51 protein-coding genes (1 of these 51 only partly in view) are annotated in these 57303 nt (G+C 71.9%); 26 read left to right on the top strand and 25 right to left on the bottom strand.

What is annotated here, in order from left to right:
* Positions 1–22: 22 nt before the first annotated feature.
* The 6 genes from Pka01_RS17795 (at position 23) to Pka01_RS17770 (ending at position 6357) form a co-directional block, all read left to right on the top strand.
* Positions 23–1618 carry an ABC transporter substrate-binding protein gene (locus Pka01_RS17795; RefSeq protein ID WP_203883891.1) on the top strand — a complete coding sequence of 532 codons (1596 nt, stop codon included), beginning with the start codon at positions 23–25 and terminating at the stop codon, positions 1616–1618.
* On the top strand, positions 1593–2726 hold the full coding sequence (locus Pka01_RS17790; RefSeq protein WP_203883890.1) for an ABC transporter permease: 1134 nt from the start codon (positions 1593–1595) through the stop codon (positions 2724–2726). Before Pka01_RS17795 ends, Pka01_RS17790 begins: the two co-directional genes overlap by 26 nt.
* A complete protein-coding gene (locus tag Pka01_RS17785) occupies positions 2723–3619 on the top strand; it encodes an ABC transporter permease (RefSeq protein ID WP_239115082.1) in 897 nt (298 codons plus the stop codon). The genes Pka01_RS17790 and Pka01_RS17785 overlap by 4 nt, the downstream gene beginning before the upstream one ends.
* On the top strand, positions 3616–4407 hold the full coding sequence (locus Pka01_RS17780) for an ABC transporter ATP-binding protein (protein WP_203883889.1): 792 nt from the start codon (positions 3616–3618) through the stop codon (positions 4405–4407). The genes Pka01_RS17785 and Pka01_RS17780 overlap by 4 nt, the downstream gene beginning before the upstream one ends.
* Complete coding sequence (locus tag Pka01_RS17775; RefSeq protein WP_203883888.1) at positions 4407–5321, top strand: ABC transporter ATP-binding protein; 915 nt, start codon at positions 4407–4409, stop codon at positions 5319–5321. The genes Pka01_RS17780 and Pka01_RS17775 overlap by 1 nt, the downstream gene beginning before the upstream one ends.
* 67 nt (positions 5322–5388) lie before the next feature.
* Complete coding sequence (locus Pka01_RS17770) at positions 5389–6357, top strand: M24 family metallopeptidase (protein WP_203883887.1); 969 nt, start codon at positions 5389–5391, stop codon at positions 6355–6357.
* A 13-nt stretch (positions 6358–6370) separates the two neighbouring features.
* Here the strand turns inward: Pka01_RS17770 and Pka01_RS17765 are convergent, their stop codons facing one another.
* A complete protein-coding gene (locus tag Pka01_RS17765) occupies positions 6371–6955 on the bottom strand; it encodes a DJ-1/PfpI family protein (RefSeq protein ID WP_239115081.1) in 585 nt (194 codons plus the stop codon).
* 340 nt (positions 6956–7295) lie between these two features.
* Here Pka01_RS17765 and Pka01_RS17760 point away from each other — a divergent pair, with 340 nt between their 5' ends.
* From Pka01_RS17760 to Pka01_RS41270, 3 genes are all read left to right on the top strand, one after another.
* Complete coding sequence (locus tag Pka01_RS17760; protein ID WP_203883885.1) at positions 7296–8708, top strand: hypothetical protein; 1413 nt, start codon at positions 7296–7298, stop codon at positions 8706–8708.
* A gap of 298 nt (positions 8709–9006) precedes the next feature.
* Positions 9007–13707: a cation-translocating P-type ATPase gene (locus Pka01_RS17755; protein ID WP_239115080.1), complete on the top strand. Its 4701-nt coding sequence runs from the start codon at positions 9007–9009 to the stop codon at positions 13705–13707.
* Between the two features lie 104 nt (positions 13708–13811).
* Positions 13812–13937, top strand: coding sequence for a hypothetical protein (locus tag Pka01_RS41270; protein ID WP_275414473.1), 126 nt, complete (start codon positions 13812–13814; stop codon positions 13935–13937).
* A 145-nt stretch (positions 13938–14082) separates the two neighbouring features.
* Here Pka01_RS41270 and Pka01_RS17750 read toward each other — a convergent pair whose 3' ends face one another.
* On the bottom strand, positions 14083–14277 hold the full coding sequence (locus Pka01_RS17750) for a CsbD family protein (RefSeq protein WP_203883884.1): 195 nt from the start codon (positions 14275–14277) through the stop codon (positions 14083–14085).
* A gap of 180 nt (positions 14278–14457) precedes the next feature.
* On the opposite strand from Pka01_RS17750, the gene Pka01_RS17745 reads away from it, so the two are divergent.
* Positions 14458–14985, top strand: coding sequence for an SPW repeat protein (locus tag Pka01_RS17745; RefSeq protein ID WP_203883883.1), 528 nt, complete (start codon positions 14458–14460; stop codon positions 14983–14985).
* Positions 14986–15131: 146 nt separating this feature from the next.
* Here Pka01_RS17745 and Pka01_RS17740 read toward each other — a convergent pair whose 3' ends face one another.
* Together Pka01_RS17740 and Pka01_RS17735 are read right to left on the bottom strand one after the other, a co-directional pair.
* A complete protein-coding gene (locus tag Pka01_RS17740; RefSeq protein ID WP_203883882.1) occupies positions 15132–16748 on the bottom strand; it encodes a thiamine pyrophosphate-binding protein in 1617 nt (538 codons plus the stop codon).
* 156 nt (positions 16749–16904) lie between these two features.
* The gene (locus tag Pka01_RS17735) at positions 16905–17363 is read right to left on the bottom strand and encodes a DoxX family protein (protein ID WP_203883881.1); all 459 of its coding nucleotides are present in this window, start codon (positions 17361–17363) and stop codon (positions 16905–16907) included.
* A 156-nt stretch (positions 17364–17519) separates the two neighbouring features.
* On the opposite strand from Pka01_RS17735, the gene Pka01_RS17730 reads away from it, so the two are divergent.
* The 5 genes from Pka01_RS17730 (at position 17520) to Pka01_RS17710 (ending at position 25129) form a co-directional block, all read left to right on the top strand.
* Positions 17520–18638, top strand: a complete 1119-nt coding sequence (locus Pka01_RS17730; RefSeq protein WP_203883880.1) for an NAD(P)/FAD-dependent oxidoreductase — start codon at positions 17520–17522, stop codon at positions 18636–18638.
* Between the two features lie 196 nt (positions 18639–18834).
* On the top strand, positions 18835–19809 hold the full coding sequence (locus tag Pka01_RS17725; RefSeq protein ID WP_203883879.1) for a glutathione S-transferase family protein: 975 nt from the start codon (positions 18835–18837) through the stop codon (positions 19807–19809).
* Between the two features lie 57 nt (positions 19810–19866).
* A complete protein-coding gene (locus Pka01_RS17720; protein ID WP_203883878.1) occupies positions 19867–21072 on the top strand; it encodes a sensor histidine kinase in 1206 nt (401 codons plus the stop codon).
* Positions 21069–21752, top strand: coding sequence for a response regulator transcription factor (locus tag Pka01_RS17715; protein ID WP_239115079.1), 684 nt, complete (start codon positions 21069–21071; stop codon positions 21750–21752). Before Pka01_RS17720 ends, Pka01_RS17715 begins: the two co-directional genes overlap by 4 nt.
* A gap of 185 nt (positions 21753–21937) precedes the next feature.
* Entirely contained in the window at positions 21938–25129 is a 3192-nt protein-coding gene (locus tag Pka01_RS17710; RefSeq protein WP_203883877.1) for an efflux RND transporter permease subunit, read from the top strand.
* A 7-nt stretch (positions 25130–25136) separates the two neighbouring features.
* On the opposite strand, the gene Pka01_RS17705 is transcribed toward Pka01_RS17710, so the two are convergent.
* Positions 25137–26042, bottom strand: a complete 906-nt coding sequence (locus Pka01_RS17705; RefSeq protein WP_203883876.1) for a LysR family transcriptional regulator — start codon at positions 26040–26042, stop codon at positions 25137–25139.
* A 115-nt stretch (positions 26043–26157) separates the two neighbouring features.
* On the opposite strand from Pka01_RS17705, the gene Pka01_RS17700 reads away from it, so the two are divergent.
* The 4 genes from Pka01_RS17700 to Pka01_RS17685 all read left to right on the top strand — a co-directional run bounded on the left by Pka01_RS17700 (position 26158) and on the right by Pka01_RS17685 (position 29443).
* On the top strand, positions 26158–27459 hold the full coding sequence (locus tag Pka01_RS17700) for an MFS transporter (protein WP_239115078.1): 1302 nt from the start codon (positions 26158–26160) through the stop codon (positions 27457–27459).
* Positions 27460–27614: 155 nt separating this feature from the next.
* Positions 27615–27908, top strand: a complete 294-nt coding sequence (locus tag Pka01_RS17695; RefSeq protein WP_203883875.1) for a DUF2218 domain-containing protein — start codon at positions 27615–27617, stop codon at positions 27906–27908.
* A gap of 36 nt (positions 27909–27944) precedes the next feature.
* Positions 27945–28775, top strand: a complete 831-nt coding sequence (locus Pka01_RS17690) for a metallophosphoesterase family protein (protein WP_203883874.1) — start codon at positions 27945–27947, stop codon at positions 28773–28775.
* Positions 28772–29443 (top strand): 4'-phosphopantetheinyl transferase family protein, encoded by a 672-nt coding sequence (locus Pka01_RS17685; protein WP_203883873.1) that lies wholly within the window; start codon positions 28772–28774, stop codon positions 29441–29443. Before Pka01_RS17690 ends, Pka01_RS17685 begins: the two co-directional genes overlap by 4 nt.
* A 92-nt stretch (positions 29444–29535) precedes the next feature.
* On the opposite strand, the gene Pka01_RS17680 is transcribed toward Pka01_RS17685, so the two are convergent.
* Positions 29536–31494 carry an HNH endonuclease signature motif containing protein gene (locus tag Pka01_RS17680; protein WP_203883872.1) on the bottom strand — a complete coding sequence of 653 codons (1959 nt, stop codon included), beginning with the start codon at positions 31492–31494 and terminating at the stop codon, positions 29536–29538.
* 195 nt (positions 31495–31689) lie between these two features.
* Between Pka01_RS17680 and Pka01_RS17675 the strand changes: the two genes are divergently transcribed.
* Complete coding sequence (locus Pka01_RS17675; RefSeq protein ID WP_203883966.1) at positions 31690–32364, top strand: endonuclease V; 675 nt, start codon at positions 31690–31692, stop codon at positions 32362–32364.
* A gap of 31 nt (positions 32365–32395) precedes the next feature.
* Here Pka01_RS17675 and Pka01_RS17670 read toward each other — a convergent pair whose 3' ends face one another.
* Together Pka01_RS17670 and Pka01_RS17665 are read right to left on the bottom strand one after the other, a co-directional pair.
* On the bottom strand, positions 32396–32746 hold the full coding sequence (locus tag Pka01_RS17670) for an MmcQ/YjbR family DNA-binding protein (RefSeq protein ID WP_203883871.1): 351 nt from the start codon (positions 32744–32746) through the stop codon (positions 32396–32398).
* Positions 32743–33045, bottom strand: a complete 303-nt coding sequence (locus tag Pka01_RS17665) for an MTH1187 family thiamine-binding protein (protein WP_275414476.1) — start codon at positions 33043–33045, stop codon at positions 32743–32745. The genes Pka01_RS17670 and Pka01_RS17665 overlap by 4 nt, the downstream gene beginning before the upstream one ends.
* 200 nt (positions 33046–33245) lie before the next feature.
* Here Pka01_RS17665 and Pka01_RS17660 point away from each other — a divergent pair, with 200 nt between their 5' ends.
* Positions 33246–34400: an NAD(P)-binding domain-containing protein gene (locus tag Pka01_RS17660; protein WP_239115077.1), complete on the top strand. Its 1155-nt coding sequence runs from the start codon at positions 33246–33248 to the stop codon at positions 34398–34400.
* Positions 34401–34544: 144 nt separating this feature from the next.
* On the opposite strand, the gene Pka01_RS17655 is transcribed toward Pka01_RS17660, so the two are convergent.
* Entirely contained in the window at positions 34545–35489 is a 945-nt protein-coding gene (locus Pka01_RS17655; protein ID WP_203883870.1) for an SDR family NAD(P)-dependent oxidoreductase, read from the bottom strand.
* A 176-nt stretch (positions 35490–35665) separates the two neighbouring features.
* Between Pka01_RS17655 and Pka01_RS17650 the strand changes: the two genes are divergently transcribed.
* On the top strand, positions 35666–36244 hold the full coding sequence (locus tag Pka01_RS17650; protein ID WP_203883869.1) for a TetR/AcrR family transcriptional regulator: 579 nt from the start codon (positions 35666–35668) through the stop codon (positions 36242–36244).
* Between the two features lie 23 nt (positions 36245–36267).
* On the opposite strand, the gene Pka01_RS17645 is transcribed toward Pka01_RS17650, so the two are convergent.
* Positions 36268–37332, bottom strand: coding sequence for a serine hydrolase domain-containing protein (locus Pka01_RS17645; protein ID WP_203883868.1), 1065 nt, complete (start codon positions 37330–37332; stop codon positions 36268–36270).
* Between the two features lie 6 nt (positions 37333–37338).
* A complete protein-coding gene (murQ, locus tag Pka01_RS17640) occupies positions 37339–38286 on the bottom strand; it encodes an N-acetylmuramic acid 6-phosphate etherase (protein ID WP_203883867.1) in 948 nt (315 codons plus the stop codon).
* A gap of 32 nt (positions 38287–38318) precedes the next feature.
* Here murQ and Pka01_RS17635 point away from each other — a divergent pair, with 32 nt between their 5' ends.
* A complete protein-coding gene (locus tag Pka01_RS17635; protein ID WP_203883866.1) occupies positions 38319–39431 on the top strand; it encodes an exo-beta-N-acetylmuramidase NamZ family protein in 1113 nt (370 codons plus the stop codon).
* A 2-nt stretch (positions 39432–39433) separates the two neighbouring features.
* Here the strand turns inward: Pka01_RS17635 and Pka01_RS17630 are convergent, their stop codons facing one another.
* The 13 genes from Pka01_RS17630 to Pka01_RS17570 all read right to left on the bottom strand — a co-directional run bounded on the left by Pka01_RS17630 (position 39434) and on the right by Pka01_RS17570 (position 53707).
* On the bottom strand, positions 39434–40300 hold the full coding sequence (locus tag Pka01_RS17630) for a GNAT family N-acetyltransferase (RefSeq protein WP_203883865.1): 867 nt from the start codon (positions 40298–40300) through the stop codon (positions 39434–39436).
* On the bottom strand, positions 40297–41319 hold the full coding sequence (locus Pka01_RS17625; protein ID WP_203883864.1) for an ABC transporter ATP-binding protein: 1023 nt from the start codon (positions 41317–41319) through the stop codon (positions 40297–40299). The genes Pka01_RS17630 and Pka01_RS17625 overlap by 4 nt, the downstream gene beginning before the upstream one ends.
* Complete coding sequence (locus Pka01_RS17620; protein WP_203883863.1) at positions 41316–42326, bottom strand: ABC transporter ATP-binding protein; 1011 nt, start codon at positions 42324–42326, stop codon at positions 41316–41318. The genes Pka01_RS17625 and Pka01_RS17620 overlap by 4 nt, the downstream gene beginning before the upstream one ends.
* Before the next feature lie 5 nt (positions 42327–42331).
* Positions 42332–43243 carry an ABC transporter permease gene (locus Pka01_RS17615; RefSeq protein WP_203883862.1) on the bottom strand — a complete coding sequence of 304 codons (912 nt, stop codon included), beginning with the start codon at positions 43241–43243 and terminating at the stop codon, positions 42332–42334.
* On the bottom strand, positions 43240–44274 hold the full coding sequence (locus Pka01_RS17610) for an ABC transporter permease (RefSeq protein ID WP_203883861.1): 1035 nt from the start codon (positions 44272–44274) through the stop codon (positions 43240–43242). Before Pka01_RS17610 ends, Pka01_RS17615 begins: the two co-directional genes overlap by 4 nt.
* Positions 44271–46073, bottom strand: coding sequence for an ABC transporter substrate-binding protein (locus Pka01_RS17605; RefSeq protein ID WP_203883860.1), 1803 nt, complete (start codon positions 46071–46073; stop codon positions 44271–44273). The genes Pka01_RS17610 and Pka01_RS17605 overlap by 4 nt, the downstream gene beginning before the upstream one ends.
* Before the next feature lie 87 nt (positions 46074–46160).
* Positions 46161–47096, bottom strand: a complete 936-nt coding sequence (locus Pka01_RS17600) for a MurR/RpiR family transcriptional regulator (RefSeq protein WP_203883859.1) — start codon at positions 47094–47096, stop codon at positions 46161–46163.
* 69 nt (positions 47097–47165) lie between these two features.
* Positions 47166–48656 (bottom strand): glycoside hydrolase family 3 protein, encoded by a 1491-nt coding sequence (locus Pka01_RS17595; RefSeq protein ID WP_203883858.1) that lies wholly within the window; start codon positions 48654–48656, stop codon positions 47166–47168.
* Positions 48653–49687, bottom strand: coding sequence for an N-acetylglucosamine kinase (locus Pka01_RS17590; protein WP_239115076.1), 1035 nt, complete (start codon positions 49685–49687; stop codon positions 48653–48655). Before Pka01_RS17590 ends, Pka01_RS17595 begins: the two co-directional genes overlap by 4 nt.
* A 123-nt stretch (positions 49688–49810) precedes the next feature.
* Positions 49811–50035: a hypothetical protein gene (locus Pka01_RS17585; protein WP_203883857.1), complete on the bottom strand. Its 225-nt coding sequence runs from the start codon at positions 50033–50035 to the stop codon at positions 49811–49813.
* A gap of 77 nt (positions 50036–50112) precedes the next feature.
* Positions 50113–52212 carry a xanthine dehydrogenase family protein molybdopterin-binding subunit gene (locus tag Pka01_RS17580; RefSeq protein WP_203883856.1) on the bottom strand — a complete coding sequence of 700 codons (2100 nt, stop codon included), beginning with the start codon at positions 52210–52212 and terminating at the stop codon, positions 50113–50115.
* Positions 52209–53207 (bottom strand): FAD binding domain-containing protein, encoded by a 999-nt coding sequence (locus Pka01_RS17575; protein WP_203883855.1) that lies wholly within the window; start codon positions 53205–53207, stop codon positions 52209–52211. The genes Pka01_RS17580 and Pka01_RS17575 overlap by 4 nt, the downstream gene beginning before the upstream one ends.
* Positions 53204–53707 (bottom strand): 2Fe-2S iron-sulfur cluster-binding protein, encoded by a 504-nt coding sequence (locus Pka01_RS17570; protein WP_239115088.1) that lies wholly within the window; start codon positions 53705–53707, stop codon positions 53204–53206. The genes Pka01_RS17575 and Pka01_RS17570 overlap by 4 nt, the downstream gene beginning before the upstream one ends.
* A 183-nt stretch (positions 53708–53890) precedes the next feature.
* Here Pka01_RS17570 and Pka01_RS17565 point away from each other — a divergent pair, with 183 nt between their 5' ends.
* The 3 genes from Pka01_RS17565 to Pka01_RS17555 all read left to right on the top strand — a co-directional run bounded on the left by Pka01_RS17565 (position 53891) and on the right by Pka01_RS17555 (position 57215).
* Complete coding sequence (locus Pka01_RS17565) at positions 53891–54139, top strand: DUF6400 family protein (protein WP_203883854.1); 249 nt, start codon at positions 53891–53893, stop codon at positions 54137–54139.
* Positions 54126–54353 (top strand): hypothetical protein, encoded by a 228-nt coding sequence (locus tag Pka01_RS17560; RefSeq protein WP_203883853.1) that lies wholly within the window; start codon positions 54126–54128, stop codon positions 54351–54353. The genes Pka01_RS17565 and Pka01_RS17560 overlap by 14 nt, the downstream gene beginning before the upstream one ends.
* A gap of 198 nt (positions 54354–54551) precedes the next feature.
* On the top strand, positions 54552–57215 hold the full coding sequence (locus tag Pka01_RS17555) for a YfhO family protein (protein ID WP_203883852.1): 2664 nt from the start codon (positions 54552–54554) through the stop codon (positions 57213–57215).
* Between the two features lie 34 nt (positions 57216–57249).
* On the opposite strand, the gene Pka01_RS17550 is transcribed toward Pka01_RS17555, so the two are convergent.
* A protein-coding gene (locus Pka01_RS17550; protein WP_203883961.1) for an LVIVD repeat-containing protein crosses the window boundary here: on the bottom strand, positions 57250–57303 show its 3' end. Its footprint extends 1269 nt past the window's final position; the window shows 54 of its 1323 coding nt (coding positions 1270–1323); its start codon lies off the right edge, out of view; its stop codon occupies positions 57250–57252.

The following is a 57303-nucleotide window of genomic DNA, read 5'->3' as shown; positions in this document are numbered from 1 at the left end:
CCGATTTTCGGAGGATACAGAAATGGCGACCCGTTCGCGGCAGGCGCAGGCAGCCCTGCTGCCGGTGCTGCTCACCGGCTTCCTCTCCCTCGCCGCCTGCTCCGGCGGCGGTTCGTCGACGACGTCCCCGGGCGGCACCGCGGCCAAGACGCTCGTGATCGACACCTCGTTCGACCTCAAGACGGCCGACCCCGGCCGCACGTACGAGCCCACCGGCCTGATCGTCGACAAGGCGATCTACGACACGCTGCTCACCTTTGACGGGTCCGACGTGACCAAGCCGGTCCCGGCCCTGGCCGAGTCGTACGAGCTGTCGCCCGACGGCACCACGCTCACGCTGAAGCTCCGCGCGGGGGCCACCTTCTCCGACGGCTCCCCCGTCACGGCCGACGACGTGGTGTTCTCGCTGACCCGGGTGCGCGACATGAAGGGCACCCCGTCCTTCCTCCTCGACGGGGTGGACGTCGCCAAGACCGACGAGTCCACGATCACCCTGACGTCCAAGACGCCCAACCCCGCCCTGCCGTTCCTGCTCCCCAACCCGGCTCTGGGCATCATCAACTCCAAGGTCGCCAAGGCCAACGGCGCGACCACGGACGCGAACGACAAGGCCGAGGCGTACCTGAACGCGAACTCCGCCGGCTCGGGGCCGTACACGATCGAGTCGTTCAACGTCAGCAACCAGGTCGTGCTCAAGGCGAACACCAGGTACTGGGGCGCGAGCAAGCCGGTCTACGACAAGGTGGTCATCCGCAACGTCGAGGCCGCGACGCAGAAGCTCAACGTGCAGCGCGGCGACAGCCAGGTGGCGCTGAACCTGTCGGGCGACCAGGTCTCCGGCATCTCCGGCGGCCTCCAGGTCGCCAAGACGCCGTCGGCCAACGTCATCTTCCTGCTGGCCAACCAGGACCCGTCGGTCAGCAAGGTGACCTCCAGCCCCGGGTTCGCCGAGGCGGTCCGCAAGGGCGTCGACTACGCGGGCCTGCTCGAGCTCGCGGGAGAGGGATCGGTGCAGGCCCCGGGCGTGATCCCGTCGATGCTGCTCGGCGCGCTGCCGGCCGACCAGGTCACCCAGCGTGACGTCGAGGGGGCCAAGGCCGCGCTCCAGTCGAGCGGGCAGAGCAACCCGACGGTCAAGCTCGAGTACCCGAGCGAGCTGACCGTCAACGGCCTGTCCTTCCAGCCGCTGGCAGAACGGATCCAGGCCAACCTCAAGGAGGTCGGCATCAACGTGGAGCTCGCTCCCGCGCCGGTCACCACCGCCCTGGACAACTACCGCAACGGCAAGGAGGAGCTCGGCCTCTGGTACTGGGGACCCGACTATCCGGACCCCAGCGACTACCTGGCCTTCCTCCCCGGCAAGCTCGTCGGCCTGCGGGCCGGCTGGAAGGCCGGGGCGGACAAGGACCTCGAGGCGGCGGGCGACAAGGCGGCGACCACCCTCGGCGACGACGCACGCAAGCAGGCGTACGCCGACATCCAGACGAAGCTCAACGCCTCCGGCCCCTTCGTCCCCCTCATCCAGCCCAGCCAGAACATCGTGACGGCCGCGACCGTCACCGGCATGGCCTACAACCCGGTGTGGACCGTCGATGTCGCCGACCTCGGCGCCAAGTAACGAACCAGGGCCCGGTACGGCGGCGCAGGGGGCCACCACGGCCCCCGCGCCGCCCGGCCGTACCGGGCGGGGGCCGCGCGGCTCCCGCAGGCCCCTGGCCCGCTTCCTGGCCCGCCGGGTGGCCGTCGCACTGCTTCTCGCGGTGGCCATCACACTGGTCACGTTCGTGCTGACCAACCTGGTCCCCGGCGACCCCGTCTCGGCCAACCTCGGTCAGCAGGCCCTCGGCGACCCCGCCATCGTGGCCCAGTGGCGGGCCGACCACGGGCTCGACCGCCCGCTGCCGGAGCAGTACCTGCTGCACCTTGAGGGCCTGCTGCACGGCGACCTCGGGATGAGCCAGCAGAGTCACCGGCCGGTCCGCGACGACCTCGCCGAGTTCGTCCCTGCGACCCTGGAACTGGCCGGGACCGCGATCCTCATCTCGCTGGTCCTGGGGGTGGCGTTCGGCGTGATCGCCGCCCTGCGCCGCGACCGGCTGTCCGACCACGTGCTCAGGATCGCCAGCCTCATCGGCATCTCCGTGCCGACGTTCTGGCTGGCCCTCGTGGCCTTCTACGTCTTCTTCTTCCGGCTGCAGATCACACCGGGCAGCGGCAGGATCGACCCCGGCATGAGCCCGCCGCCGCAGGTCACCGGGCTGTACACGGTCGACTCCGCGCTCTCCGGCCAATGGGACGTGTTCGCCTCGGCCGTCGGGCACCTGCTCGCCCCCGCGCTCGTGCTGGCGCTGTACACGATCGGCCTGCTCACCCGCTTCACCCGGTCCGCGGTGCTGGAGGTGCTCGGGCAGGACTACGTCCGCGCCGCCCGGGCGAAGGGGCTGCCTGGCCGGGTCGTCCTGTTCCGGTACGTCCTGCGGCCCGCCCTGGTGCCGATCATCACCGTGGCCGGCCTCGCGTTCGGCAGCCTGCTGTCCGGGACGGTGCTGGTCGAGGCGGTCTTCGCCTGGCCGGGCGTCGGCCAGTACGCCTACAAGAGCGCGACGACCCTCGACCTGCCGGCCGTCATGGGCGTCGGGCTCGTGGTCGGCCTGGTCTACCTCGTCATCAACCTCGTCGTCGACGTGCTCTACGGCGTCGTCGACCCGAGAGTGAGGGTCTCGTGAAACGACCCGGGGTCCTCGACCCGGAGCGGCGGGCGGAGATCCGGCCGCGCCGGGTCCGCCTGCCTGAGGCGTGGCGGCGGCCCCTGGCCGTGGCCGGCGGCGTCATCGCCCTCGTCTGGATCGTGATCGCCGTCGCCGCGCCGCTGCTGGCGCCGCACGACCCGCTGGCGCAGGACCTGCCGCGCCTGGCGCCGCCCGGCGCCGGGCACTGGTTCGGCACCGACCAGCTCGGCCGCGACATCCTCAGCCGGGTCATGTACGGCGCGCGGGTCTCGATCCCGCTCACCCTGCTGCTCGTGGCGCTGTCGGTGCTGATCGGCGGCCTGCTCGGCGCCGCCGCCGGATATTTCGGCCGATGGGTGGGCGAGACGATCATGCGGGTCGCCGACCTCGTGTTCGCCTTCCCCACGGTGATCCTCGCCATGGTCGTGGCGGCCGCGCTCGGGGCGAGCCTGGCCAACGCGGTCCTCGCCGTGCTCGTCGTCGCGTGGCCGTCCTACGCCAGGGTGACGCGCGGGCTGGTGCTCGGAGTGCGGGAGCGCGAGTTCGTCCTGAGCGGGCGCCTGCTCGGCTTCTCCGCCTGGCGCTCGCTCCGGGTGGACGTCCTGCCCAACGTGACAGGACCGATCATGGTCCTCGCCACCCTGGACATCGGGACGGCGCTCCTCCTGCTCTCCGGGCTGTCCTTCCTCGGCCTGGGCGCCAAGCCGCCGTCACCCGAATGGGGCGCGATGGTCGCCTCGGGGGTCGAGGTCTTCGACAGCTGGTGGGTCGCCACCTTCCCCGGGCTGGCCATCCTGACCGTGGTCCTCGCGTTCAACTTCCTCGGTGACTCGCTGCGAGACGCCCTCGACCCCCGCACCGCCAGGGCCATCAAGGAGCGTGCGCTGTGACGCTGACCATCTCGGGCCTGACGGTCTCCATCGGCGGCGCGGAGATCCTGCGCGGCGTCGACCTCGAGGTCGGAGCCGGCCGCGTGCACGGCCTGGCGGGCGAGAGCGGTTCGGGCAAGACCGTCACCGGGCTCGCCGTGCTCGGTCTGCTGCCCCACGGCTCCCGTACGGCCGGGCGGATCGAGCTGGAGGGCCGGGATCTGCTGGCCATGCCCGCCAAGCGGCTCAACGCGGTGCGGGGGGCCGAGATCGCGATGGTCTTCCAGGACCCCGCCACCAGCCTGCACCCCATGGTGACGGTGGGCGTCCAGCTGACCGAGCACATGCGGCACCACCTCGGCGTCGGCAGGAAGGAGGCCCGGGACAGGGCCGTCGGCCTGCTCGCCAAGGTGCGCATCCCGTCTCCGGGGACGGCCGTCGACCGCTATCCCCACCAGTTCTCCGGCGGCATGCGCCAGCGGATCGCCATCGCCGTCGCCCTGGCCTGCGAGCCCAAGGTGCTCATCGCGGACGAGCCGACCACGGCGCTCGACGTGACCGTCCAGGCGGGCATCCTGCGGCTGCTCCGCGGGCTCTGCGACGACCTCGGCCTGGCGGTGCTCCTGGTGACCCACGACCTCGGCGTGATGTCTGCCGTGGCCGACGAGGTGAGCGTGATGAAGGACGGGCTGGTCGTGGAGACCGGGCCGCGCGGGCAGGTCCTCACGGAGCCGCGCCACGCCTACACCCGCGTCCTGCTGGAGTCCCTGCCAGGGGACGGCCCCAAGCTTCCGCAAGAGGAGCGGTGATGACACTGCTGACGATCGACGACCTCGTCGTCGAGCACCGCACGCCCGGGCGCCCGCTCGTCCGGGCCGTGGCGGGGGCGAGCCTCACCGTGGCCGCCGGGGAGGTGGTCGGCCTCGTCGGAGAGTCGGGGTGCGGCAAGTCCACGCTGGCGCGCGCGGTCTGCGGCCTGCATCCGGCGGCCGCGGGCACGATCACGGTCGGCGGGCATCCGGTGAGCCCCCTCGGGCTGCGCAGCCGGAGCCGGGCTCTCACCGGCGCGCAGATGGTGTTCCAGGATCCCTACGCCTCGCTCAATCCGCGGCGGCGGGTGGGAGCCCAGATAGCCGACGGGCTCCGCACAGCCGGAGACCGCACCACCACCCCCGAGGACCTGCTCGAACGCGTCGGGCTGCCCCGCGACTTCGCCGGGCGCTTCCCGCACGAGTTCTCGGGCGGGCAGCGGCAGCGGATCGCGATCGCGCGGGCCCTTGCGGTCAGGCCGTCCCTGCTGATCGGCGACGAGCCGATCTCGGCGCTCGACGCCTCGGCCCAGTCGCACGTGGCACGGCTGATGCGCGACCTGGCCGTGGAGTCAGGGGCCGGGCTGCTGTTCATCAGCCACGACCTGTCGGTCGTCCGGCTGATCGCCGACCGGATCGCGGTGATGTATCTGGGGAGGATCGTCGAGACGGGACCCACCGCGGAGGTGTGGGCCGACCCGAGGCACCCCTACACCCGGGCCCTTCTCGGCGCGATTCCGCATCCCGACGGCCGCGGGGTGCTTCCCGCGGAGTTGCCCGGCGACGTTCCCGACCCGGCGGATCCGCCCTCCGGGTGCCGGTTCCACCCCCGCTGTCCGCTGGTGATGGACGTGTGCCGGGACCGGGAACCGGAGTTCGGCCCGGTCGCCTGCTGGCTGCACGAGCCGGCGTGACCGAGCGGCACGACGGGCCATGCCGGAGCGAGCCGCGCCCGACGGACCCCCGCTGATGGACCCACGCATGATCGACGACGTGCGGGCCGGTATGGCCGCCGCAGGCGTCGACGCGCTGGTGCTGCGCCCCTCCCCCGACTTCCGTTATCTCGGGGGGCGGGGCCCGGGTTACCTCGTCCTCACGCTCGAGGGCCCGCCCCGAAGCGCGCCGGGACCCGCCGAGGCCGCGTCCCTCGTGCCCGCCTCGGCGAGGCGCGTCGCCGTCGACCCGGAGACCCGGGCGCGTGAGTTGCTCATCATGGGGCTCGACGCCGAGCTCATGCTGGCCTCGGTCGTGCTGGGGCCGCTCCGGCTGACGAAGCGGCCGGCCGAGGTCGGCGCCCTGCGGCGGGCGGCCTCGGCCGCAGACTCGGTGCTGCTCGCCGCGCGGGACCTGGGCTGGTTCGGGGCGACCGAGCGGACCATCGGCCACAGGCTGCGGGCGATGCTGGCGGAGGCGGGGTGCGACGAGGCCCTCTCCGTGGTCGTCGCGGCGGGTGAACACACGGCCGACCCGGCGCACACGCCGTGCGACCGGGTGATCAACCCCGGGGACGCGGTGGCCGTCTCTGTGTGCGGGCGGTGGGACGGCTACTGCGCGGAGGTGGCCCGCGTGTTCGCCGTCGCCGAGCCCCCCGAGGACTTCGAGGCCATGTACTCGGTGGTCCTCGCGGCCCAGCGGGCGGCCTCCGACGCCGTACGAGCTGGAGTTCCGGCATCCGAGCCGGCCCGGCTCGCCCGGGACGTGATCGACGGCAGCGGCTACGGCCACTACATGTCCGAACGGCAGGGGCGCGGCATCGGGCTCAGCCCTGAAGAGGGCCCGTCGCTGGACTCCGGCGAGAAGTTGGCCCCCGGCATGACGATCTGCCTCGAAACGGCCATCTATCTGCCCGACCTGTTCGGCGCGCGGGTGGCCGACGTCGTGTTGTGCGGCCCGGAGGGGCCCGAGCGGCTGAGCTCAGGCCCCCGGGCCCTGCACATCGCCGACCACTGACCGGCGGGCCGTCCTACACCGGCGGCATGGGGTCGTACTGCATCATGCGCCTGACGTCCCTGGCGCGTTCCGTCCCCGCCAGCCGCGCGACGACGTGCAGCGCCATGTCGATGCCCGCGGAGACGCCGGCGGACGTGATGACGTCGCCGTCGTCCACGTAGCGATCGTCCGGCCGCACGTCGATGCTCGGGTCGAGCCCCTTCAGGGTGTCCAGGCTGCCCCAGTGCGTGGTCGCCGGCCGACCGGCGAGCAGTCCCGCGGCGGCGAAGACGAGCGAGCCGGTGCACACACTGGTCAGCAACGGCACCCGCTCCCGCTGCTCGCGGACCCACGCCAGCCGGGCGGGGTCTTCGAGATGCGGGCGTGTGCCCCTTCCGCCCGGATAGACGAGTACGTCAAGCGGCCCGACGTCCGCGTACCCGTGGTCGGCGTGCAGCGTCATGCCCTTCGACGCGAGCACGGGCCCGGCCTCGGAGGCGAACGCGACGACCTCCGCCTCACCAGGCCACTTGGTCGCCCACATGCCGAACACCTCCCAGGGGCCGACGGCGTCCAACTCCTCGACGTGCTCGAACAACAAGATGCCGATACGTGTCATGGCGACATCCTCGCGCATCGGCTTCCTGTCATCGCCACTCGATTTCGCGCGCTTATGACGAGCCAAGGGCGCTTTAGTGGGGAATATCCCGGAAGCGAGCTCTGTGCAGGAGATCGCTTCTGCAAAAGTGAGCAAATAACCACTATCGGCTTCAGAAACCCCACCTGACACGGTGGAAGATAGAAAGGTCGTTTTGCACTCGTGGACCTCACGGGCAGGCCGACCACACCCCGCCACCATGCCGGGGGGTTTCGCACTCGGGGGAGGAACCATGACCGTGGCTCAGACGACAAGGCCGTCACGCACGCGAAAGTCCAGCACCTCCAGTACTCGCTCCGCGGTGGCGAAGAAGAGCTCCGGCCACCAGCTCAAGCTCAACCTGCCGTTCATGAGCATCCAGGTCCGCCAGCCGGAAATGCGGATGCCGCACATGGACATGCCCCATATCAGCACGCGTGAGGTCGGGCAGGCCATGGACATCGCTCGGACGTTCCTCCCCCCGCCTGAGCGCATCGTCTACTACGGCGGTCTGGGCGCGCTCGCCGTCCTCGGGCTCATCGAATGGCCCGTAGCGGCGGCCATCGGCGCCGGGACGATAATCGCCCAGCGCACCAAGATGCAGGAGCGCTGGTCCCCGCTCCGCGCGCAGCGCGCCGCACCGCCGAGGACCATGCGATCGGCTGAGAAGCCGTCCGAGGGCGCGGAGGAGCCGACGACGCGCAAGCCCGCCGCCAGGCGCACCACCGCGCGCAAGACGACGACCGGGGCCGCGAGGCGCACGACCACCGGCCGTGCGACCACGGCGCGGACCGCCGCCGGACGGGCCACCGCGGCGGGCCGCACAGCCGCAGGCGCGACGACCGGCCGCGCCACCACCGCGAAGCGCGCCGCGGCAGGCACCGCCGCGGGCCGTGCGACCACGGCGCGGACCACCGCCGGACGCACCACCGCAGGACGGGCCACCACCGCGAAGCGCGCCGCGGCAGGCACCACCGCGGGCCGTGCGACCACGGCGCGGACCACCGCCGGACGCACCACCGCGGGACGGGCCACCACCACCCGGCGCGCAACCGGGGGCACCACCACCGGACGCACCACCACCGCGAAGCGCGCAACGACAGGCACCACCGCGGGCCGCACGACCGCCGGACGGACCACTACCGGCCGCGCCACCACCGGCCGCGCCACCGCGGCGCGGACCACCGCAGCCCGGCGCACAACCGGGGGCACCACCACCGGACGCGCCACCACCGCGAGGCGCACCACGGCAGGCACGACCGCCGGACGGACCACCACCGGCCGCACGACCACCGGCCGCACCGGTACCCGGCGGACGACCGCGGCACGAAGCACCACGGGACGTTCGACCACGGCACGGAAGACCACCGCGCGGGCGACCACGCGGCGCACGACCGGAGGCACGACCGGACGCACCAGCACCGGACGCACCGCCCCCGGACGCAGCACCGCCGGTCGTACGACCACGGGACGGACCGCCGCCAGGCGCACCACAACCGGACGCTCGACGGGACGGACCTCGGCGGCACGCGCCTCCATGGCGAGGACGTCGCCCGCGCGCATCGCCACCGGGCGCACCACCGCCACGGCGCGCACGTCGGCGGCGCGGAAGGCCACGGCACGCACCACGGCCGCACGCGGCTCAGCGGCGCGCACAGTGACCGTGCGGACCGGCAACGCGAAGCCGACCGCCAAGCGTGCGCCGGCCAAGCGCACCACCAAGGCCGGCGAATAGGAGGCAGCACTCGGCGTGGCCGCGTCCCAGAGCACGTCCCCTGGGTTTCGGCCCCGGGTCCGCACCATGGACACGTGACCACGTCGGCTGCCGCCACCACGTGAGCCGACCGGCTCCACCCGCTCCGTCTGCTTCACCCGCAGTACCCGCGTCACCCCGCGTGACCTTCGCGGCCCGATCCGGCTGATCCCGGCCGGGACGCCGAGGAGATCGGGGGGTGCGCACGCCCACCATCGATCACTCTCCGTGATCGAAGATGTTCGATCCGTGCCGGGCGGTCATTCGTGATCACCCGGCCTTGTCCACCACATCCAAGATTCGATATCCGGAGAACGACATGTGGCCGTTCGGCTCGCTGGCCGCCGACTCATTGCTGGCCCTGGTGCCGGACCAGGTCCTCACCCTGGTGCCCGATCCTGTGCTGTCCCTCATACCGCGGGCACGGCGAACTCAGGTGTGCGCCGGCGGGGTGCGGATCAGCCTCCGCGTCATCGGAGGCCCCGGCACCGAGAAGGCGATCTCCGGCCTCGAGACGCGACTCCTCGACGCGGGAATGGACAGGGCCGAGGTCAACGGCGCACTCGGCTGCGTCTTCGTGGCGTGCGATCCCGAGACGGTCGACATGGACAAACTCCTGCGGATCGTGGAGGAGTTCGACGTCGACGACCTCGACGGCGGCCCAGGGGCCGACCCAGAAGCCGACCGAGAAGCCGACCCTGCCGGCGAGGACGAGACCGGCGACCGGCAGCCGGACCCGACCGGCGAGCCGGAGATCGACCCGGCCGCCCGGGTCGCCCAGGCCGTCCAAGCCGTGCTCGACGACGCCGCCCGCGCCGAAGCGGCCCACGACCGCGCCCTGGAGGACCGGGAGCCGGGCGAAGACCTCGCGGACGCGACGGACGAGGAACTCGCGGACGGGGCGGCCGTCCTGGGCGGCGAGGCGGCCGACGACTGGGAGATGGGCGACGGCCCCGAGGACGGCGCCGACGAGGGTATCTGGGCGCGCGACGCCCGCGAGCAACATGCCCGGGCGGCGCTGAGCCTGGCCGGCAGCCTTCTCGGCGCCGGAGTGGCCCTCGCGGGCCGTGCGACGCGGGTGTGGCGGCTTCCCCCCACCGTTCCCACGTTCCTGCATCTCGCCGAGCACACGCCGCGAGTCCGCCGAGAGCTGGAGCATCGCATCGGCGCCCCGGGCACGGAGGTCCTCTTCGCGACCACCCGGCTCGTCGGCCAGACGCTCGGCCAGCGGCCCGCGGGCCTGTTCGTCGACTCGCTCGCCGCGGCCGGCCGCTACGCCGAGGCCCGTGCGGGGCTCGGCGCGTGGGCTCGCCTGGAGGAGGGGTTCGCCACCCACGACGGGGCCTACGCCCATGTCCGGGCGGAGAAGGAGCCGCGGCCCGAGTCGCTTCCACGCGGGCCGATCGAGCGGTACTGCGAGATCGCCAGCCCCGCGTCGCTGGCGGCACACGGCCTCACCCTCGCGGCGAGCCGGAGCCGGGCCCGGGCGCTGTCCGTCCTCATCACGGGAACGCCGAAGTCGGCGCGCGTGGGCAGGGACGCCTTCGCCAGCGCGGTCGGCCGGGCGCTCGCCAAGCGCGGCGGCGTGGTCCTCAACCGGCACGCCCTGCGCCGGATGGACCGCGTCGACACCGTGGTCCTGGACGCCGAGACGCTCACCACCGGGTCCTGGACGATCGACGCGATCGTCCCCCTGACGGCCAAGCTCGACCTCGACGACCTGCACGACCGCCTCTACTCGTTGCTCGACCTGACCGACCCCGACGCCCGGCGCCGCCACGACGGCTGGAAGGCCGAGCCGTACAAGGGGGACGAGGATCTCGCGCAGGTGGCGCAGTGGCGGGCCCAGGGGGTCCGGCCCGTCAGCGTCATCAAGGGCAGGCGGGCCGTCGCGCTGGTCGGCCTCGCTCCCGAACTGCATCCGCTGGCCGAGGCGCTGGCCGAGGCGGCGGGCGGCACGTGCGAGGTGCTCCTGGCGGGAGGCCCGTCGTGGCTGGCCCGCAGGCTGCACGTGGCCCAGGTCGCCGGCGGCGAGGATCTCACCGGCGCCGTCCTTGACCTGCAGGCCGAGGGGCGCGGCGTGGCCGTGGTCGCCGGCGGGTCCCACCGCGCCCTGCGGCAGGCGGACCTGGGTGTCGGCCTGATCCGGAAGGCCCGCCAGGTGCCCTGGGAGGCGGACGTCCTCGGCGACCTCGACTGCGCGCATCTGATGCTCGCCTGCCTTCCTGCCGCCCGGCGGGCCAGTGAACTGGGGGTCCGGCTGGCGGCGGCCTCCGCGGTGGTCGGAGGCGCGCTCGGCATCCTGGGACTGGAGCGCACCGCCGTACGGCGGGCCCAGCTCGTGGCCGACGGGACGTCGCTCGCGTCCGTCGTGCTGGGCACGTGGGCGGGGCGGCGCGTGGGGAACGGCGGGACGCCGGTCACGGCCGACCGCACGCCCTGGCACGCGATGTCGGCGCAGGACGTCCTGGCGCGGCTGAACAGCTCCCCCGGCGGGCTGACCGAGGCCGAGGCCATGCTCCGGAGGAAGACGTCGGCGCGGTCGGCCCCGGCGGGCCCCGAGTCCCTCGCCAAGGCGTCGGTCGAAGAGCTGGCCAATCCGCTGACCCCGGTGCTCGCCGCCGGCGCGGGGGTCTCGGCGGCCATCGGGTCGGTCCTCGACGCCGTGCTGATCGTCAGCGTGATGGGCGTCAACGCCCTCCTCGGCGGTGCGCAGCGGCGTGACGCCGGCCGGGTGCTGAGCGCCCTGTCCGAGGCCACCGCCGTACGGGTGCGGCTGCGCCGCCCGGACGGCGGCCAGTCGAGCACCGCCGAGGATCTGGTCCCCGGCGACGTGATCGAGCTTCGGGCGGGCGACGCCGTCCCCGCCGACGCCCGGCTGCTCAAGGCCGTGGGCCTGGAGATCGACGAGTCCACCCTCACCGGGGAGTCGCAACTCGTGAGCAAGGCCGTCGCGCCGACCACCGCTCCCGCGGTCGCCGACCGGAGCTCCATGGTGTACGAGGGCAGCTCGGTGGCGGCGGGCTCGGGTCTCGCGGTGGTCGTGGCGACGGGAGAGGAGACGGAGACGGGCAGGACGGCCAACCTCATCCACGGCGGCCCTCCCCCCAGCGGCGTGGAGCTGCGGCTGCGCACGCTGAGCAGCAAGATCGTGCCGATGGCGATCGGCTCCGGAGTGGTCCTGATGGCCGGTGAGCTGCTCCGCGGCGCGTCGTTGTCGCAGGCGCTCGCTCCGGCGGTGAGCCTCGCCGTCGCGGCGGTCCCCGAAGGCCTTCCGTTCGTCGCGACGCTCGCGGAGCTGGCGGCGGCCAAACGTCTGTCGACGCGGAACACTCTCGTCCGCAATCCCTCCACGATCGAGGCGCTCGGACGGGTGGACGTGCTGTGCTTCGACAAGACGGGCACGCTGACCGAGGGCCACATCAGCCTGCGCCGCGTGTCCGACGGCCGGGTCGAGGGCGGTGAGGGCTCGATGACGCCGAGGCTGCGCCGCGTCGTCGCCGCGGCTCTGCGCGCAGGACCGAAGTTCGAGGGCGGCCGGGTCCTCGCCCACCCCACCGACCGGGCCGTGGTCGAGGGGGCGCAGGGCCTCGGCGTCGCTCCCGACGAGGGGCTGGACAAGTGGGAGCGGGTCGACGAGATGCCCTTCGAGCCGGCCAGGGGCTTCCACGCGGTGCTCGGGTTGTCCGAATCCGGCCACCTGCTCAGCGTCAAGGGCGCGCCCGAGGTGGTGCTGACCCGGTGCGCGACCCTGCTCCGCGACGACCAGGAGGCCGAGCTCGACGAGGACGCCCGGCTTGAGCTGGAGACCGAGGTCGAACGGCTCGCCCTGCAGGGCTTCCGGGTCCTCGCCGTGGCGGAGCGGCCCGCGTCCAGCCGCGCCGACCTCGACGAGTCGCGCGTCGACCGGCTGTGCTTCCTCGGATTCCTCGGCATGGCCGATCCCGTGCGCCCGACCGCCGCGCGGAGCGTTCAGGGCCTGATGAAGGCGGGCGTCCGGGTGATCATGCTGACGGGCGACCACCCGAGCACGGCGGAGGCCATCGCGGCCGAGATCGACGCCGTGAACGGCCTGCGGATCATGACCGGGCCCTCGCTCGACGTGCTCGACGACGAGGAACTGGTCAAGATCCTTCCCGAGGTGTCGGTGTTCGCGCGGACCACGCCCGCCCACAAGGCCCGCATCGTCGCGGCACTGAGGCAGTCGGGCAGCATCGTCGCCGTGACCGGCGACGGCGCCAACGACGTGCCCGCGATCCGTCTCGCCGACGTGGGCGTCGCGCTCGGCTCCCGTGCCACGGCGGCGGCCCGGGCCGCCGCCGACATCGTGGTGACCGACGACCGCATCGAGACGATCATCGACGCGATCGTCGAGGGCAGGGCCATGTGGGGATCGGTCCGCGACGCCCTGGGCATCCTGCTCGGCGGGAACATCGGCGAGATCATCTTCACGGTGGGATCGAGCCTGCTGACCGGTCGCAGCGCTCTGAACGCCCGGCAACTCCTGCTGGTCAACATGCTCACGGACATGTTGCCCGCCATGGCGGTCGCCGTACGGCCGCCGAGCGCGGCCAGCCCGGAGAAGGTCCTGGAGGAAGGGCCGGAGAGCTCTCTCGGCTCGGCGCTGACCAAGGACATCAACGTGCGGGCCGTGACGACCGCCTCCGCCGCGGGGGCCGCCTGGCTGGCAGCCCGGATGACCGGCACCCGGAGCCGGGCGGACACGGTCGCGCTCGTGGCCCTGGTGTCGGCGCAGCTGCTCAGGACTCTCGGCGCCGGCGGCCGGGACCGCACGGTCACGGTCGCCGCGGTCTCCTCGATGGCCGCGCTGATGGTCATAGTGTCGACTCCTGGCGTCAGCCAGTTCTTCGGATCACGCCCGATCGGCCCGTTCGGCTGGGGAATCGGGCTCGGATCGGCCGCCGCGTCGAGCCTGATGGGCGGCGCGGTCGAAAAGACGATCGAGAGGATGTACGGCTGACGACCACCGATCGTTCATCATCGGTTAACCAAATCTGTACCAATATGGTCAGTTTTGTGCGACACTATCCCGTGGAATGCAACTTTCCAGCCACGAGGTATCTAGTGTCCGAGTTTGTTACCGCGATGCTGGCCAGGGCCGTCGTAATGCTGCTGGAGGCGCTGCTCATGCGCCTGATCCAGTCGTTCGTGACGTCCGGCTTCCGTATCAGCTTCCCGCAGGCCGCCTGAGGCTCCACGCCCAGGCCCCCTGACAGGGGCCCGACCGGGCCTGGCAACCGTCCAGGCCCGGTTCACAGGTCATTCATCATCACCCACGGGGCCGCCCGTGGCACGGCGCAGCCGAGTTGAGATCTCGAGCTTCAACCCTTGAACTTCAGCTCTTGAACGCGCCCTTGATCCTGCCCGCGGCGTCCTTGATCTTCTCGCCTGCCTGCTTGGTCCGGCCCTTGCTCTTGTCGGCCCGGCCCTCGGCCTCGAGGTCTTCGTGGCCGGTCGCCCGGCCCGCCATCTCCTTGGCCTTCCCCGCGGCCTCCTGAGCCTTGTTGCGGATCTTGTCCCTGACACTCATCGCTCATCCCTCCAGGTCATGCGCCTGCAGAACCCCCCTTCCCCCGCTCACCAGCCCAAACGCGGCGGAGCGGCCCACCTGAATCCCATGCTTCCGTCACAATCTGGATCAAACGGATGAACGGGGCGTAAGATGGACATAAGTGTTTAAATCCACGCCTTCAGAAGGGTGGTGTAACAGATGACGCATAGCACTGACATCGGGACGCATCCCGACATCGTGCAGATGCGTGCGCGGTATGAGGCCGCCGCGGCCAATCCCGTCGCTCAGGGAGCCGACGGCCTCGCGCTGCTAAGCGGCATGTACCTCGCGCTCTCGCCCTGGATCGCCGGGTTCAGCGACAGGGGTCCGCTCACCGTCAACAACCTGATCACGGGTCTCGTCGTGACGCTCCTCGCGCTGGGGTACAGCTCGATGTACGGCCGCACCTACGGCATCGCGTGGGTCCTGCCCCTGATCGGGCTCTGGACCATCATCGCTCCCTGGGTCATCCGGGGGGACATGGCATCAGCCAGGACCATCTGGAGCAACGTGGTCGTCGGCGCGATCATCCTGGCCCTCGGTCTGGCCACCATGCGCTTCGGCATGGCCAAGCACGACCGGGCCGGCCACGGGTTCGGCAAGTCGAGGATGACCGAGCACTCGACGTACGGCCAGGACCGCACAACCTACGGCCAGGACCGCCCGGGCCCGACGTCACGGTCCTGACCCGGTCCGATGACGCCTCTTCGATAGGAGGAGGCATCCGACGTGGGGCATCCGAGACCGTCCCGGTTCCGGACGCCCCACCGCCGGTTTGAGAAGCCGTCTCCCGGAACGGCCCTCAGGCACCCGATCACCTGGGCCGCGTCACGTCACGCGGTCACCCATATCAGCGTCGGCCGGTCCGCGCCGAACGCCCTCATCACCTCGGCGCCCGCTTCCGGCGCGGTCACGCGCCTGCCGCGGCACCCCATGGCCTCGGCCGCCGCGGCCAGGTCAGCGGAGGGCCGGCCGGACATCCAGACGGCGTCCGGATGACCATCGCCACCCTGACTCTCCGCGCCCCCGGTCACGACCACGGGAAGCGGCAGCGCGAGCGCGGCCGCCGCCGCCAACTCGGTCAGCGCCGACATGGCCCCGTGCTCGTCCAGCAACGCGACGACCGGCGCGCACGGGGCCGCGACCTTCGCCCCGACCGCCGCCGGAAGCCCGAACCCGGCGGTCGCGTCGCCGTAGAGGAACGCGCCGGGGTGATAGGCGGGCAGGTTGGCCAGCACCCCGTAGGCGGAGCTCGCCGCCGCACCCGAGACGACGACCGCGTCGCGCGGCAGGACCGCGGCCAGGGCGTCGACGAGTTCAAGCCATTGCGCCCCCTCCGCGCGGGACTCGGCCCGCTTGCGCCTGCGCCATTCGTCGCGGATCTGGTCACGTTCCTTGTCGTCGACGGGGTCGAGCTCGCCGTCGAGGGCCGAAGGGACGCCGCCCACGCGTTCGTCCAGGCGCTCGAACAGGCCGCGCAGCGCCTGCGCGGCGCCCGCGACCACGGCCACCTCGGGAACGGCGCCGGTAACGATCTGCTCCGGGTCGAGGTCGATCCGCACCAGCCTGCCGTACAGGGGAAGCGGGCCGTTCCACAGGTCCGAGGGCGCGAGCTCGCTGCCGACGACCAGAACGGCGTCAGCCTGTTCCACCAGGTCGTGGACCGTACGGAGATGGGTGCCCGCGCCGAGCGCGAGCGGATGGTCGTCCCAGATCACGCCCTTGCCGCCGGCGGTCGTGACCACGAGCGCGCCGAGCCGTTCGGCCACCGCGCGCAACTCGTTCCCGGCCTCCCGCGTGCCGCCGCCGGCCACGATCACCGGCCGTTCGGCCGCGGAAAGGAGATCGGCGGCCGCGTCCAGGTCCTCGTCCCGCGCAGCCGGTACGGCGAGGCGGATGGGGGTGACGGGCGGCGCGGCCCCGAGAGGCTCCGACAGGTCGGCGGGCACCTCGATGTGCACGGGCCGGGGACGCCCCGACGTCATCGCCGCGAACGCCTGCGCGACGGCGACCGGGATCTCCGCCACGCTCGCCACGCGGTGGGCGTGCCCGGTGACCGCGCCCATGGCCGCAGCCTGGGCCGAGATCCCCTGTCCGCCTCCGCAGGACACGAGCAGCAGCGGCACGGAGTCGCGGTACGCCTGGGCCACCGCGCCCATGGCGTCCAGGGTCGGCGTTCCGGAGGCCAGCAGGCACACGCCCGGCCGGCCGGCGACTCTCGCGTGACCGTACGCGGCGTGGACCGCCGCCTGCTCACGCCGCATGCTCACGTGCCTGACGCCGAATCCGTGCAGATGACGGTAGGCAGGGAGCCGGCGCGTCCTCGGGGTCCCGAACACGGTGTCCACGCCATGCGCCGCCAGCGCCCGGACCAGCGGCTGTCCCGCTATGGCTCCGTCCGGGCCCACCCGCAAGAGGTTGATCTCGATCTCCTCGACGTACGGCCGCACGGCGAGGCGCCGCGCGGCCCGCGGCGACCACCGGCGCGGCGCCTTGTTGAGACCTGCGGGACGCCGGAAGGCGTCCCATCGGTCTCGTGGTGAGGGAGGATACGCACCCCTGCGATCACCACCGCGTGCGGGGCCGCTTTTCCGGGAAAGCTGGAGCTACAACTCGTGGGACCTCGCCGCCGTCCGCCCGCGGAAGCGCGCGGCCAGCGGAGCCCTGCGCCGCAGCAGACTGTCGACGGCCAGGATTCCACCGCCGCTGAACGCGATGAGCAGGCACGCCCCCGCGAGCGCCAGCACGTACTCATAACCGCCGTTCTCCGAGCTCAGGCCATGGGGTCCGTGCACGAAGACGACGGCACCGATCATGTCCATCGCCAGCAGCGTCGCGAACAGCGGCAATGCCGCGCCGAAGATCAGAGCGGCCCCTCCGACCAGTTCCAGCAGCGCGACCCCAGGGCCGGCGATCCCGGCCAGTGGGACGCCCACGTCCTCGAACATCTGGGCCGTCCCGGCGAGTCCCACGTCGGCGACCTTCATCCAGCCGTGGAAGACGAAGATCACACCAATGATCACCCTGCCTGCGAGCGTCGTTACACCTCGCGCCAGCTCGAACATGACGACTCCCCCGATATCGCGTGTTCCCTGACCGTGGTCCCCCGCTCCGGCGCAGGCACGGCCTGTCCCATTCAACGGGGCGGCGGCCCGCGGCCGGGCCGCGCAACGCCGTGATACAGGCGGACCGCTGACACGGGTCCCTGCGACGATGCGGGTATGCGAACGGACATTTCCATCGTCGTGGTCGGAAGCGGAATCGTCGGAGCGAGCGCCGCCTACCATCTCCGGCTTCTCGGCGCCGCCGTCACCCTGGTCGACCACCCGATCGCCGGGGAGGCGACCGCCGCGGGCGCGGGAATCCTCTGCCCGTGGGTCGACCACGAGGGCGAGGACGACTGGTACAGGCTGGCCCTGGAAGGCACGCGGTATTACGACCAGCTGGTGGAGTCGCTGGCGGAGGACGGCGAGCACGACGCCGGGCACACGAGGACCGGCGCGCTCCTCGTCGCCGACCGGACGGACGAACTCGGCGGGATCGAGTCGCTTCTGCGGAGCAGGCAGGCGGCGGCGCCCGACATGGGAGCCGTCTCCACCGTCGACCGGCCCGAGGACCTCTTCCCCCCGCTGCGTCCCGGCCTGGCCGCACTGCACATCGATGGACCCGCCCGCGTCGACGGAAGGGCCGTCAGGGACGCCCTGCTCCGGGCGGCGGCCAGGCGCGAAACCCGCATTGTCACCGGGTCCGCGTCATTCACGACGTCGGGCGCGCTGCTGGTCGACGGCTCCCCCCTGGAAGCGGACGCCGTCGTCGTGGCGGCGGGGGCATGGACCGGCGAGCTGTGCCGGCCTCTCGGGCTCGAGGTGGCCGTCGGGGCGCGCCGCGGTCAGATCGCGCATACCGAACTGCCCGGGACCGACACGTCGGGCTGGCCGATCGTGCTGCCCCGGGTCGGGCCGTACATGCTGGGCTTCCCCGGTTCGCGCGTGGTGCTCGGAGCCACCGTCGAGGATGCCGGCTTCGACGCCCGGGTGACGGCCGGCGGCATCGGCGAGGTGCTCTCGACCGGGGTGGAACTCGCGCCCGGGCTGGCCGCCGCGACGCTCCTCGAGACCCGGGTGGGCTTCCGCCCGGTCACGTCGGACGGCCTGCCGCTCATCGGCCCGCTCACCGGCGGCGTCGTGCTGGCCACGGGACTCAGCGCCTACGGACTGACGGCCGGGCCGTACGCCGGGCTCCTCGCGGCGCACCTCGCGTTGGGTACGGCCCCGCCGTCCGACGTGAGCGCGTTCTCACCGCACCGGCCCGCGACGGGCGCGGCGAGCGGCGAAGGTTGAGACGTTCCCCCGCTGGTCCGGCGGGCGGGCGAGCGGCAGGCGGCGAGGGGCGCGCGGCGGGCGGCGAGCGGGCGTTCGGTAGGCGGGCGTTCGGTGGGCGTCTATCCTCGAGACGGCGCGCGTGCGGCACGCGGTCGCTCCGGTCGGGGCGGCCCCGGCGGCACGCGCGGCGAGGCCTCCGAGGAAGGACGTGCCGATGACCACGACAACCCCAGTCGCGAGCCCGGTGGACTTCGCCGCCCACGGCGACTACTCGTTGAAGGCGCCCGCCCGCGAGGACGGCTCGTTCGTACGGCCCCTGTACCGCTTCCAGGGGCGGATCACCGCGGACGGGGAGAGCGGTTACCGGGCCCAGCCCGGCCGGTACCACCTCTACGTGTCGTACGCCTGCCCGTGGGCGCACCGGGCCGTGATCGTGCGGTCGCTGATGGGCCTGGAGGACGTCGTGGGACTGTCGGTCGTCGACCCGGTCCGCGACGGCCGCGGGTGGGCCTTCCGCGAAGGCCCCGGGCACGGGCCCGACGAGCTCAACGGCTTCACCCTGCTCCGCGAGGCCTACGAGGCGACGGAGCCCGGCTACGACGGCCACGTCTCGGTGCCCGTGTTGTGGGACCGCGAGAGCGGCCGGATCGTCAGCAACAACTTCCCTGACATCACCATCGACCTGGGCACCCAGTTCGCCGAGTGGGCCGACCCGGACGCCGACCTGTACCCGGCCGCGCTGCGCGGCGACATCGACGCCCTCAACGAGCAGGTCTACGCGACCGTCAACAACGGCGTGTACCGCTGCGGCTTCGCGACCAGCCAGGAGGCGTACGACGCGGCCGTGTCCGCGCTGTTCTCGACTCTCGGCGAACTCGAGCGGCGCCTGGCCGATCGCCGGTACCTGTTCGGCGACCGGATCACCGAGGCCGACGTCCGCCTGTGGGTGACGCTGGCCAGGTTCGACAGCGTGTACGTCACCCATTTCAAGGCCAACCTCCGCCGCCTGGTGGACCTGCCCAACCTGTGGCGCTACGCGCGCGACCTCTACCGGTTGCCGGCGTTCGGCGGGACCACCGAGTTCGACCACATCAAGCGGCACTATTACGGCACCCACCCCGGACTCAACCCGACCCGCATCGTTCCGGCGGGACCGATCCTCGACTGGTCCCTACCGCGGTCGCAGTAGTCGCGACCGGTACGTGGGGACGACGAGCGTGCCGCGGAGCGGCCCTAGCGTGGACGGGTGCAGCACCTGAGAGCGTCCCTGAAACAGGCACTGCGGGCGCGGCCGTACCTCTTCGACACCGCCGTGGCCGTCTTCGTGTACGCGGTCATCCTCACGGCGACGTCCGCGGGGCCGGGCCCGGGGCCCGAGCTGACGCCGGGGCTGGCGGTGACCGGGGCGGTGGTGTGCGGCGCCCTGGCCTTCCGCCGGCGATGGCCGCTCGGCGTCCTCGCCGTCACCGTGACCGGGACCGTCGTGCACGACGCGGTCGCGTCGTCCCGGAGCCCTCTCATCCTCGTCGCCGTGGTGGCCGCCTTCTCCGCCGCGACACTCGTGCCGCGCAGGACGGCGTGGATTGCGGGAACTGCGGCCGCACTCACCCTCGCGGTGAGCCGGATGCTGGCCTCGGATGAGACATGGCTCCATCCCGAGATCGTGGGCCTGGTCGCCTGGCTGGGCATGGCCACCGCGGCGGGCGACGCGCTGCGCAGCCGGCGCGCGTATGTGGCCGCCATCGAGGAACGGGCGCGCCGGGCCGAGCAGACGCGCGAGGAGGAGGCCGAGCGCAGGGTCATGGAGGAACGCCTGCGGATCGCCAGGGAACTCCACGACGTCTTGGCGCACCACATCGCCCTCATCAACGTCCAGTCGCAGGTCGCCGCGCACGTTCTCGACGACGAGCCGGCCCAGGCACGCGAGGCGCTGGGGCACATCAGGCTCGCGGGCCGCGCCGCCCTGGAGGAGCTGCGGACCACCGTGGGCCTGCTCCGCCGGCCGGGAAGCCAGGACGAGCCGCTCAATGAGCTGGTCACGGAACCGGCGCCGGGGCTCGACCGGCTCGACGACCTCATCGGTTCGTTCACGGCCGCCGGGCTCGCCGTCGACTTCCGGACGGAGGGCGATCCGCGCCCGCTGCCCGCGCCGGTCGAGCTGGCCGCCTTCCGGGTGACGCAGGAGGCGCTGACCAACGTCAGCAAGCACGCCCCGCGTGCCCGTGCCACCGTCCGGATCGCCTACACGCCGCGGGATCTCGTGGTGGACGTCGCCGACGACGGCGGCCCACTCAAGGCTCCCCCCGGGGCCGGTCCTGCGGGCCACGGGCTGGTCGGCATGCGGGAACGCGCCCTGTCCGTCGGCGGGACGTTCACCACCGGCCCATCCGTGACGGGCGGCTTCCGGGTGCTGGCCGTGCTCCCCGCGGCCCTGGGGGTGAGCACGCCGTGACGGGGACCGCCCCGATTCGCATCGTCATCGCCGACGACCAGGCGCTGGTCAGGGCGGGGTTCCAGATCCTCGTCGACACCGCGCCCGACCTCACGGTGGTGGGCCAGGCGGCCACCGGCGACGAGGCCGTACGGCTCGCGAGGTCGACCCGGGCCGACGTGGTGCTCATGGACATCCGCATGCCCGGGATGGACGGCCTGGCCGCGACCCGGGCGATCACCTCGGACGGCGAGCTGTCCCCCGTCAAGGTGCTGGTCCTGACCACCTTCGAGATCGACGAGTACGTGTTCGCCGCGCTACGGGCGGGGGCGAGCGGGTTCCTCGGCAAGAGCGTGGAGGCCGCTGAGCTCCACGACGCGATCCGGCTGATCGCGCGCGGCGACTCGCTACTGTCGCCGGTGGCGACGAAGGCGCTGATCGCCCGGTTCCTCGCCGGTCCGGCGTCCACCATGGAGCACGTGCCCGAGGACCTCGACTCCCTCACCGACCGTGAGCGCGAGGTGATGACGCTCGTGGCGGCCGGCCTGACCAACGACGAGATCGCCGACCGGCTCAGCATCAGCAGGACGACCGCGAAGACACACGTCAACCGGGCGATGCTCAAGCTCGGCGCGCACGACCGCGCACAAGTGGTGATCATCGCGTACGAGACCGGGCTGGTGCGCCCGGGATCGCGGTGATGCGGCCTCCGTCGTAACGGCCGCGGAGCGGTACTGCGATCGCGGTACCCGAAGACCGTCCTCGCGTCGGGCGAGTCGGCTCCCTGCGCACGCGAGCCTTGATTGCGTCACGACGGGCTGCCGTCGGCCCCGGGCCTCGCTCGCCAATCGCATGAGCCCCGGGTCACCTGAAGAGAAGCGGAACGATGTCCTTTCTGACCAGATTGAGCCTCGCCAACCGGGGGCTGGTCGCGCTCCTGACCATCATGGTGGTCGGGTTCGGCGCGTACACGATCCCGGCGATCAAGCAGCAGTTGCTGCCCTCGATATCCCTGCCCTCGGTTTCGATCGTGTCGTCGTACCCCGGAGTCGCGCCGCAGATCGTCGAGGAGCAGGTGACCATGCCGCTGGAGGACGCGGTCCGCGGCCTGGCGGGAGTCACCGGGGTCACCTCGACGTCCAGGGAGTCCGGCTCGACGGTCGGGGTGGCGTTCGACTTCGGCGCCGACATCGACGCCGCCCAGGCCCAGATCCAGCAGGCGATCGGGCGGGTCTCCGCGCAACTGCCCGACGGAGTCGAGCCCCAGGTCCTTGCCGGAAGCACCGACGACCTCCCGGTCGTCCAGCTCGCCGCCGGCTCGACCGGGGACCAGCGGGCGCTCGCCGCGAAGCTGAACTCCCAGGTCGCCCCGGCGCTCAGCGGGATCGACGGGGTCAGGGACGTCTCCGTCAGCGGGGCACGCGACCAGGTCGTCACCGTCACCCCGGACGACGACAAGCTGGCCCGCCACGGGCTGACCGCGGCGGCCGTCGCGGGCGCCATCCAGGCGGCCGGCTCCCCCGTGCCCGCCGGCACCCTGACCCAGTCGGACCGGACGCTGACCGTGCAGGTAGGCAAGGGCTTCACCGGCGTGGACGACCTGAAGAACCTCTACCTCACCGCCGCACCCTCGGTCTCGTCCGGCGGGGCCGCTTCCGGCGGCGGGGCCGCCGGGACTCCGGCGGGACGCATGGGCGGGCGCCAGGTGGCCGCCTCCGCGCCGGTACGGCTCGGCGACGTCGCGAAGGTCTCCCTCGGACTCGCCGACTCCACCACGCTGACCAGGACGAACGGCAAGCCGAGCCTGGCCGTGTCGATCACGATGAAGTCGGGCGGCAACGCGGTGTCCATCTCCGATGCCGTCAGGTCGAAACTGCCCGAGCTCACCCGGGCGCTCGGCGGCGACACCCAGCTCACCGTGGTCTTCGACCAGGCGCCCTCTGTACGTGAGGCCATCGAGAGCCTGACCACCGAAGGACTGCTCGGCCTGGTGATGGCCGTCCTGGTCATCCTCGTCTTTCTTCTGTCGATCCGCTCGACGATCGTGACGGCGTTGTCGATCCCCCTGTCGGTGCTCATCGCGCTGATCGCCCTGTGGGCCCGCGACTACTCGCTGAACATGCTGACCCTCGGTGCGCTGACCATCGCGATCGGCCGCGTCGTCGACGACTCGATCGTGGTGCTGGAGAACATCAAGCGCCACCTGTCGTACGGCGAGGCCAAGCGGCAGGCGGTGGAGAACGCCGTCCGCGAGGTGGCGGGCGCGGTGACCGCGTCGACGCTCACGACGGTCGCGGTGTTCCTGCCGATCGCGTTCACGGGCGGTCTCGTCGGCGAGCTCTTCAGCCCGTTCGCGGTCACGGTGACCGTGGCGCTGCTGGCCTCGCTGCTCGTGGCCCTCACCATGGTCCCCGTGCTCGCCTACTGGTTCATGAAGGCGCCGCGGGGCGCCGACGCGGAAACGATCCGTACCCAGGCCGAGGAGCGGGAGCGTAACGGGTGGCTCCAGCGGGCGTACGTCCCGGTCATCCGATACGCGACCGAGCACAGGCTCAGGATCGTGGCCGCGGCTCTGGTCGTCTTCGTGGGGACCCTCGCCCTGGTTCCACGGATCCACACGAGCTTCATCGACCAGTCCGGCCAGGCCACGATCAACATCACTCAGACCCTGCCGGTCGGCACGTCCCTCGCGACCGCCGACGCGAAGGCCGCGCAGGTCGAGCAGGTGATCACGAGCACGAAGCAGGTCGAGTCCTACCAGGTCACCGTCGGCGGGAGGAACAACCTCGGCCCCGGAGCCAACGCCGGCGGAGGCGGGGCGGCCCGCGCGGGCTTCTCGCTCACGCTCAAGGAGGGCAGCGACACCGCCGGGGTGGAGACCTCGTTGCGCGAGCGCATCGGGAAGCTGCCCGCGATCGGCGAGATCCAGGTCGGGCAGTCCGGCGGTCTCGGCGGCGACGGGCTCGAGGTCGTCGTCCAGGCCGCCGAGCAGGACGCCCTCACGGCCGCCACGAAGCAGGTGCAGCAGGCCATGTCCGGGATGTCCGGCGTGACCGAGGTGACCACCACCATCGCCGACACCGCGCCCCGGGTTGAGGTGACGGTGGACAGGAAGAAGGCCGCCGCGCACGGGCTCACGGAGATCGCCGTCGGGCAGGCCGTGACTCAGGCGTTGCGCGGCAGCACCGTCACGCAGCTGAACCTCGACGGAGGGACCGCCGCCGTGATCGTGCGACCGGTCGGCACCCCCGCGTCGCTGACTGCGCTCAGGAACCTCAGGCTCGCCGGCACGACCACTGTCTCCGACGTGGCGACCGTCCGCGAAGTCGAGGGGCCCGTCTCTCTCACGCGCATCGACGGCAAGCGCAGCGCCACCGTGTCCGGCAAGGCCGAAGGCTCCGACCTGGGCGCCACCTCCGCCGATCTGAAGAAGCGGCTCGAGGCGCTGACATTGCCGGGCGGCGCCACCTACGAGATCGGCGGTGTCAGCGCGGACCAGGAGGAGGCCTTCGGCAGTCTCGGCCTCGCCCTGGTGGCGGCGGTGGCGCTGGTGTTCCTCATCATGGTGGCCACCTTCCGGAGCCTGATCCAGCCGCTGGTGCTCCTGGTCTCCATCCCGTTCGCCGCGACTGGCGCGCTCGGACTCCTGCTGATCACCGGCACGTCACTCGGCCTGGCCGCGATGATCGGCATGCTGATGCTCGTCGGCATCGTGGTGACCAACGCCATCGTCCTGCTCGACCTGATCAACCAGTACCGGGACCAGGGCATGTCCCTGCACGACGCCGTGGTCGAGGGCGGCAGAAGGCGGTTGCGCCCGATCCTGATGACCGCCCTGGCCACCATCTTCGCGCTGCTGCCCATGGCCCTCGGCATCACCGGAGGCGGCGGGTTCATCTCCAAGCCGCTCGCCGTCGTGGTGATCGGCGGCCTGGTCAGCTCCACAGCGCTCACGCTGATCCTGGTCCCGACCCTCTACACGATGGTCGAGAACCGCAAGGAGAGGCGACGGCTCCGGCGCGCCGTACCGCCGGTTCCCGAGCGGGTCCCCGAGCCGGTGGGAACCGCGGCGGGTTAGGAGCGGGTCAGGATTCGACCGCGGTCGTGTCGCTCACGTGCTGATCCACGAGATCGAGCAGCGCGCGCACGGCCGCGTTCGGCCGCCGCGTCGAGACCGTCGCCACCGAGAGCGACCAGGTGAGCGTGACGTCGGAGACGCTCAGCGCGGCGATGTCCCGGGTGTCGGGCACGGCGAACTCGGGGAGGAACGCCACGCCGAGGCCGTGCCGTACGAACGCGGCTCCCGTGGCGATGTCGTGGACCTCCGCCGTCACGCGGCGCTCGGCACCCGCCGCCGCGAACGCGCGGTCGACGACCGCGCGGTTGCCGTAGCCGGGCGGGAAGTCGATGAACTCCTCGTTCACGATGCGGGCGAGCGGCACACTCCGCTCACCCGCGAGCGGGTGGTCGGCGCGCACCACGAGCACCAGCGGTACCACCGCGAGCCGCCGCAGCGCCACACCAGTGGGCGGCGGGCCCGGCAACGACAGGAACGCCACGTCGAGCTCGCCGGACACCAGCGCCTGGGCGAGCCCCGCGGACCCGCTCGGCGCCACGCGTATGCGGATCGTCACGCCCGGATGCTCCTGGCGGAACCGGCCGAGGAGCCCGGGCAGGTCGACGACGTGGACGGAGGTCATGCTGCCGATGTTCACCGTCCCCCGCAGTCCCTGGCCGACGGCCTGCACCGCCTCACGCGCCGCTCGGGCGGCGTCGAGAGTGGCGCGGGCCTCGGGGAGGAGGGCGGCGCCCGCATCCGACAGCACCACCCGCTGGGAGGTCCGGTCGAACAGCGTGACGCCCATCTCCCGCTCCAGGGACCGGATGGCCGCCGACACGCCCGACTGGACGACGTGGAGCCTGCGCGCCGCCCGGGTGAAGTTCAGCTCCTCCGCGACCGCGACGAAGTACTCCAGGTGACGCAACTCCATGACCCCGATTATCACAGTTGGAGATGGAGCCCAGCAGTAACAGTCATTGGACGCGATCGCTTCCCGGCCACCACCCTGGTGAGGTACGACCGCCAGCCAAGTGATCGGACCAGCCGTGCCCGCTCTCTCCCCCGCCGACAAGCGGGACGTTTCCCCCCAGCATCCGCGTACGGGGCCGGTCTCGGCGGCGGCTCCTGCGGCGGCGGGCGGCGGGGCCGGCTTCTCCGGGAGGGCTCGAGCCTCGCAGGGCACCGCCTTCTGGTTCGCCGCCGGAGCGTTCGCCGCACAGATGGGGTTCGGCACCGCGCCCACCCCGCTGTGGCCGCTCTATCAGGCGCGGGACGGGTTCGGCCCGACGACGGTGACCGTCGCCTTCGCGCTGCTCGTCGTCGGCGCCTCGGCCGGTTTCCTCGGCCTGGGACACCTGTCGGACGTCCATGGTCGCCGCCGGGTGATCGCGTCAGCGCTTTCTGTGGCCATCGCGTCGGCCGTGGTGCTCATCGTGTGGCCGTCCCTGCCCGGACTGCTGGTCGGGCGTGTCCTCACCGGCGTGGGCATCGGCCTGATGGCCTCAACCGCGACCACCTATATCGCCGACCTGTACGGCCGATCGCATCCGGACCGGCCGGCCTCGGGGGTGCCCGGGATCGTGACGACGGCCGCCAACCTCGGCGGTCTGGCACTCGGCCCGCTGATCGCGGGGATCATCGCCCAGTGGGCTCCGGCGCCGCTGGTCGCCACCCAGGCCGCCTTCTGCGCGGTCATGGCGGTGTTCCTGGTGCTGGTGCTCCGCAGCCCGGAGACCGTCGACTCCGGGTCGGCCGTACGGGAGCGGCCCGCCCGCTTCGCCCTTCGACCGGCCGGCGCGAGCATGTTCGCCGGTGCCAGCGGGATGGCCTTCGTCGCGTTCGCCGCACTCGGCCTGTTCTCGTCGCTGGGCGCCGTCATGATCCGTGGCCGGCTCGGGATCGCCTCCCCGCTCGTGGGCGGCGTCGCGGGCTTCGTGTCCTTCGGCTCGGCGGCCGTCGGGCAGCTCACGATGGGCGGGGCGGCCGTCCGCCGTCTCCTGGCGGCCGGAATCATCCTCTTCCCGGTGGGCTTGGCCCTCGTCGCGGTCTCGCTCTCGCATCCGGCGTTGTGGTTGTACCTCATCGCGTCCGCCGCGGCGGGAGCCGGCTCGGGGCTGCTGTTCAAGGCGAGCGTCGGCCAGGTCGCGGGCGTGGCCGTACCGGAGTCGCGTGCGGGAGTGCTGGCGGTGTTCTTCGTCATCGCCTACGTCGGAATGGGCGTTCCCGTCATCCTGTTCAGCCTCGCCACCCAATGGGTCGGGATCGAGCCCGCCATCATCGGTTTCGCCGTGCTGCTGTCCGCGGGCGCGGCTGTTTCCGTCGCCACCGTACGGCGTCGTCTGAGCTGACGGCTGAGCGCGGCCGCCGGCCCGGCGCGCTTGTTGCAGGCATGAGCCTTTCGCCGCCGAGCCTCGAAATATTTGAGCACTCAAGTTTGTCGGCACTAGTGCTGAACGCCCTTTGGCTTTGCCCCCGAGGGCCTGATCATAGGAGGCTGTCGACCATGCCCAGTTCGACCGCGCACGTCGCCACCGAAACCGCCGCCCGGTACGCCAAGCAGCTCGCGTCGCACCTGGGCCGCAAGGTCCCGGTCGAGGACCTGCCCGGCGACGGGTACCGCCTCACTTTCCCCGCCGGGGAGGGCGTCCTCAGCACAGAGGCGGACCGTCTGATCATGCGGGCCACCGCCACGGACGCTGCGTCCCTCGCCATCGTGCAGGACGTCCTCGGCCGCCACCTGGAGCGCTTCGGCCAGCGGAACGAACTCGTCGTGAACTGGCAGGAGGACGTCTCATGATCGGCGCCACGGCGTGAGACACGGCGAGGCCGCCCGGTGACCGGAACGCTGTACGCGATCAGCGACCTGCACATCGGTTATCCGGAGAACCGAGAGATCGTCACCGCGCTCCGGCCCGAAGCGCCCGGCGACTGGCTGATCGTGGCCGGTGACGTCGCCGAGACGCCCGCCGACGTCGAGTGGGCGCTCGGCACGCTCGCCGACCGGTACGCGAAGGTGATCTGGGCTCCCGGCAACCACGAACTGTGGACCACGGCACCCGATCCGGTCACTCTGCGCGGTGCGCTGCGCTATGAGCACCTCGTTCGCATCTGCCGTGATCTCCAGGTGGCCACGCCCGAGGACCCGTATCCCGTGTGGCATGGCCCGGACGGACCAGTCGCCGTCGCACCCCTGTTCGTGCTCTACGACTACAGCTTCCTTCCCACCGGGGCCTCGACGAAGGACGAGGGCCTCGACTACGCATACGGGACGGGCGTCGTCTGCTCCGACGAGTTCGTCCTGCATCCGGACCCCTACCCCTCGCGAGAGGCCTGGTGCCACGCGAGGGTCGAGTACACGGAGCGCCGCCTGGCGGAGATCGGGCTGCCCACGGTTCTGGTCAACCACTTCCCGCCCGTGCGCGAGCCGACGGCCATCCTGCACCACCCCGAGTTCGCCATGTGGTGCGGCACCGAGCGGACCGCCGACTGGCACACGCGTTTCCAGGCCACGGCCGTCGTCTACGGTCACCTGCACATTCCGAGGACGACCTGGTACGACGGTGTCCGGTTCGAGGAGGTCTCCCTGGGCTACCCACGGGAGTGGCGACTGCGCGACGCGGGGCCGTCCCAACCGCGCGCCATCCTGCCGGGGAGGACCGAATGATCGGAGACATCCTTCCTCCGTGGGTGACCGTGGCCGAGACGTTCGACGACGTGCCCGAGGACACGCTGTTCCCCGAGGAGGAACCGCTGATCGCCCGCGCCGTGGAGAAGCGCCGGCGCGAGTTCGTCACCGGACGGCACTGCGCCAGGACGGCGCTCGCCCGCTTGGGGGTGCCACCGGGGCCGATCCTCCGCGGCGACAGGGGTGCGCCGCAGTGGCCGTCCGGCACAATCGGGAGCATCACGCACTGTTCCGGCTATCGCGCCGCCGCCGTCGCGACCTCGGCGTCCGGAATCACGATCGGCATCGACGCCGAACCGGACGGGCCCCTGCCCGACGGGGTGCTCGCGACCGTCGCCTCACCAGAGGAGATCGCCGCACTCGGACGGCTACGGGACGAGAATCCACGGGTGCGCTGGGACAGGATCCTGTTCAGTGCCAAGGAGTCGGTTTACAAGGCCTGGTTTCCCCTCACCGGACGATGGCTCGACTTCACCGAGGCCTCGGTTGATATCGACCCTGCGGGAGACTTCACCGCGACAATGCTGATCTCCGATCCCCGGATGGGGACCGACCGGCTGACGGGCAGATGGATCGTCGCCGTCGGCCTGCTCGCCACCGCCATCGCACTCCCCCGGGCCGTCCCGGAGCGCCACCGCACTGCGTGATTGCGGTCCTCGGAGCGGTCCGGCACACCGTGGGCATGGCGGATCGCCCGCCCTTCCGTCGGGTTCAGAAGGGCGGGAGGTCGTTGTCCGGCTCAGTGGGAGGTCTCGCCCTGTGACGGGTTCGTCGGCGGTTGCCGGGAGGGGATTGATTCGGCCCAGATGGGAGCCGCCTCCCACGGGGGAGGTAGGGGATCGGTTTCCGCCGGATCGTGGTCGGTGGTCTGGGGATTGGGTTCGGGCAGGGGTTCGATGACGGGCGGAGGATGGATGGGGTAGTGGTGCCCGGTCCTGCTGATCCAGGTCAGGTGACCGGGTGCGGTCTGCGTGAGTTGCCACCCGTGATCGCGGAGGTCGTGGTCGTGGGTGCAGGTGGCGGCGAGGTTGGTATGGGTGGTGGTTCCGCCGTCGCCATACGCCTGGGTGTGGTCGAGTTCGGTGCGGGTGGCGGGTGCGCGGCAGCCGGGGTGACAGCACACGCGGTCGCGGATCTGGATCCATCGGCGTAGCCGCGTGGCGGCGAAGCGGCGCCGATCGCCGGCGTCGGACCTCTCGGGGCACTGTTCCGCCTGGTCGACTTGGCCGATGATGTCGGCGATGAGGGGTGCCCAGCCGCCAAGGGACGCAAGGTCGGCCTGCCATAGGCGGAGCAGGGCGCGCGGGATCTGCAGTTCGACGATGCCTCGGCTGCGCGCCGAAACTCGCCTCCGCTTTGTCTCCGCGCCTCGGGTCGGTCCTGGCTCTGCCAGCGGCCTGTAGTCGCGGGCCGGACGGCGGGGCCAGCCGCGGGGTCGGTGGCGGGTGATTCCCGCGTGGAGGAGTCGCCCGTCATCGTCGCAGACGGCGTAGCGCCATTGGCTGTTGATCTGGGCTTTGGCCATACGGCGGGCCAAGTGGGCGTGGAGGGGTCCCCATCCGGCGAGTTCGGCGGGAAGGTCGTCCAGGTGCATCAGGGTCGATACCTGAACTCGTATCTCGCCTGCGGCGAATCCCGCTTTCAGCCCTTCCGGCGGCGCCCACGCGGGCTCCGATGCGGGCTCCGGCACGGAACCAGACGAGGGTGACGGTCGGTCATCGGATCCGCCGCCCGACTTGCCGTTCGGCCCATCGCCGGGCCCGCCGGCCGGCCCTCCACCCGGGCCTCCGCCCGCCCCCGTGTCAGGTCCGTCTCCGGGTCCTTCGCCGGGCCCGTCCTGAGGGTTGTCGACGAGTTGATCGTCGTAGTCGTCTTCTTCGGGGCGGGGACGACCGATCTGGAGGAGGGCTGCGGCGATCTGTGCGTCGTCGAGCCCGGTGAAGGTCCCGTCGAGCAGGCCGAGGAAGATGTCGGTGCGGATGTGGTCGATCGGGATGTGCAGGCCGGCACGTTTGGCCTGCTGAGCGATGGCGTCGACGCGGGTGATCGCCGCGGCGGCCTGGTCGAGCGGCAGTTGGTGGCCGGTGATGCCTGCGGTGCCGTCCGGCAGGAGCGTGCCTTCGACCCGGCGGCGCTGCAGAGCGCGTTCGTAGCGACGGCGGGCCCAGCTCGGGTCGGCCGCCAGCAGAAGGCGCTTGATCTTGTCTTTGAGCTCGCTGGTGGTGTGCCGCCCGGCGGCGGGCAGCAGATGGTCGGCCACGGCACGGGCGAGATCGGCCGGGACGTCCTCGAGCCAGTCACAGAACACCAGCGCGCGGGGCTTGTCGATCTGCCCGGCATTCAGAGCGTCACGGACGGCGGGCAACCGGGCGGCGAGGGCATGGGCGAAGGCGTATTCCCGTTCGGCGGCCCGCCGCGTCAACGTCAAAGCGGCGCGTATTTCGTCGGCGGAGTATTTGTCCGGGACCGCCATTTTCGTCATGTCGCCCGGCGCGGGAACATACAGCCCGACCTCGGCCATCACTGTGGCTTTCCTGGCCTGAACATGCGCTTCCAACCGACCGTAGGCCTGCATGACGACCACCGCGTCGTACCCGCTCAACCGGGCGAGGTCCAGCTCGGCCAGCGCAGCGGCGAGCTCCGGACCGGGCGCCATCTCGGCCAGGCCCTCCGGAATCATCTGCCGCTCGACAAGCACTCCGTGAAACTAACAACCCCCACCGACAAAGCCGCGCGAGAATAAAACGCGAATCAGATATGTCCACAATTCGGATCCGCGCGAGACCGGCAAATAAAACTCAACGTCCTGGCGAGCGCTGGCCCGCGCACGACCGGCCGCCTCATGCCTGCCGACACAGGCGATAATCACGGGCTATCGTCCCGGCATGTGAGGATGCGCCTGCCGATGACCATGCCGGCGACCGTCGCCGAGGCCGAGGCGATCCAGGAGGAGCTCCGCTCGCGGCTCGACCTCGTCGGGCCGGGCGAACGCCGTCCGGCGAAGGTCGCGGGCGTCGACGTCGCCTACGCGGACGATCGTCTCGCTGCCGCCGTGGTAGTCCTCGACGGGACCACGCTCCAAGTCCTGGACCAGGTCTCCGTCCCCGGCAAAGTCGCCTTCGGCTACGTGCCGGGCCTGCTGGCGTTTCGGGAGCTGCCCAGCGTCATCCAGGCACTCGAGCGGCTCTCCGTCACGCCGGACCTGATCGTCTGCGACGGGTACGGCATCGCCCACCCACGGCGGTTCGGGCTGGCCTGCCATCTGGGCGTGCTCACCGGTCTGCCCACCATCGGCGTCGCGAAGACGGCGTTCGTGGGGGCCTACGACGATCCGGCGCGCGAACGAGGCGCCTGGAGCGAACTGCGTCTCGAAGGAGACGTCGTCGGGCGCGTGCTCCGGACCCAGGACGGCGTCAAGCCGGTCTTCGTCTCGGTCGGCCACGCGGTCGACCTGGACACGGCCTGCCACAACGTCCTGAAGCTCGCTCCCCGCTATCGCCTCCCGGAGACGACGAGAGCCGCCGACCGGCTGTCCCGGGAGGCACTGCGTTCAGCCTCTGCGACCTGATCTCCCCGCGAACCGGACCCTCGCGTATCGCTCAGTGCGGCCTTTCTTCGAGGTACGCGGCGGCGACACGCTTCGGGACGACCATGCGCCACGCGTCGACGACCAACTCCTCCATCTCGGCGTGATCGAGGGCTGCGAGCCAGGCGCGGACCCAGTTGTAGCGCTCGTCCGACGGGCGGGGCATGTGGAACTTGTCCGGCTCCGCCGCGATGAGGGCGGCCCGCTCCTCCTTCGGGAAGGCGAAGCCCATCGACGTCTCGTCGGCGGAGATCGTCACGTAGACGAGACGGCCGACGCGGAACGTGATCCGGTCTCTGACCAGCTTCTCCTCGGTGCGCGGCAGTGCCGTGGCCAGCGCGCGGATCTCAGCCGCGGTTATCACGGCTGCGCCAGGTGCCGTTCGACGGCGGCCACCTTGGCGTCGATCCGGCCGTCGCCGGAACGCGAGTCCGCCTTGAGGACGACGCTCACCCGGGAAGCCCGTGCCTCGACGGCGGCGACGGCGGCCGTGACGACCGCCAGGACCTCCTCCCAGGTCTCGCCCTCGACCGTGGTGAACATGGCGTCCGTACGGTTCGGCAGGCCGGACTCGCGGACGACGCGGACCGCCTCCGCCACCAGTTCCCCGACGTCCTCCCCCGTTCCGATCGGCGTGACGCTGAACGCCACCAGCACCGACATGGCTCCCCCTCGCAGTTGCGACACCGGTCCGTCCGGCCTCGGCACCCCGCGAGCGTATCCCCCACCACCGACAGAGCCCCCGCCTGAGCCGGCCCGCGGAAAGCGGGCCTGAGGAAGCCGGCCCGACGGAAACCCGCCCGACGGAAACCCGGCCCGACGGAAACCCGCCCGAGGGAAGCCGGACACCCGGCACGTTGTTGATGACCGCCGTGAGCACCAGCGCCACCGGATCGGCCGCGACCATGCCCTTCACGGACCCCGCACCACCGGACGACGCGCCGACGGAGGTCGACGTCGTCGTCATCGGCGCGGGTCAGGCCGGCCTGTCGAGCGCGTACTTCGTGCGCCGCTTCGGGCTCGGGTTCGTGGTCCTGGACGCCGAACCGGGACCGGGCGGCGCCTGGCGGCACCGCTCGCCGACGCTGACCATGGAGAAGATCCACGACATCTTCGACCTGCCCGGCGTGCACCGCACTCCGGAGATCGACCCGACGCTTCTGGCCGCCGACGTGGTGCCCGGATACTTCGCCGACTACGAAAGGCAGACGGGACTGCCCGTTCTCCGGCCTGTGAAGGTGCGTTCGGTGACGCGTCATGAGAGCGGCAGGCTGCTCGTGACCGCCGAGCCGGCATCGGCGGACACCGCACCCCGGGCATGGGCCGCACGCGCGGTGATCAACGCGACGGGCACATGGACCCGGCCCCACTGGCCCTATTACCCCGGGGCCGCCGAATTCCGGGGCAGGCAGTTGCATTACGCCGACTACCGGGGCCCCGGGGAGTTCGCCGGAGCGAAGGTCGTCATCGTCGGTGGGGGCGCCTCAGCGACACATGTGCTCTCCGAGGTCGCGGACGTCGCCGAGACGACCATCTGGGTGACGCGGAGCCCGCTGGTCTTCCATGACGGCGCGTACGGTGAGGACCGCCGGCGGGCGGCCGTCGCACGGGTGGACGAACGCGTGCGGGCCGGCCTGCCGCCCCAGAGCGTGGTGAGCGCCACCGGCCTCGCCTACACGAAGGTGATACGGGACGCCATCGACAAGGGGGTCTTCAACCGGCTCCCCATGTTCAGCCGAATCACCCCGGACGGCGTCACGTGGGATGACGGCCGGACGGCGGAGGCCGATGTGATCATCTGGGCGACCGGGTTCCGCTCGGCCATCGGACATCTCGCTCCGCTCAAGCTGCGGGGCCCGGGCGGCGGCATAAAAATGGACGGCACCCGCGTGGTCGCCGAACCTCGTCTCCATCTGGTCGGTTACGGCCCCTCGGCCAGCACGGTGGGGGCGAACCGCGCCGGCCGCACGGCGGCCCAGCAGATCCATCGCCTGCTGGCCGCCCCCGACGCCGCCTGACCCAAGCGCCCGACCCCTGACCCAAGCGCCCGCCCCCGCCCGCCGCCCGACCAGACCGGCAGACCCGGCGTCCTCCCCGACCGGCGCAACTGCGTCCGACCAGACCACCCGAGCAACCACACTTGCCGCCGCAGAGCCGGCGTCCTAGGAGGCCAGCGCCTCGGTGGACACCTGCCAGAGCAGCGTCGCCGCCTCCGGGTCGAGCGCCCAGGGTGCGACGCCCCGCCGGGTGCCCGGCTGGTTCGGCTCCGCCTCGTTGCAGTCCTCGAAGTAGCGGCCGCCGACGCCTTCGAGTAGAGGCGACGCCGCGAGAAGCACGGACGTGGCGGCTCCCTGCTCGGGCGTCTTCCATGACACTCCCGCCGCGCCGCTCTGGGCCCTCAGGCGCTCGAGATCCTCAGCGGTGACATACCGCTGGAGGTTGGTCCGGATTCCGCCCGGCATCAACGCGTTGGCGGTGATGCCGTCGTCCGCCCACAGCCGGGTCGCCTCGACAGCCATCAGCACGTTGGCGGTCTTGGACTGCCCGTAGGCCGACCACGGCTCGTACTCCCGCTCCCGGAAGTGGATGTCCTCGAAGACGACCGGCGAGCGCAGGTGCGCGCTGGAGCTGACCGCCACGACACGAGCGCCACCGGCCGCCGCGAGCGCCCGGTGCAGCCCGGTGGTGAGCGCGAAGTGGCCGAGATGGTTGGTGGCGAACTGCATTTCCCAGCCCTCCGGTGTGCGCATCTCGGGCGACGCCATAATTCCGGCGTTGTTCACGAGGATGTGCAGCGGGCCGTCCCACGCGGCGGTGAACTCCGCGACGGAGGCCCGGTCGGCGAGGTCCAGCCGCGCCACGCGGATCTGCTTGTTTCCGGTGGTCGCGACGATGTCGCCGACTGTGCGCTCCCCCGCCGCGAGGTCGCGGACCGCCAGGGTCACGTCCGCGCCCGCACCGGCGAGCGTCCGCGCGGTCTCGATGCCGATGCCGGAGGCCGCGCCGGTGACGATGGCGCGGCGACCGGTGAGGTCGACGCCGGCGACGACCTCGGCCGCGGTCGACTCGGCGGTGAACGGCGTGGTGATGCGTGTTGTCGCGGTCATGCTTTTTCCTGTCTCGCCAGGTCCTGTCAGGACATGCGGACCGGGGGCCCTGCCGGTACGCTGAAAACGGAGGAACCTCCGCTAAGCACCGACTTTAATCGGAGGAACCTCCGTTTAGCAAGTTGTGCCTTCGACCGGGACAATGAGCTGCGAACACGCCGACGAGGAGGACAGCCGTGCCACCCGCCCGACCGCTACGCGCCGACGCACGGCGCAACCGCGACCGGCTGCTGGAGGTCGCCGTGCGCGCGTTCTCCCAGAACGGCCCGGACGTCACGCTCGAGGCGATCGCGAAGGAGGCGGGCGTGGGCATCGGCACGCTCTACCGCCACTTCCCCACCCGGGAGGCGCTCGTCGACGCGGCCTACCGCAACGAGCTCGCGAGACTGTGCGACGCGGCCTCGGAACTCCTCGATGCCAAGGCGCCCGATCAGGCCTTGCGCGCTTGGATGGACCGCTTCGTCGACTACGGGGCGGCCAAGCGCGGCATGGCCGACGCGCTGCGGGCGGTCGTGGCGTCGGGCGGGAATCCGTACGCGCACAGCCGGGACAAACTGATCGGCACAATCGGCACGCTGCTCGAGGCGGGCGGCGCCGCCGGAAGCCTGCGGACCGATGCCCGGCCGGACGACGTGCTCGCGAGCCTCAGCGGCATCGGTCTCATCACCGGTGACCCCGGACGGCGTGAGCAGGCCGGCCGCCTGCTCGACCTGCTGATGGACGGCCTGCGCTACCGGCCCGCGAACGAGGCCTGACCCCGGAGGCGGCAGCGAAGCGGTCAGGCCAGCCGCAGGGCCTCGGCGGCGACGGCGTGGCGCAGTTCCCGGATGCCCGGCCGTCCCCGCAGCGGATGGACGTTGTTGGTGAGCAGGACGGCGGTCAGCCCGCGGCCGGGGTCCACGGCGACCGAAGTGCCGGTGAAGCCGGAGTGCCCCCACGCGTCCACGAGCGGGCCGACGACGGCCGGATCGCCGATCCGCACGCCGAGCCCCTGGCGGAAGGCACACCCGGCGACCTTATGATCGCGCGTCATCTCGGCGGCCGCCTCGTGGGAGAGGATCCCGTCTCCGCCGCCGCGCAGCGCCTCGCTGAAGCGGGCCACGTCAGAGGCCGTGGAGAACAGCCCCGCGTGCCCCGCGACGCCGCCGAGCGCGTGGGCGGTCTCGTCGTGTACTTCTCCTCTGACGCAGGCCGCCGCGGGCTCTCCCGGACGTTCCCGCGCCGCGCGCTCGGGTTTGTGCTCGGTCGCCACGATCCTCGGCAGCAGCGCCGGGTCGGGCCGGTACCCGGTGTCGGAGAGACCGAGCGGCGCCGTGATCCGTTCCCGCACGAGCACGTCGAGGGGAGCGCCTCCCGCGATCTCGGCGATCCGCCCCGCGGTGATCATGCCGACGTCGGAGTAGACGTGCGCGCCGGAGGGCCCGGAGGCCGGCGTGGACAGGATCAGGTCCCAGCGGCTCTCTGGCGGCTCCTTCTCCACTCGCCGCCCGGACGGCAGGCCCGACGTGTGGGTGAGCAGATGTCTCAGGGTGATCTCCGGCCGGTCGCCGTAGTGGCCGGGCAACCAGGCCGCCACCGGTTCGTCGAGGGACAGCCGGCCCTCATCGGCGAGCGACAGCAGCACGACGGTGGTGAACAGCTTGGTGATGGAGGCGAGGTCGAAGATCGAGTCGAGCGCGACCGGCGGACGCTCCCGAGCCGGTGACTCCGCGGCGTCCGTGTAGCGCACGGCTTCGCCCACGGCCGCCTCGGCGACCGTCCGTCCGTCGACGGCGATCATCGCGACGGCACCGGACGCGACCTCCGGCACCGCCGCCCGGAGAATGTCTCCGAGCTCGGGCATGGGCGTTCAGCCGGCCTTGCCACGGCGCGCCTGCCCGGAAGCGGCGTGCGGCGCGGAATCAGCGTGCGGCGCGGTTTCGAGTCTGCCGCCGTGGTCGGCGAGGAACTCCCGGGCCCGGGCGGCGTCGAAGCCGTGCTGGATCATCACGACGGCGGTCTTCACGTCGTGGCCCGCCGCTTCGAGTGCCTCGCGGGCGACCGCGGTCTCGGCTCCCGTGACCTCGGCGACGATCCGCACGGCTCGGTCGACGAGCTTCGAGTTGCTCGCCGACACCTCGATCATGCGGTTGCCGTACGTGCGGCCGCACCTGATCATCGTGATCGTCGAGATCATGTTGAGTACCAGCTTCTGGGCCGTTCCCGCCTTGAGCCGGGTCGACCCGGTCACGATCTCCGGTCCGACGATCACCTCGACGGCGTGGTCCGCCTCCGCGGCGAGCGGCGTGCCCGTGTTGCAGGCCAGCGCCACCGTCAGGGCGCCGCGCCCGCGCGCCTCCGCGACGGCCGCCACCACGTACGGCGCGCGCCCGCTGGCGGAGATCCCCACGACCGAGTCCTGCGGGCCGACCCCCTTCGCCCTGATGGCCTCCGCGCCCGCCTCGGCGTCGTCCTCGGCGCCCTCGACGGACCGGGTCAGCGCGGGCTCGCCTCCCGCGATGATGCCCTGGACCAGGTCGGGATCGGTCCCGAAGGTCGGCGGGCACTCCGAGGCGTCGAGCACAGCGAGCCGCCCCGACGTGCCTGCGCCCACGTAGAGCAGGCGGCCGCCCGCGGCGATCCGCGCGGCGATGCCGTCGACGGCGGCGGAGATCACCGGGACCGCCGTGGCCACGGCCGCGGGGACGGCGGTGTCGGCCTCGTTCATCAGCCGGGCGATCTCCTCCGTCGGAAGCGTGTCGATCCGGCTGTAGCGGGGATCGCTCTGTTCGGTGGCGAGAGCCGCAAGTGATTTCATCTTAAATATCCTATTTGGAGCGTTTTGTCCTGATGGTTCGAGTCCGTACGGGGCTGGAAGAGCTGGCCGCGGCGCCGCGACCGGCGAGTCACGGCCGTGCCGGCCTCATCACCAACCCCACCGGAGTCCTGCCCGATCTGACCCCCTCGGCAACGGCCCTGCTGTCGGCCGGAGTCCGCCTGACCACGCTCTTCAGCCCCGAACACGGTCTTCGGGGCACGGCGCAGGCGGGTGCGGGCGAGAGCGACACGACCGATCCGGTGACCGGCCTGCCGGTCGTCGACACCTACAGAAGATCGCCCGACGAACTCGCCGAGCTCGTCGTGTCCGCGGGCGTCGACGTGCTCGTGTTCGACGTGAGCGACATCGGCACGCGCTTCTACACCTACATCTGGACGATGTACGACCTCATGGCGGCCGCCGCCCGGCTGGGCCTGCGGTTCGTCGTGCTCGACCGGCCCAACCCGATCGGCGGCGTCGCGGCCGAGGGCCCGCTGCTCGACCCGGCCGCCGCGAGTTTCCTCGGCCGCGCCCCCATCCCCGTACGGCACGGCCTGACCCCCGGGGAGCTGGCCCTGTTCGTCAACCGGACGATCGACGCGGACCTGCACGTCATCCCGCTCAGCGGCTGGCGGCGGGAGTGGCACTTCGACGAGACGGGCCTGCCCTGGGTGATGCCGTCGGCCAACATGCCCACCCTGGACACCGCACTCGTCTACCCGGGGACGGGCCTGTTCGAGGGCACGAACGTCTCCGAGGGCCGCGGCACCACCCGGCCGTTCGAGCTGGTCGGCGCGCCGTACGTGGACGGGCGCCTCGCCGCCGCGCTCAACGATCTCGGCCTTGCCGGCGTGCGCTTCCGCGACACGTGGTTCACTCCGACCTTCGGCAAGCACGCGGGCCTGCAGGTGCGCGGCGTACAGGCTCACGTCGGCGACCGGCTCGCGTTCCGGCCGGTCCTCGCCGGGGTGTCGATGCTCCACTGCCTGCGCGCGCTGTATCCGGGCGACTTCGCCTGCGATCCGTTCCTCGACCTGCTGTGGGGCTCGGACTCGCTGCGCCTGCGGCTCGACGCGGGCGACGACCCGCGCGGCCTCTGCGCGCCGGTCTCCTGGTTCGACCAGGTGGAACTTCTGTACGGCTGACATCAGCCCAGTGCTCGGCGGTAGAGCCAGAAGACCCGCTCGACCCGCGCGCCGAACGCCAGCGAGTAGAACCGGACGGGGCCGACCCAGCCGATCTGGACCTGGCGCAGGCCCGCCGCTCTCTGCTCGGCGAGGCACCGCCGCGCGAGGACCCGGCCGACCCCGAGCCCCCGGGCCTCCTCGGCCGTACCCATGGGGCCGAACCACAGCGGGCGGGAGCCCCACGCGGCGAACCCGAGGATCTCCCCGTCACGCGACGCGTAGTGGCAGCCGGTCGCCTGCTCGGCCTCCCAGGCCCACGCGTCGTTCCAATGGGCTCTGGCGAACGCGGCCACGGCCGCGCGCTCCCCCGGAGCCGCGGCGTGGACGGTCACCCCGGCCGAGGCCAGACGCGCGGACGCCACGTCGTCCTCGTCGAGCAGGGACCCCATGGCGGCGACGTCGGCCGTCATGTTCCAGGCGACCCGGTACCGGTCGTACCCGAGGCTTTCCGCCAGGCACGCCGCCGGGGTGTAGCGCACGTCGATGCCCGGCCAGGCGTAGCACGGCGGGTTCCCGGCGAACCTGGCCTCGGCGGCGCCTTGGGAGCGCAGCCACTCCTGCGCCGCCTCGGCGAGGGCGCGCCCGATCCCCCGGCCCCGGGCCGCGGGATCGACGGCGATCAGGTCGAGGTGGCCCATGCCGCTCTCCGACATGGACGCGAACACCACGCCGTCAAGGTCGGGGGTGGCCAGTGCCGTCCACCGCCGTCCCTCGGGCGGCGTGGCCAGCCGCTTCACCAGCGCGGGCGCCTCGGCGTCGGCCCACAGGGCGTGTGCCGCCAGGTCCTCGACGCGGGCGTCCGGCGTCACCGGCACAATTCCGCTCATACGTGCACCCCCTGCGGGATCACGCTCCTGCGCCGGGGGTGGAAGCAGGCGTGCAGTTGTTCGGTGTCCTCGCCGCTCTCGCCGCCGTCGTGGCCGAGCACCGGCCGCTCGGTCTCGCACCGGGCCGTGCTGAAGGGACATCGGCGGGTGAACAGGCAGCCCCCGTCCGCCTGCGCCTCGTCGAGCGCCTCGGTCGGCACGACCTGCTCGGCGCCCGGCCGTTCCAGGCCGTGCAGCACCGGGATCGCCGACAACAGCGACTGCGTGTACGGATGGACCGGGTCCGCGATGATCGTCTCGGTCAGTCCCCGTTCGACGACCTGCCCGCGGTAGATCACGTAGAGCTCGCCCTCGTCCCCGATGTACCGGGCCGTGGCGATGTCGTGCGTGATGAACAGGACGCTCACGCCGAGGCGTTCGCGCAGGTCGCGCAGGAGGCTGAGGATGCCGAGCCGCAGCGACACGTCGATCATCGAGACGGCCTCGTCGGCGACGAGCACGTCGGGGTCCATGGTGAGCGCCCGCGCGATGACCACGCGCTGGCGCATCCCGCCGGACAGCTGGTGCGGGTAGCGCGGCAGCACGTATCCGGGGTCGATCCCCACCAGGGCGAGCAGTTCCTCGGCGCGCGCGTCGACCCACGACCGGGGACGGCCCGTCTGCCGGGCCCGCAGCCGCAGCGGCGCCTCCAGGGTCTGGTGGATCGTGCGGGTGGGGTTGAGCGCCGAGTACGGATCCTGGTGGATGAGCTGGATCCGGCGGAAATACGGCTGGCGGTGGCGGTGGGACAGGCCCGACATCGCGACCCCGTCGATGACGATCTCGCCCGAGTCGTAGGTCTCCAGTCCCGCGATGATCCTGCCGAGCGTGGTCTTGCCGCAGCCGGACTCCCCGATGAAGGAGACCGCCCCGCCCTTCTCGATGGCGAAGTCGACCCCGCGCAGCGCCGGGACCTCCCGCTTGCCGAGGACGTTGCCCCGCTGCTTGAACGTCTTGGTGATCGCAGTGCCCGTGATCACGCGTATTCCCTCCGCTTGACCGGCGCCGGCCGTCCGGCGGCGTGGCAGGCGACCGACCTGCCGTCGTAGGTCGCCGTCGCGGGCTCGACCGTCTCGCAGATCTCCATGCGCTTCTCACAGCGCTCCCGGAACACGCACCCGGCGGCTGGGAGCGTGCCGAGCGTGGGAGGCCTGCCGGGCAGCGCCCTGGCCAGTGAGATGTCCCCGGAGAGGCGCGGGATGGCCCGGATCAGGCCCTGGGTGTAGGGATGCCGGGGCGTGCCGAGCACCTCGGCGATCGGTCCGTGCTCGACCACGCGCCCGCCGTACATCACGGCGAGGTCGTCGGCCACCTCGGCGACCGCTCCGACGTCGTGGGTGATCACGAGGGTGGTGAGCGCCCGCTCCTCGTGGACCTCTCTGATGATCCGCAGGATCGTCGACTGGGTGATCATGTCGAGCGCCGTGGTCGGCTCATCGAGCACGACCACCTGGGCGTTCAGCACGAGCGCGAGCATGATCCCGACGCGCTGGCGCATCCCGCCGGACAGCTCGTGCTGGTGGGAGTCGAGCACGCGGGCTCCGTCGAGGCCCATCCGGCCCAGGAGCGCCTTCGCGTCGGCCACGAGCGCGCGCAGGTCCTCGACGTCGTGCGAGCGGCCGAGGTCGAGCAGCTGCTTCCCGATGGTCTTCAGCGGGTTCAGGGAGTTCTGCGCCGCCTGGAAGACGTAGCCGACCTTGCGGCCGCGGGTGCGGCGCAGGTCCTCGCCGTCGAGGCGCAGGACGTCTCCGAGGCCGTCGATCTCGACGCTGCCCGCGGCGATCCTGCCGGGCGGCTGCACGGCGTTCAGCAGGGACAGCGCCAGGGTCGACTTGCCGGAGCCCGACTCCCCGACGACGCCCGTGATCGTGCCCGGGGTGAGCGTGAGGCTCACGCGGGACACCGCCGGCAGCTCGCCCGCCGGCGTCTTGTAGACCACGGTGAGGTCGCGGATGCGTACCTCGGGCGCGGCGGAATCTCTGGACAACCGGGTCACTCCTCACGCAGGCGGGGATTGAAGATCTCGTCCATGGCGTCGACGATCAGCACGATGCCCAGCGTGAGCAGCAGGATCGCGAGCAGCGGCGCCAGCAGGTACGGCAGCGCCGAGGGGGTCGTGAGCGCCCCGCCGCTGAAGACGGCGAGGTTCAGCATCACGCCCCAGTTGTTGGCGTCGAAGGGCAGGACGCCGAGGAAGAACAGGCCCACCTGGGCGTAGACCGCGCCGGTCACCGCGATGAGCATGTTCATCGCGATGTAGGGCGCCATGCTGGGCAGCAGTTCGCGCCCGATGATGTGCCTGGTCGGCAGGCCGAGCCCGCGCGCCGCCTCGATGAAGCCGCGTTCCCGCAGCGACAGCGTCTGGGACCGTACGGCACGGGCCACGCCGCCCCATCCGAGCAACCCGAGGACCAGGCCCATCTCGAGTGGGCTGGTGAACTTCCACACGGTCGACAGGACGAGCAGCAGGGGCAGACCGGGGATGGCGAGGTTCAGGTCGGTCAGCCGCATGAGCGCGCTGTCCCAACCGCCCCGCCTGAACCCGGCGAACAGGCCGATGAGCGTGCCGAGCGCGACGGTGATGAGCGCCGTCGCCAGGCCGGTGAGCAGGACGTACCGCGCGCCGGTGACGACGAGCGCGAGGACGTCCGTGCCCTCGAAGTCGGTGCCGAACGGGTGCTGGAGACTCGGCGACGCGTAGAGCGCGTTGTCGTCCCGTGGCAGGTTGGCGGGGTAGACGAGCGGCCCGATCACGCCCATGACGGCGAAGCCGAGCACGATGATCACGCCGGCCATCCGGCTCGGCTTGCGGCACAGCACCCGCCACACGCCGCGCCAGAAGTTGCGCCGAAGCGTCGCCCGGCTGGTGCCCGTCGCCATGTCGGGCATGACGGTTACGGTCATGATGCCTCCCCGCTCCTGACCCGCGGGTCGATCGCCGTGTAGAGCAGGTCGGCGACGATGTTGGCCACGACGATGCCGATCGTGATCACCAGGAACGTTCCGCCCATCAGCGCGTAGTCACGGGTGCTGATGCTGTTGACGAGCAGCAGCCCGAGCCCGGGATAGTTGAAGATCTCCTCGATGAAGATCGATCCGCCGAACAACATGCCGATCGACAGGGCGAGGATCGTGAACAGCGGCAGGATCGCGTTGCGCGCCAGGTAGCGGAACACGATGCCGCGCTTCAGGCCGCGCAGCTCGGCCGCCAGGATGAAGTCGTCGCCGAGCACGGCGACCACGTTCGACTTCATCGCGAGGATCCAGCCCCCGTAGCTGGCCAGCGTGTACGTCACGACGGGCAGCACGGCGTGATGGATCAGCGAGCCGATGTACCCGGCGTTGAACCCGGGCACGAACGCGACGTCGACGGGACCGCCCGCGGGCAGGATCGGCCACAGGGTCGTGAAGATCGCCACCAGCAGGAGCCCGATGACGTACACCGGGACGCCGTGGAGCAGCGAGCCGGACAGCGCGAGCAGGTCGCCGAGCTTGCCCGAGCGCTTGATCGCCGCGTAGACGCCCATGGTCACGCCGAGCAGGAAGCTCAGCAACGTGCCCGCGAGGACGGGCACCACGGTCCATTGGGCGGCCGAGCCGATCAAGCTGGTCACCGAGACTCCGGGCGTGCTCAGCGAGCGCCCCAGGTCGAAGTGGAGCAGGGATCCCATGTACCCGACGTACTGGTCCCACAGGCTGCCCGTCGGCAGGAAGCCGTACAGCACGGCCGTCGCACGTTCCGCCTGGTCAGGGGACATGCCCTTCTGCAACAGGCTCTCGTACATGCCCTGGACGGGGTCGCCGGGGATCTCCCTGATGATGAAGAAGCTGATCGTCGCGACGACCCAGATCATGACCAGGCCGCGTCCGACGTGTCCCGCCACCCTGCGGGCCACGGCGGCCCCGCGGGGACGTTCCCGCACCGATTTCGTCATGCCTGCCTCTTCTTGATCATGCCGAGCTGCATCCACACGCCCGACGACAGGCGCAGCGCCTCGTTGTCGTCCGGGGGGAAGCCCGTGTAACGGGATGTGTTCACGAACTGGGTGTTGACGTAGTCCCACAGTTGGATCACCGGGAGCTGCTCGTTGGACACCTTCGCCAGCGTCCCGACGATCTGCTTCTGCTCGGCGGGCGGGGCGAAGTTGAGCCTGCTGGTCAGCGCTCCGGGGTCGACCTTCGTGCCGGAGACGGTGACGGTCTCCGGGCCGCCCATCCAGTTGCCCTCGGTGCCCGGCGCGACGTGCTCGAGCCTGCCGCCGAACATCTGCCAGCCGTTGGCCTGGCCGTACAGTCGCTGGAAGATGTTGTACGGCGAGGGCCCGAGGCCCATCAGCCAGAAACCAACATCATACTTCCCCGCCGCGAGCTCACTGAGATAGAGGGTGTAGTCGGCGGCGGTGACGACCGTCGCGTCGATCCCGTGGTCGTTGAGCTGACTGGTGATCGACTTGGCGGCGGAGATCCAGTCGGAGAACGACGCGGGCACGTGGATCTCGACCTTCCACGGCCTGCCGTCGGGCAGCGCCCACGTGTTCCCCCGTTTGGTCATGCCGGCGGCCTTGAGCTCGGCCGCGGCCTTGGCCGGGTCGAGGCGGTAGGGGTCGAGGCCCTCGAACTGCGACCCCAGCCAGACCTTGGCCGCCTCGGCGTGGATGCCCGAGGTGGTGAGGGACGGGGTCCCGCCCTCGGGCGAGGCGATCTTCGTCACCTGGGCCCGGTCGATCAGGTACGCCAGCGCCCGGCGCACGTGCACGTTGTCGTACGGCTTTCGCGCCTGGTTGAACGCCAGCGACGTGGACACGGGCGAGAAGCCCTTGATGACCTTGTTGCCCCTGACCGAGCGGATGCGGTCGAGCACGGCCGACGGCACCGAGGTGAAGGGCGCGTTGTCCAGCTTCCCGGCGATCAGGTAGTTCCAGATCTGCTGGTTGCCCGAGTAGTTGAGCAGCTCGACCTTGTCGGGGCCGATCAGTTTGTTGTCGTAGAAGTAGGGGTTGCGCCTGAGCAGCGCCGCGCCGGGGTTGACCCGCTCGAGCACGAACGGTCCCGCGGACACGTCGTGGCTCGGCGCGAAGGCGATGACCTTGTCGGCCAGACCGGTGACCTCGGTCTTCGCCCGCTCGGCCGGCGCGCCCTTCCCGTCCTGGGCGACCTTGAGCGTGTGCCAGAAGTCGCGGGGCAGCAGCGACCCGTAGACGTGGGCGGGCACCACGACGGTCGACAGCAGGTTGCTGAGGAAGGTGTTGCTCTTGTTGGCGCCCTGGGTGATCCGGATCGTCGTCGGGTCCACCACCTGGATGGTCGCCGCGGCGCCCGCCGCCTTGGGGTCGAGCGCGTAGGCCGTGCCGCCCTGGGTGTAGGCCAGGCCGATCGAGACCCGGACGTCCTCGCTGGTCACCGGCTTGCCGTCCGACCAGCGCGCGTTCGGCTGCAGGTGGATCACGGCCTCCGACTGGTCGGGAGTGATCGTCCAGCTGCGCGCGATCGCCGGATAGAACTGGTTCGGGTCGATCGGGTCGTTCTTCGGCCAGGCGAGCGCCATCCCGTTGTAACCGTCGAATACGGAGCCCACAGGGTTGAAGGGGTTGATCGGCGCGCTCGCGTTGATCTGCTTGCTGCCGTCGATCGTGGTGTAGATCCCCCCCTGCCCCGCATTCTCCTGGCCGGTACTTCCACACGCGGTGGCTGTGACGATCGACGCCAGAGCCGCGATCGCCGCGAGTCGCTTCATGGGCTGCTCCTGGTTCCCGGTTGCCTGGACAATACGGGCGCCTGGCGGCAGCGTCAATTTTTTCCGTCTATGGACTCACTCGTGAAGTTAATTTTTACCCAGGCCGTCCACCTGCGAAGACATCTGACGATTGCGGTGACGGGTGTCCTCGAGGAACCGATCCAGCGCCCCCTTCGTGGCTTTCAGCGCGCCTTCTGAGGCCTCGAAGGTCCGCTGCGCGACGCCGACGAACACACAGTCGACGATGAGCAGTTGGCTGATGCGGCTGGCGAGCGCACCCGGCCGGAACTCCGTTTCACGACCGGCCGACACGAGCACGTGCTCGGCCGCCTCCGCGAGCGACGACCGGGGGTTGTTGGTGATCGCGACCGTCGCCGCCCCCGCCCGCCTGGCCGTCCGCATCGGCTCCAGCACGTCGGGCGTCTCCCCGGTGCAGCTCACGCCGATCGACACGTCCGATGGCCCGGCCACGGCCGCCGCCGTGAGAGCGAGGTGGACGTCGGTGAAGGCGTGGGCGGTGACGCCGATCCGCAGGAGCTTCTGCGCCATGTCGGCGGCGACCAGGCCGGACGCTCCGACGCCGAAGATGTTCACCCGCCGGGCGGCCGCCACGGCCTTCACCACCGGACCGAGCAGTTCGGGGCTGAGCTGCGCCGCGGTGTCGGCGAGCGCGTCGGACTCCGCTCTGGTCACCTTGTCGATGACGTCGGCGAGCGGGTCGCCGGGGGCGAGGTCGCCCGGCACCAGCCGCTCCGGCCGCTCGCGCGCCGAGGCGGCCGCCAGGGCCAGGCGCAGCTGGGAGTATCCCGTGAATCCGAGGGCGCGGGCGGTCCGCACGATCGTCGCCTGGCTGGTGCCCGAGGCCTCGCTCAGCTCGGTGATCGTGCTCCTGGCGACCGTGGCCGGGTCGTCCAGGATCAGCCTGGCGATCGACCGGCCTGCCGGGGTGAGCGAGGGCAGCACCGCGCGCACGGCGGCGACGAGGTTCGCGGGCGGGGGGCCGCCGGCGGAGGGCTCCTTCATGGGGCTCCTTCTGGGGGAGGTCAGACGGGGGATTCGGGGGTGGATGAGACGGGGAGGGCGCCCGACCTCTCAAGCGGGGTCCTGCGGGCGGATGGCGGTCAGCAGGCGGGCGGCCGCGCGCGCCGACGCCGTGGAGTTGCCGTGGGTGGCGAGGTACACGGCTCCGGCGGGGGTGCCGGGCACTCCCGTCTCGACCACCACGGCGTCGGGACGCACCTCCAGCGCCCGGGCCAGCGCCCGCTGGATCCATTCGTGGCGGGTGGCGTCCCGCACGACGAGGACGACCGGCCGGCGGACGTCGGTGAGGTCGGGGAGGTCGTCGCCCTCGCCGATCTCCTCGAGGAGGGTGCCCGGCATGATCTCGGCGATCGCCGACCCGAAGGAGACCGGCGTGGCCCGTCCCACGGCCTGGCTGGGTTGCGCGGACATCTCCACGACCAGTGGGGCGACCTTCAGCACCGGACGGGAGGGGGTGCCGATCACACGCAGGGCGGCCGTCGCCGTCTTCAGGCCGACGCCCTCGTCCACGTCGCGGGCCGCCGCCGCCCTGGCCGGAGCCTGGTCCGCGTACCACCGGGCGAGCTCGAGCACCCGGCCGGCGGCCTCGGTCAGGCGGCCTTCCGGCAGACGCCCCTCCCGGACGGCGGAGACGATCGCGTCGCGGAGCGCGTAAACGCTCTCACCGCCGGGCGAGGAGACGCCGACGCAGATCGCGTCGGCACCCGCCGCCAGTGCCCGGACGGTGATCTCCTCGGCGGTGTGGAGCGCGGCGACCGCGCGCATCTCGATGGCGTCGGTGACGGCCAGGCCCGCGAACCCGAGTTCGTCCCGCAGCAGGCCGGTCAGCACGGCGCGGCTCATCGTGACGGGAGAGCGGTCGAGCGTGGGCACGAGGAGGTGACCGCACATGATCGCCCGCACCCCGGCCTTGATCGCGGCGCGGAACGGCGGCAGGTCCCGCCGTTCGAGGACCTCGCGGGACGCGCGGACCTCCGGCAGGGCCAGGTGGGAGTCGGTCACGGTGTCCCCGTGGCCGGGGAAGTGCTTCGCGCAGGCGGCCACGCCCGCACCCTGGAGCCCCTCGATCCACGCCACGGTGTGCCGCCGGACCCGCTCGGGGTCCGAGCCGAACGATCTGACGCCGATCACCGGGTTGCGGGGGTCGGCGTTCACGTCGACGACGGGCGCGTAGTCCAGGGTGATGTCCGCGGCGCCCAGCATGCGCCCGATCTGCCGGGCGACCCGCCCGGTGGCCCGGACGTCGTCGGCGACGCCCAGAGCCAGGTTGCCCGGCCAGGAGCTGCCGGTCCGGGCCTCCAGCCGGGTGATCGCGCCCCCCTCCTCGTCGACCGCGACGACCACGCCGGGGTTCTCGGCGCGCATCCCGGCCACCAGTTCGCCGGTCTGCGCGGCGTCGGCGAGGTTGCGGGTGAACAGGACGGCGCCGCCCAGGCCGTCGGCGAGGGCCCTGCGGAGCCAGTCCGGCGGGTCCGTCCCCTCGAAACCCGGCTGGAGCACCGTCATCGCCAGCCGGCAGAGCTCCCGCGACCGCGTCCTCATCGTGTCTCCGGCACCGGAACGCGGTCGATCAACCGCAGGTGCGCCTGGTGCGCCCGGTCCGCCGGCAGCGCCGCCCTGAGTGCCAGCGCCGCGGCGCCGGCTGCCCCGTCGCGTGCGGGCGTCCATGGAGCCCGCTCTCCCAGCGCGGCCCGGACCCTGCGCGCCAGCTCCGTCGGCTCGGTCAGCAGCGACCCCGCCAGCACCAGCGGGCCGCCGAAGTCGTCTCCGTCGTCTCCGTCGCCGGCGGGGTCCCGGCCGGCGACCTTCGCCGTACGGCTCAGCCGGTGCGCGGCCTCGTCGAGGATGTCCCCGGCCACCGGATCGCCCTTCCGCGCGGCGTCGTCGACCACGGGGGCCAGGGTGCCCAGCCAGGCCGCGCCCTTGGACGCCACCCGTTCGTATACGACGTCGATGAGCCGCACGGTGAGCTCCCGGGACGCTTCCGGCGAGAGCTCCGGGCCGGGCCCGTGCGCCGGGGCCCCGTGGCCGAGAACGGCCGCGGCGACGAGGTCGACCAGCAGGGTCGGCGGGGTCCTGCCGTCGAGGGCCGTGAGCGCGCGGGTGAGCGCGTTGCGCCCGATCCACACTCCGGAGCCCTCGTCGCCCAGCAGCCAGCCGAGCCCGTCGGCGCGCCGCACGACGGCGCGTCCCTTGATCCTGGCCGCCATCGCCCCGGTTCCCGCGACCAGCACGGTGCCGTCGGGCTCGGGCGTGGCGCCGCAGAAGGCGACGAGCACGTCCGGGACCACCACCGGGAGGCCGGGCAGCCCGGCGGCCCGCCACGCCTGCGCGGCCGGCGCCTCGGCCCGGGCGATGCCCGCGAGGCCGAAGACTCCGCCGGCCACCTGCGACCGGTCGAGGCCCTCCAGCGCGGCGGTCAGCGCCGCCAGCAGGCTGGCTGCCGGGTCCGGAGCGGACAGCACGTTGGCGCCGCCCGAACGTCCGCGCCCGGCGACCTCTCCGGTCTCCGCGGCGACGACGCAGCGAGTGCTCGTACCACCGCCGTCCACTCCGACGAACAGAGCCGTCACGACCGCCCCTTGCGTAGATACCTTCCGACAAGTTACAAGAGAGCGAAGATTTTCTACAACGAGTGCTGGGACGGGGAAGGCCCGACCCGCGGGCCGATGGGGCCCGCGGGCTCGGGTCCAGCGTTACCTGGAGTTGTCGGCCAGGTCCGCCAGGTCCGCCGCCATCCGGAAGAGCCGGTTGCGGCCGAGGTCGCCGATCGTCTTGATGTTGAAGGCCTGCTTGAGGAGCTCGGCGTCCTTCTCACTGACGCCGGACATCGCGTGAACCGGGGCCTTCAGCAGTTCGGACAGGCTCATGTTCTCGTAGTCCCGATCGAGCAGCTTCGCCAGATCCGCTGTCACCGTCATGGGTCCCCCCCTCGGCACGGGCCGCGGAGCCCGTACTTCGGGGGTGCCCAAACCGGTAGTTTTCTATGCGAGTTTGCTCAAACGGCCCTGCCGATCAGGCGGTCCAGTCGGATCGGCAGATCACGCACCCGCAGGCCGGTGGCGTGATGGACCGCGTTCGCGACCGCGGCGGCCGTGCCCACGATGCCGATCTCGCCGATCCCCTTCGACCCCATCGGGTTCAGGTCGGGATCCTCCTCCTCGATCCAGAACGCGTCGACGTCACGGACGTCCGCGCAGGCGGCGACGTGGTACTGGGCCAGGTCGCGATTGAGGTAGTCGCCGAACTCGACGTCCATGACGCTCTCTTCGAACAGGGCCATCGACAGGCCCATCGTCATCCCTCCGATGAACTGCGACCGCGCCGTCTTGGGGTTGATGATCCGGCCGGCCGCGAAGGCGCCGAGCAGGCGCAGCACCCGGACCTCCCCCGTGTCGACGTCCACGCCGACCTCGGCGAACTGCGCGCCGTACGCGTGCCTGGAGAACGGGCGTTGCGCCCGCAACTCCTCTGCCGTGTCCACGCTCGCCTCGAGGCCGCCCGGCGGCACGTCGCCCGCCCGGCGGTGGAGCGCGTCCGTCAGCGCCTCGCAGGCCCGCACGACGGCGGTGCCCCACGAGGCCGTCCCCGACGACCCTCCGGCGACCGAGGCCCGGGGCAGCGCGCTGTCCCCGACCTCCATGCGCACCTGGGCCGGCGGGACGCCAAGCGCGTCGGCGGCGATCTGCGTGAGCACGGTCCTGGCCCCGGTCCCGATGTCGGCGGCCGCGATCCTGACCGTGAAGCCGCCGCCGGGCTCGGCCCGGGCCGTGGCCTCGGAGGGCAGCCGGTACACCGGGTAGGTCGACGACGCGACGCCCGTGCCGATCAGCATCCGGCCTCTCCTGCGGACCCCCGGCTCGGGGTCGCGTCCCGCCCAGCCGAACCTCGCGGCGCCCTCGCGCAGGCAGGCGACGAGGTTGCGGGAGCTGAACGGCAGGCCGCGCTCGGGATCGACGGTGGGCTCGTTGCGGACGCGCAACTCGACGGGGTCGATCCCGCAGGCGACGGCCAGTTCGTCCATCGCCGACTCCAGCGCGAACATCCCCGGCGTCTCGCCGGGCGCGCGCATCCACGTGGGGACCGGCACGTCGAGCCTGACCAGGCGGTGCGAGGTCCGGCGGTGCGGCGCCGCGTACATCATTCGCGTGACGACGGTCGTCTGCTCGGCGAACTCCTTGACCGTGGCGGTCTGCTCGAACGCCTCGTGGACGATCGCGCTCAGCCTCCCGTCCTCGTCCGCGCCGAGCCGTACGCGCTGGACGGTCGGGGTCCGGTAGCCGGTCACCGCGAACATCTGCCGCCGGGTGGCGGCCAGCTTCACCGGCCGGCCCACCTGCTTGGCCGCCAGCGCCGCGAGCACCACCTGGGCGTGCGGGGCGCCCTTGGACCCGAATCCCCCGCCCACGTACGGAGACACGACCCGGACGCGTTCCTGCGGCAGGCCGAACAGCGGGGCGATCGTGGCCCGCACCGCCGAGGCGCTCTGCGTGGAGTCGTACAGCGTGAGCCCATCGGCGTCCCAGAGGGCGACGGTGGCGTGGGGCTCGATCGGGTTGTGGTGCTGCGCGGGCGTGCTGTACGTCGCGTCCACGACGACGGGCGCGTAGCCGAGGGCGGCCTCGGGATCGCCGAGCTCGCTGTCCGTGGCGTAGTCGGGGTTGACGTGGTCGGGCCGGTACATCCCCGGATGGTCGGCGCGCAGTTCGACGTCGTGCGGTTCGACCTGGTAGTCGACCCGCAGGAGCCGGGCCGCCTCGGTGGCGCTCTCGATGGTCTCCGCCACCACGACCGCCACCACCTGACCGCGGTAGGCCACCCGCGGCGACTGGAGGACGGTGAGCTCGGCGTCCTCGATCGGAGCCACCCGGGGCGCGTTCTCGTGCCAGATCGTGGCGATGATGCCGGGGAGCTGGAGCACCGAATCCGCGTCGACCGCGCGGACCTCTCCCCTGGCGATCGTGGACTGGACGACCACCGCGTAGGCGAGGTCGTCAGGGGCGTGCTCGTAGGCGTACCTCGCCCGGCCCGTCACCTTCTCCGGGCCGTCGACCCGGTCCAGGGCCGTCCCGGCGTACGGCGCGGCGACGGTGGTCATGACGCCTCCACGAGGTCGAGCAGTGTGCGGACGACCACGTTGCGGGCGAGCGGCACCTTGAAAGCGTTGTGCGGAAGAGGGGTCGCCTGGGCCAGCTCCTCGGCGGCGGCCTGGGCGAACGCCGCCTCGGTCGCGGGCGAGCCGCGCAGCGCGGACTCGGCCCGTTCCGCGCGCCAGGGGATGTGGGCGACGCCCCCGAGGGCGATCCGGCAGTCCTTGACCATGCCGTCCTCGACGTCCAGCGCCGCGGCCACAGACACGACGGCGAACGCGAACGACGCCCGGTCACGCACCTTGCGGTAGCGGGATCGGGCGGCGAAGGGCAGCGGCGGCAGCTCGACCGCGGTGATGAGGTCGCCGGGTTCGAGCACGGTGTCACGCTCAGGCGTGTCGCCGGGCAGCCGGTGGAGCCCGGGCATCGGCACCTGACGGGCGCCGCCCGGCCCCTCGATGTGGACGACCGCCCCCAGCGCGGCCAGCGGGACCGCCATGTCCGACGGATGGGTGGCGACGCACGCCTCCGACTGGCCGATGACGGCCAGGTTGCGGTGGTCGCCGTTCCTGGCCGGGCAGCCGGAGCCCGGTGCCCGCTTGTTGCACGGCTTGGTCACGTCCTGGAAATACGAACACCGGGTCCGCTGCAGGAGGTTGCCTCCGACCGTCGCCATGTTGCGGATCTGGCCGGAGGCCCCGGCCACGACCGCCTGGGTCAGCATCGGGTAGCGCCGCCGTACGAGAGGGTGGGCGGCCAGGTCACTGTTGCGCATGGCGGCGCCGATGAGCAGGCCGCCGCCGGCGGTCTCCTCGACCCCGTCGGAGGGCAGCCGGGTGACGTCGACCAGGACTCCGGGCGACACGACGCCGAGCCGCATCAGATCGACGAGGTTCGTGCCCCCGCCGAGGTAGACGGCGCCGGCCCCGTCGGCCGCCCCCGCGGCACGGGCGGCCACCGCGGACCGGGCGTCCGCGGCCCGTTCGTAGGCGAAGGGTCTCATGCGCCCACCTGCCGGATCGCCGCGACGATGTTGACATAGGCGCCGCATCTGCACAGGTTGCCGCTCATCCGCTCGCGGATCTCGTCGTCGTCGAGAGAGACGGGACCCGACACGTCCGGCGTGACCGCGCTGGGCCATCCGTCGGCCACCTCGCGCACCACCGCGACGGCCGAGCACAGCTGGCCGGGCGTGCAGTAGCCGCACTGGAAGGCGTCCCGCTCGACGAACGCCGCCTGCATCGGGTGCAGGGCGCCGTCGGCGGCCAGCCCCTCGACCGTGGTGATCTCCCGGTCGTCCACCGTCACCGTGAGGGTCAGGCAGGATTTGACCCGCCTGCCGTCGACGAGGACCGTGCAGGCGCCGCACTGGCCGTGGTCGCAGCCCTTCTTGGCTCCGATGAGATCCAGGTGTTCACGCAGGGTGTCGAGCAGCGTCTCCCTGGTGTCCACCGCGACGGAATGCTCGTCTCCGTTGACCGACAGCATGATGTCGGCAGTGATGGGGTCCGCGAAGACCGGACCGCTGTTTCCTTCGCCGTTCACGCGCGTGCCCTACCCAGTTGCCGCCGTGCGTATCGCGGCCCGGCCCTCCCTCCGCGAGTAAAATCACTCGATTCACCCCATAAGGCCATATATCGTGCATGGAGGGATAAAACTTCGACCGTGGATGGGAAAAGCGCCCCAATGCCCCAGCACGACGACGGCGTCCACGCCGTATTCGAGATCGACCTCACCCTTGAGGAGGCCCGGCGCCGCGCCGAGGTGGTCACCGCACTCGGGAGCGCCTGGAACCCGATGGAGGCCATGCGGGAGGAGGAGGCCGCCTACGACCTCCTCTACTCGGATCTCGACGCGCGGCAGCAGGAGACCTACGACATGCTCGTGGCCGCCGGCGTGCTGCCCCGGCGGGGACCTGGCCATGTTGCCGATTGACCCCCACGCCGACCTGGGCCGCCGCGCCTGGGTGCCCTGCCCCCGGTGCCGCGACGACGAGGGCTGCGCGGAGTGCGGAGCCGGCCGCAACTGCCGTGACCACTGGCGCTATCTCCTGAGCACCACGGGGACCCTCCTCCACGTCCAGTGCCCCGGCTGCGCCCACCTGTGGGATCACGAGACCCGGTTCCGGCACGGCACCCGCCGCCACTGACCCGCGCCACAGACACGCGGCACAGACGCGCGGCAGCCGCTGGCCGGGACGGACGCGCGGCGTGGCCGCGACGCGCGGAATGGCCGCGGCCGGGAAGATCATCTTGCCGGAGCCGACGGGAAATCCGGTGTTCACCTGCGGGTCAACATGATCGGCTAGGGTGCCTCTGGTCAACCTCCACCCATGCCATGAGGATCCGTGACCACGCAGGAACTCGAGCGCACGCCCCCGACCGCGGCCGCTCCCCTCACGGTGAAGCACACCCGCCGCCCCGTCCTGCGCAGAGCGGGTGCCGCTCTCATGGCGGCGCTGCTGGCCGCCGCCGGGCTCTGTGCGGGAGACGCCGTCGCCGGGTTCTTCCCCTTCGGGCCGGCGTCGCGCAGCATCAGCGACCTCGGCAACCAGTACGTCCCCTTCTACGCGTACTGGTGGGACGTGCTGCACGGGCACGCCCGCGGTGACCTGATCGTCAACTGGGCCTCGGGGTTCGGCTCGAGCTATCTGCCCGACGTGTTCTACTACCTGGCCAGCCCCTTCTCCCTGCTGGTCGCGCTGGTCCCCCGCGCCGAGGTGGACCTTGCCGTCTATGTGATCACCGCGGCCAAGATCGCGGCGGGCGCCGCCGTCATGGCCTGGTACCTACGCGGGCTGAGCGTCCGCGGTCCGTTCCGTTCCGGGCTGGCGGCCGTGTTCGGCGCCGCGTACGGTCTGTGCGGCTGGGCCGTCACCGACGCCGCCTACAACCCCATGTGGCTCGACGGCCTGATCGCCTTCCCCCTGCTGTGCATCGCCGGGGAATGGGCCATGGCCGGGCGCAGGTGGGTGCTCGGCCCGCTGTGCGTGGCGTTCGCCTGGGTCACCGGCTTCTACACCGCCTGCTTCGCGATGATCGGCGCCACCGTCGTGCTCCTGATCCGGGCGGCCTCGGAAACCTCGTCCCCGCGGGCCAGGCTGCGCGGGCTTGGACGCGCCGCGCTGTACGGCGGAGCCGGCCTGGGGGTGGCCGCTCCCGTCGTTCTGGTGGTCTACCTCGCGGCCGCCGACGCCTGGCCGGTCACTCCCCGGCCCTTCACCTCCGTCGGCATCTCCCCGATGTTCGCGCGCCTGCTCCCGGGCAGCTACGAGTTCAACTCCCCTGCGATCTTCGTGGGCACCTTCGCGCTCTTCGCGGCGCTCACGCTGCCGTTCAATCGGGCCGTCCGGGCACGCGCGCGGATCGCCTGGACGGTCGCGATCGTCGCCGTCGCGGCCTCGATGTTGTGGGAGCCGACCGTCCGGATCTGGTACGCCTACACCACCCCCAACGGGAGCACCTACCGCGAGGCGTTCGTCCTCAGCGGCATGATCGTCGCCGCTGGGTGGACGTCGTTCGCCCGGGGCATGCCGAAGCCGTACGCGCTGGCGGGCGGCGCGGCACTGCTCGGTCTCACCATCTGGGTGGCCTCCGGCTGGGAGAAGAGCACCCCGGAGATGCTCCGGTGGACCTGGGCGGTCGTGGCCGTGTGCGCCGTCCTGTACGGCGTGCTGGCGCTGGCCAGGAAGATCGGCCGGCGGACGTGGCGGATCACCTCAGGCGTCCTGCTCGTCCTGGTGGCGGCGGCGCAGACGGCCGAGGCCGCGGCCAACGTCGCCGACGTCGACACCAAGCGCCAGGCGGCCCTCGGTTACTACGCCCCCTGGGGAACCTGGCACGACCGATTGCGCGCGGCAGTGGACTCCGCCGACGCGTGGCCGTCCTACCGTACGGACCCGGGCGAGGCCAGGGTGACCGGCAACGATCCGCAACTGGTCGGCGGCGAGGGGTCGGCCTACTACAGCAGCTTCACCTCCGTCACGCTGATCGGGATGCTGGAGAACCTCGGCTTCGGCTGGATCTCCAGGGGCAGGTCGCCCAAGAGCCTGGACAACCCGGTGACGGACACGGTGTTCTCGATCGCCGCACGGGCCCATTCGACGGTGACGGGCGAGTCCCAGTCGCGCGGCGGGGACCAGGCGGACGTGACCCTCACCCGGCGGCAGGTCGCCCCGCTGGTGACCGTCCGGCCGGCCTCCGGTCCGCCGCCGCGGTACGGCGCCTCCCCGTTCCGCAACCAGGAGCTGCTGCTCGGCACATCCGTCTACACGGTTCCCGAGGTGCGCTACGAGCGGAAGGACGGCACGGTCCTGGGCACGACGGGACCGCTGGAAACCCTTCCCGATCCGACCCCGCGCTCCTATCCGTACAACCTGTTCGCCACCTGCGCGCCCGGCCAGGAGGTGTATCTGTACGCCCCTGACTACGCGGGCGGCGCCTCGCTGGTGGACAGCGGGTACCGGGTCGGGCTCACCGGCTCCGCCGGGCGGAACCGGGCCCCGATCGAGTACCTGGGCACGGTTCCCGCGACGGGACGGGTCAAGGTCAAGCTCCGGCCGATGGAACGCGGAAGCGTGCCGGACCACCCCGTCGCCTGCCTGGACACCGCGCGTCTTGCCGACGCCGTGAGCCGCCTGCGCAGCACCGGCGCCACCCGCGTCGAGGTCTCCGGCCACTCCGTCACCGCCACGCTTCCCGCCGGGAGCACCGGGACCGCGGTCATGGCCGTACCGGCGATCAGAGGGTGGACCTGCGCACTCGGGGGCGCCGCGGCCCGGCCCGCCGGGAACTTCCTCGGGCTGGTCTCCGTGCCGCTGGACGGCAAGGCGACCCGGGTGAGCTGCTCGTTCACGCCGCCAGGCCTGAAGATCGGGCTGACGATCACCGTGAGCACCGTACTCGCCGTGGCAGCGCTCTGGCTCGGCCTGTTCTTTCTGCGGCGCGGACGCCGGCGGCGAGAAGGGACGGCGCCCGAGACCTGCGTGGTCTCGGAGGCCGCCCCTTCGTGATGATCAACAGGCCGGGAGAGTCAGCCTGTTACCTCTAGTGGCCGTGCCCGTGCCCATGCCCGTGCTCGGGGTACGAGCCCTGGGTCTG

The organism is Planotetraspora kaengkrachanensis, assembly GCF_016862895.1.
Lineage (GTDB): Bacteria > Actinomycetota > Actinomycetes > Streptosporangiales > Streptosporangiaceae > Planotetraspora > Planotetraspora kaengkrachanensis.
The sequence above is the reverse complement of the archived record's forward strand: the minus strand, read 5'-3'. Positions and strand labels throughout refer to the sequence as shown.

Bases quoted from the DNA above. Each gene is read 5' to 3' on its own strand.
- Pka01_RS17795 (WP_203883891.1), top strand. From the start codon at position 23: ATGGCGACCCGTTCGCGGCAGGCGCAGGCAGCCCTGCTGCCGGTGCTG.
- Pka01_RS17790 (WP_203883890.1), top strand. From the start codon at position 1,593: ATGTCGCCGACCTCGGCGCCAAGTAACGAACCAGGGCCCGGTACGGCG.
- Pka01_RS17775 (WP_203883888.1), top strand. From the start codon at position 4,407: ATGACACTGCTGACGATCGACGACCTCGTCGTCGAGCACCGCACGCCC.
- Pka01_RS17770 (WP_203883887.1), top strand. From the start codon at position 5,389: ATGATCGACGACGTGCGGGCCGGTATGGCCGCCGCAGGCGTCGACGCG.
- Pka01_RS17765 (WP_239115081.1), bottom strand. From the start codon at position 6,955: ATGACACGTATCGGCATCTTGTTGTTCGAGCACGTCGAGGAGTTGGAC.
- Pka01_RS17750 (WP_203883884.1), bottom strand. From the start codon at position 14,277: ATGAGTGTCAGGGACAAGATCCGCAACAAGGCTCAGGAGGCCGCGGGG.
- Pka01_RS17745 (WP_203883883.1), top strand. From the start codon at position 14,458: ATGACGCATAGCACTGACATCGGGACGCATCCCGACATCGTGCAGATG.
- Pka01_RS17735 (WP_203883881.1), bottom strand. From the start codon at position 17,363: ATGTTCGAGCTGGCGCGAGGTGTAACGACGCTCGCAGGCAGGGTGATC.
- Pka01_RS17730 (WP_203883880.1), top strand. From the start codon at position 17,520: ATGCGAACGGACATTTCCATCGTCGTGGTCGGAAGCGGAATCGTCGGA.
- Pka01_RS17725 (WP_203883879.1), top strand. From the start codon at position 18,835: ATGACCACGACAACCCCAGTCGCGAGCCCGGTGGACTTCGCCGCCCAC.
- Pka01_RS17710 (WP_203883877.1), top strand. From the start codon at position 21,938: ATGTCCTTTCTGACCAGATTGAGCCTCGCCAACCGGGGGCTGGTCGCG.
- Pka01_RS17705 (WP_203883876.1), bottom strand. From the start codon at position 26,042: ATGGAGTTGCGTCACCTGGAGTACTTCGTCGCGGTCGCGGAGGAGCTG.
- Pka01_RS17695 (WP_203883875.1), top strand. From the start codon at position 27,615: ATGCCCAGTTCGACCGCGCACGTCGCCACCGAAACCGCCGCCCGGTAC.
- Pka01_RS17685 (WP_203883873.1), top strand. From the start codon at position 28,772: ATGATCGGAGACATCCTTCCTCCGTGGGTGACCGTGGCCGAGACGTTC.
- Pka01_RS17675 (WP_203883966.1), top strand. From the start codon at position 31,690: ATGCGCCTGCCGATGACCATGCCGGCGACCGTCGCCGAGGCCGAGGCG.
- Pka01_RS17665 (WP_275414476.1), bottom strand. From the start codon at position 33,045: ATGTCGGTGCTGGTGGCGTTCAGCGTCACGCCGATCGGAACGGGGGAG.
- Pka01_RS17660 (WP_239115077.1), top strand. From the start codon at position 33,246: ATGACCGCCGTGAGCACCAGCGCCACCGGATCGGCCGCGACCATGCCC.
- Pka01_RS17655 (WP_203883870.1), bottom strand. From the start codon at position 35,489: ATGACCGCGACAACACGCATCACCACGCCGTTCACCGCCGAGTCGACC.
- Pka01_RS17645 (WP_203883868.1), bottom strand. From the start codon at position 37,332: ATGCCCGAGCTCGGAGACATTCTCCGGGCGGCGGTGCCGGAGGTCGCG.
- murQ (WP_203883867.1), bottom strand. From the start codon at position 38,286: ATGAAATCACTTGCGGCTCTCGCCACCGAACAGAGCGATCCCCGCTAC.
- Pka01_RS17635 (WP_203883866.1), top strand. From the start codon at position 38,319: ATGGTTCGAGTCCGTACGGGGCTGGAAGAGCTGGCCGCGGCGCCGCGA.
- Pka01_RS17630 (WP_203883865.1), bottom strand. From the start codon at position 40,300: ATGAGCGGAATTGTGCCGGTGACGCCGGACGCCCGCGTCGAGGACCTG.
- Pka01_RS17615 (WP_203883862.1), bottom strand. From the start codon at position 43,243: ATGACCGTAACCGTCATGCCCGACATGGCGACGGGCACCAGCCGGGCG.
- Pka01_RS17610 (WP_203883861.1), bottom strand. From the start codon at position 44,274: ATGACGAAATCGGTGCGGGAACGTCCCCGCGGGGCCGCCGTGGCCCGC.
- Pka01_RS17605 (WP_203883860.1), bottom strand. From the start codon at position 46,073: ATGAAGCGACTCGCGGCGATCGCGGCTCTGGCGTCGATCGTCACAGCC.
- Pka01_RS17600 (WP_203883859.1), bottom strand. From the start codon at position 47,096: ATGAAGGAGCCCTCCGCCGGCGGCCCCCCGCCCGCGAACCTCGTCGCC.
- Pka01_RS17595 (WP_203883858.1), bottom strand. From the start codon at position 48,656: ATGAGGACGCGGTCGCGGGAGCTCTGCCGGCTGGCGATGACGGTGCTC.
- Pka01_RS17585 (WP_203883857.1), bottom strand. From the start codon at position 50,035: ATGACGGTGACAGCGGATCTGGCGAAGCTGCTCGATCGGGACTACGAG.
- Pka01_RS17580 (WP_203883856.1), bottom strand. From the start codon at position 52,212: ATGACCACCGTCGCCGCGCCGTACGCCGGGACGGCCCTGGACCGGGTC.
- Pka01_RS17575 (WP_203883855.1), bottom strand. From the start codon at position 53,207: ATGAGACCCTTCGCCTACGAACGGGCCGCGGACGCCCGGTCCGCGGTG.
- Pka01_RS17565 (WP_203883854.1), top strand. From the start codon at position 53,891: ATGCCCCAGCACGACGACGGCGTCCACGCCGTATTCGAGATCGACCTC.
- Pka01_RS17560 (WP_203883853.1), top strand. From the start codon at position 54,126: ATGTTGCCGATTGACCCCCACGCCGACCTGGGCCGCCGCGCCTGGGTG.